53 protein-coding genes (1 of these 53 only partly in view) are annotated in these 56,298 nt (G+C 65.7%); 28 read left to right on the top strand and 25 right to left on the bottom strand.

Going from position 1 to position 56,298, the window contains the following annotated elements:
• On the bottom strand, positions 1-1,228 hold a 1,228-nt coding region (locus F9K20_RS11420), incomplete at its 3' end, for a DEAD/DEAH box helicase (RefSeq protein ID WP_291001459.1).
• Between the two features lie 259 nt (positions 1,229-1,487).
• Complete coding sequence (locus F9K20_RS11425) at positions 1,488-2,162, bottom strand: aquaporin (RefSeq protein WP_291001462.1); 675 nt, start codon at positions 2,160-2,162, stop codon at positions 1,488-1,490.
• Positions 2,163-2,434: 272 nt separating this feature from the next.
• Here F9K20_RS11425 and F9K20_RS11430 point away from each other — a divergent pair, with 272 nt between their 5' ends.
• Positions 2,435-3,829, top strand: coding sequence for a fatty acid desaturase (locus F9K20_RS11430; RefSeq protein WP_291001465.1), 1,395 nt, complete (start codon positions 2,435-2,437; stop codon positions 3,827-3,829).
• Positions 3,830-3,878: 49 nt separating this feature from the next.
• Here the strand turns inward: F9K20_RS11430 and F9K20_RS11435 are convergent, their stop codons facing one another.
• A complete protein-coding gene (locus F9K20_RS11435) occupies positions 3,879-4,046 on the bottom strand; it encodes a hypothetical protein (protein ID WP_291001468.1) in 168 nt (55 codons plus the stop codon).
• A gap of 216 nt (positions 4,047-4,262) precedes the next feature.
• Positions 4,263-5,939, bottom strand: a complete 1,677-nt coding sequence (locus F9K20_RS11440) for a L,D-transpeptidase family protein (protein ID WP_291001471.1) — start codon at positions 5,937-5,939, stop codon at positions 4,263-4,265.
• Positions 5,940-6,202: 263 nt separating this feature from the next.
• On the opposite strand from F9K20_RS11440, the gene F9K20_RS11445 reads away from it, so the two are divergent.
• The 4 genes from F9K20_RS11445 to F9K20_RS11460 all read left to right on the top strand — a co-directional run bounded on the left by F9K20_RS11445 (position 6,203) and on the right by F9K20_RS11460 (position 9,181).
• Entirely contained in the window at positions 6,203-6,904 is a 702-nt protein-coding gene (locus F9K20_RS11445) for a DJ-1/PfpI family protein (protein ID WP_291001474.1), read from the top strand.
• A gap of 292 nt (positions 6,905-7,196) precedes the next feature.
• Positions 7,197-7,634: an SRPBCC domain-containing protein gene (locus F9K20_RS11450; RefSeq protein WP_291001477.1), complete on the top strand. Its 438-nt coding sequence runs from the start codon at positions 7,197-7,199 to the stop codon at positions 7,632-7,634.
• A 719-nt stretch (positions 7,635-8,353) separates the two neighbouring features.
• Positions 8,354-8,800 (top strand): helix-turn-helix transcriptional regulator, encoded by a 447-nt coding sequence (locus F9K20_RS11455; protein ID WP_291001480.1) that lies wholly within the window; start codon positions 8,354-8,356, stop codon positions 8,798-8,800.
• 3 nt (positions 8,801-8,803) lie between these two features.
• A complete protein-coding gene (locus tag F9K20_RS11460; RefSeq protein WP_291001483.1) occupies positions 8,804-9,181 on the top strand; it encodes a hypothetical protein in 378 nt (125 codons plus the stop codon).
• A gap of 62 nt (positions 9,182-9,243) precedes the next feature.
• On the opposite strand, the gene parE is transcribed toward F9K20_RS11460, so the two are convergent.
• Positions 9,244-11,211 carry a DNA topoisomerase IV subunit B gene (parE, locus tag F9K20_RS11465; protein WP_291001722.1) on the bottom strand — a complete coding sequence of 656 codons (1,968 nt, stop codon included), beginning with the start codon at positions 11,209-11,211 and terminating at the stop codon, positions 9,244-9,246.
• 189 nt (positions 11,212-11,400) lie between these two features.
• On the bottom strand, positions 11,401-12,339 hold the full coding sequence (panC, locus tag F9K20_RS11470; protein ID WP_291001725.1) for a pantoate--beta-alanine ligase: 939 nt from the start codon (positions 12,337-12,339) through the stop codon (positions 11,401-11,403).
• Positions 12,340-12,503: 164 nt separating this feature from the next.
• Between panC and putA the strand changes: the two genes are divergently transcribed.
• From putA to F9K20_RS11485, 3 genes are all read left to right on the top strand, one after another.
• Positions 12,504-15,716 carry a bifunctional proline dehydrogenase/L-glutamate gamma-semialdehyde dehydrogenase PutA gene (gene putA, locus F9K20_RS11475; RefSeq protein ID WP_291001485.1) on the top strand — a complete coding sequence of 1,071 codons (3,213 nt, stop codon included), beginning with the start codon at positions 12,504-12,506 and terminating at the stop codon, positions 15,714-15,716.
• Positions 15,717-15,955: 239 nt separating this feature from the next.
• Positions 15,956-16,756, top strand: a complete 801-nt coding sequence (locus tag F9K20_RS11480; RefSeq protein ID WP_291001488.1) for a VWA domain-containing protein — start codon at positions 15,956-15,958, stop codon at positions 16,754-16,756.
• On the top strand, positions 16,756-17,469 hold the full coding sequence (locus F9K20_RS11485; protein WP_291001491.1) for a DnaJ domain-containing protein: 714 nt from the start codon (positions 16,756-16,758) through the stop codon (positions 17,467-17,469). The genes F9K20_RS11480 and F9K20_RS11485 overlap by 1 nt, the downstream gene beginning before the upstream one ends.
• 164 nt (positions 17,470-17,633) lie before the next feature.
• On the opposite strand, the gene F9K20_RS11490 is transcribed toward F9K20_RS11485, so the two are convergent.
• Positions 17,634-19,139: a D-alanyl-D-alanine carboxypeptidase gene (locus F9K20_RS11490; protein ID WP_291001493.1), complete on the bottom strand. Its 1,506-nt coding sequence runs from the start codon at positions 19,137-19,139 to the stop codon at positions 17,634-17,636.
• A 383-nt stretch (positions 19,140-19,522) separates the two neighbouring features.
• On the opposite strand from F9K20_RS11490, the gene F9K20_RS11495 reads away from it, so the two are divergent.
• From F9K20_RS11495 to F9K20_RS11525, 7 genes are all read left to right on the top strand, one after another.
• Positions 19,523-19,852, top strand: a complete 330-nt coding sequence (locus tag F9K20_RS11495; protein WP_291001496.1) for a phasin family protein — start codon at positions 19,523-19,525, stop codon at positions 19,850-19,852.
• A 285-nt stretch (positions 19,853-20,137) separates the two neighbouring features.
• The gene (gene clpS / locus F9K20_RS11500; RefSeq protein ID WP_291001728.1) at positions 20,138-20,536 is read left to right on the top strand and encodes an ATP-dependent Clp protease adapter ClpS; all 399 of its coding nucleotides are present in this window, start codon (positions 20,138-20,140) and stop codon (positions 20,534-20,536) included.
• Between the two features lie 7 nt (positions 20,537-20,543).
• A complete protein-coding gene (gene clpA, locus F9K20_RS11505; protein ID WP_291001500.1) occupies positions 20,544-22,994 on the top strand; it encodes an ATP-dependent Clp protease ATP-binding subunit ClpA in 2,451 nt (816 codons plus the stop codon).
• 195 nt (positions 22,995-23,189) lie between these two features.
• Positions 23,190-24,038, top strand: coding sequence for a macro domain-containing protein (locus F9K20_RS11510; protein ID WP_291001503.1), 849 nt, complete (start codon positions 23,190-23,192; stop codon positions 24,036-24,038).
• 3 nt (positions 24,039-24,041) lie between these two features.
• Positions 24,042-24,605, top strand: a complete 564-nt coding sequence (locus tag F9K20_RS11515) for a TIR domain-containing protein (RefSeq protein ID WP_291001505.1) — start codon at positions 24,042-24,044, stop codon at positions 24,603-24,605.
• Positions 24,606-24,764: 159 nt separating this feature from the next.
• Positions 24,765-26,027, top strand: a complete 1,263-nt coding sequence (locus F9K20_RS11520; protein WP_291001508.1) for an APC family permease — start codon at positions 24,765-24,767, stop codon at positions 26,025-26,027.
• Positions 26,028-26,251: 224 nt separating this feature from the next.
• Positions 26,252-26,548, top strand: coding sequence for a hypothetical protein (locus F9K20_RS11525; protein WP_291001511.1), 297 nt, complete (start codon positions 26,252-26,254; stop codon positions 26,546-26,548).
• A gap of 51 nt (positions 26,549-26,599) precedes the next feature.
• Here the strand turns inward: F9K20_RS11525 and F9K20_RS11530 are convergent, their stop codons facing one another.
• The 3 genes from F9K20_RS11530 to F9K20_RS11540 form a co-directional block, all read right to left on the bottom strand.
• Entirely contained in the window at positions 26,600-27,223 is a 624-nt protein-coding gene (locus F9K20_RS11530; protein ID WP_291001514.1) for a trans-aconitate 2-methyltransferase, read from the bottom strand.
• Positions 27,220-28,038, bottom strand: coding sequence for a nucleoside phosphorylase (locus F9K20_RS11535; protein ID WP_291001517.1), 819 nt, complete (start codon positions 28,036-28,038; stop codon positions 27,220-27,222). Before F9K20_RS11535 ends, F9K20_RS11530 begins: the two co-directional genes overlap by 4 nt.
• A gap of 151 nt (positions 28,039-28,189) precedes the next feature.
• On the bottom strand, positions 28,190-28,420 hold the full coding sequence (locus tag F9K20_RS11540; RefSeq protein ID WP_291001519.1) for an SHOCT domain-containing protein: 231 nt from the start codon (positions 28,418-28,420) through the stop codon (positions 28,190-28,192).
• A 178-nt stretch (positions 28,421-28,598) separates the two neighbouring features.
• On the opposite strand from F9K20_RS11540, the gene F9K20_RS11545 reads away from it, so the two are divergent.
• Genes F9K20_RS11545 through F9K20_RS11555 form a run of 3 tightly spaced genes read left to right on the top strand, consistent with a single transcriptional unit; the run spans position 28,599 to position 30,302 of the window.
• Positions 28,599-29,276 carry a metalloregulator ArsR/SmtB family transcription factor gene (locus F9K20_RS11545; RefSeq protein ID WP_291001522.1) on the top strand — a complete coding sequence of 226 codons (678 nt, stop codon included), beginning with the start codon at positions 28,599-28,601 and terminating at the stop codon, positions 29,274-29,276.
• Between the two features lie 21 nt (positions 29,277-29,297).
• A complete protein-coding gene (locus F9K20_RS11550) occupies positions 29,298-30,107 on the top strand; it encodes a class I SAM-dependent methyltransferase (protein WP_291001525.1) in 810 nt (269 codons plus the stop codon).
• A gap of 30 nt (positions 30,108-30,137) precedes the next feature.
• Complete coding sequence (locus F9K20_RS11555) at positions 30,138-30,302, top strand: hypothetical protein (protein WP_291001528.1); 165 nt, start codon at positions 30,138-30,140, stop codon at positions 30,300-30,302.
• Between the two features lie 68 nt (positions 30,303-30,370).
• Here F9K20_RS11555 and F9K20_RS11560 read toward each other — a convergent pair whose 3' ends face one another.
• The 4 genes from F9K20_RS11560 to F9K20_RS11575 all read right to left on the bottom strand — a co-directional run bounded on the left by F9K20_RS11560 (position 30,371) and on the right by F9K20_RS11575 (position 33,318).
• Positions 30,371-30,793, bottom strand: a complete 423-nt coding sequence (locus F9K20_RS11560; protein ID WP_291001531.1) for an HIT family protein — start codon at positions 30,791-30,793, stop codon at positions 30,371-30,373.
• 66 nt (positions 30,794-30,859) lie between these two features.
• Positions 30,860-32,050 carry a GNAT family N-acetyltransferase gene (locus F9K20_RS11565; RefSeq protein ID WP_291001534.1) on the bottom strand — a complete coding sequence of 397 codons (1,191 nt, stop codon included), beginning with the start codon at positions 32,048-32,050 and terminating at the stop codon, positions 30,860-30,862.
• Positions 32,051-32,092: 42 nt separating this feature from the next.
• Positions 32,093-32,842: a glycerophosphodiester phosphodiesterase family protein gene (locus tag F9K20_RS11570; protein WP_291001537.1), complete on the bottom strand. Its 750-nt coding sequence runs from the start codon at positions 32,840-32,842 to the stop codon at positions 32,093-32,095.
• Between the two features lie 8 nt (positions 32,843-32,850).
• On the bottom strand, positions 32,851-33,318 hold the full coding sequence (locus F9K20_RS11575) for a RidA family protein (protein WP_291001540.1): 468 nt from the start codon (positions 33,316-33,318) through the stop codon (positions 32,851-32,853).
• A gap of 155 nt (positions 33,319-33,473) precedes the next feature.
• Between F9K20_RS11575 and F9K20_RS11580 the strand changes: the two genes are divergently transcribed.
• Positions 33,474-34,364, top strand: a complete 891-nt coding sequence (locus F9K20_RS11580; RefSeq protein ID WP_291001543.1) for a cell envelope integrity EipB family protein — start codon at positions 33,474-33,476, stop codon at positions 34,362-34,364.
• Here the strand turns inward: F9K20_RS11580 and F9K20_RS11585 are convergent.
• On the bottom strand, positions 34,354-34,647 hold the full coding sequence (locus F9K20_RS11585; protein ID WP_291001546.1) for a DUF3572 domain-containing protein: 294 nt from the start codon (positions 34,645-34,647) through the stop codon (positions 34,354-34,356). The two genes, F9K20_RS11580 and F9K20_RS11585, sit on opposite strands and share 11 nt — an antisense overlap.
• A 170-nt stretch (positions 34,648-34,817) precedes the next feature.
• Between F9K20_RS11585 and F9K20_RS11590 the strand changes: the two genes are divergently transcribed.
• Together F9K20_RS11590 and F9K20_RS11595 are read left to right on the top strand one after the other, a co-directional pair.
• Entirely contained in the window at positions 34,818-35,249 is a 432-nt protein-coding gene (locus F9K20_RS11590; protein ID WP_291001548.1) for a response regulator, read from the top strand.
• Positions 35,250-35,278: 29 nt separating this feature from the next.
• A complete protein-coding gene (locus tag F9K20_RS11595; protein ID WP_291001551.1) occupies positions 35,279-36,649 on the top strand; it encodes a PleD family two-component system response regulator in 1,371 nt (456 codons plus the stop codon).
• A gap of 589 nt (positions 36,650-37,238) precedes the next feature.
• Here the strand turns inward: F9K20_RS11595 and rpmG are convergent.
• The 4 genes from rpmG to topA form a co-directional block, all read right to left on the bottom strand.
• The gene (gene rpmG / locus F9K20_RS11600; RefSeq protein ID WP_291001554.1) at positions 37,239-37,406 is read right to left on the bottom strand and encodes a 50S ribosomal protein L33; all 168 of its coding nucleotides are present in this window, start codon (positions 37,404-37,406) and stop codon (positions 37,239-37,241) included.
• Between the two features lie 105 nt (positions 37,407-37,511).
• Positions 37,512-37,952, bottom strand: a complete 441-nt coding sequence (locus tag F9K20_RS11605; protein ID WP_291001557.1) for a DUF983 domain-containing protein — start codon at positions 37,950-37,952, stop codon at positions 37,512-37,514.
• Between the two features lie 97 nt (positions 37,953-38,049).
• Positions 38,050-40,275 carry a ribonuclease R gene (gene rnr / locus F9K20_RS11610; protein ID WP_367115881.1) on the bottom strand — a complete coding sequence of 742 codons (2,226 nt, stop codon included), beginning with the start codon at positions 40,273-40,275 and terminating at the stop codon, positions 38,050-38,052.
• Positions 40,276-40,361: 86 nt separating this feature from the next.
• Positions 40,362-43,067, bottom strand: a complete 2,706-nt coding sequence (topA, locus tag F9K20_RS11615) for a type I DNA topoisomerase (protein WP_291001564.1) — start codon at positions 43,065-43,067, stop codon at positions 40,362-40,364.
• Positions 43,068-43,310: 243 nt separating this feature from the next.
• Here topA and F9K20_RS11620 point away from each other — a divergent pair, with 243 nt between their 5' ends.
• The gene (locus F9K20_RS11620) at positions 43,311-43,511 is read left to right on the top strand and encodes a hypothetical protein (RefSeq protein ID WP_291001567.1); all 201 of its coding nucleotides are present in this window, start codon (positions 43,311-43,313) and stop codon (positions 43,509-43,511) included.
• Between the two features lie 47 nt (positions 43,512-43,558).
• On the opposite strand, the gene dprA is transcribed toward F9K20_RS11620, so the two are convergent.
• Genes dprA through F9K20_RS11640 form a run of 4 tightly spaced genes read right to left on the bottom strand, consistent with a single transcriptional unit; the run spans position 43,559 to position 47,639 of the window.
• The gene (gene dprA / locus F9K20_RS11625; protein WP_291001570.1) at positions 43,559-44,698 is read right to left on the bottom strand and encodes a DNA-processing protein DprA; all 1,140 of its coding nucleotides are present in this window, start codon (positions 44,696-44,698) and stop codon (positions 43,559-43,561) included.
• Complete coding sequence (plsY, locus tag F9K20_RS11630; protein ID WP_291001573.1) at positions 44,685-45,302, bottom strand: glycerol-3-phosphate 1-O-acyltransferase PlsY; 618 nt, start codon at positions 45,300-45,302, stop codon at positions 44,685-44,687. The genes dprA and plsY overlap by 14 nt, the downstream gene beginning before the upstream one ends.
• A gap of 28 nt (positions 45,303-45,330) precedes the next feature.
• On the bottom strand, positions 45,331-46,683 hold the full coding sequence (locus F9K20_RS11635; protein ID WP_291001575.1) for a dihydroorotase: 1,353 nt from the start codon (positions 46,681-46,683) through the stop codon (positions 45,331-45,333).
• Complete coding sequence (locus tag F9K20_RS11640) at positions 46,680-47,639, bottom strand: aspartate carbamoyltransferase catalytic subunit (RefSeq protein WP_291001578.1); 960 nt, start codon at positions 47,637-47,639, stop codon at positions 46,680-46,682. Before F9K20_RS11640 ends, F9K20_RS11635 begins: the two co-directional genes overlap by 4 nt.
• 129 nt (positions 47,640-47,768) lie before the next feature.
• Here F9K20_RS11640 and F9K20_RS11645 point away from each other — a divergent pair, with 129 nt between their 5' ends.
• Positions 47,769-49,442: an isovaleryl-CoA dehydrogenase gene (locus tag F9K20_RS11645; protein ID WP_291001581.1), complete on the top strand. Its 1,674-nt coding sequence runs from the start codon at positions 47,769-47,771 to the stop codon at positions 49,440-49,442.
• Between the two features lie 61 nt (positions 49,443-49,503).
• On the opposite strand, the gene F9K20_RS11650 is transcribed toward F9K20_RS11645, so the two are convergent.
• Entirely contained in the window at positions 49,504-50,715 is a 1,212-nt protein-coding gene (locus F9K20_RS11650) for a hypothetical protein (RefSeq protein WP_291001582.1), read from the bottom strand.
• Between the two features lie 141 nt (positions 50,716-50,856).
• Positions 50,857-51,360 carry a Holliday junction resolvase RuvX gene (gene ruvX / locus F9K20_RS11655; RefSeq protein WP_291001584.1) on the bottom strand — a complete coding sequence of 168 codons (504 nt, stop codon included), beginning with the start codon at positions 51,358-51,360 and terminating at the stop codon, positions 50,857-50,859.
• A gap of 135 nt (positions 51,361-51,495) precedes the next feature.
• Here ruvX and F9K20_RS11660 point away from each other — a divergent pair, with 135 nt between their 5' ends.
• From F9K20_RS11660 to F9K20_RS11680, 5 genes are all read left to right on the top strand, one after another.
• Complete coding sequence (locus F9K20_RS11660; RefSeq protein WP_291001586.1) at positions 51,496-53,814, top strand: fused MFS/spermidine synthase; 2,319 nt, start codon at positions 51,496-51,498, stop codon at positions 53,812-53,814.
• A 98-nt stretch (positions 53,815-53,912) separates the two neighbouring features.
• Positions 53,913-54,200: an Asp-tRNA(Asn)/Glu-tRNA(Gln) amidotransferase subunit GatC gene (gene gatC / locus F9K20_RS11665; protein ID WP_291001588.1), complete on the top strand. Its 288-nt coding sequence runs from the start codon at positions 53,913-53,915 to the stop codon at positions 54,198-54,200.
• A 7-nt stretch (positions 54,201-54,207) separates the two neighbouring features.
• Positions 54,208-55,782, top strand: coding sequence for an Asp-tRNA(Asn)/Glu-tRNA(Gln) amidotransferase subunit GatA (gatA, locus tag F9K20_RS11670; RefSeq protein ID WP_291001590.1), 1,575 nt, complete (start codon positions 54,208-54,210; stop codon positions 55,780-55,782).
• Complete coding sequence (locus F9K20_RS11675; RefSeq protein ID WP_291001593.1) at positions 55,779-56,105, top strand: chorismate mutase; 327 nt, start codon at positions 55,779-55,781, stop codon at positions 56,103-56,105. The genes gatA and F9K20_RS11675 overlap by 4 nt, the downstream gene beginning before the upstream one ends.
• 1 nt (position 56,106) lies before the next feature.
• Positions 56,107-56,298: the 5' portion of a phosphatidylglycerophosphatase gene (locus tag F9K20_RS11680; protein WP_291001595.1), read on the top strand. The gene runs 99 nt beyond the window's last position; only the first 192 of its 291 coding nucleotides appear in the window; the start codon lies at positions 56,107-56,109; its stop codon lies beyond the right edge, outside the window.

Genomic DNA, 56,298 nt, shown 5'->3' on the forward strand with positions numbered 1-56,298 from the left:
CCGGTGCGCCGCCGCGGCCGCCGCGCTGGCGCTGGGCACCGCGACCGCCGCGCCCGCGGCGCTTCTTGCCCGCCTCGGCGAAGTCCTCCGCCGACGGCGGCTCGCCAATCCACACCACCGGCTCGCCGAGCATCTTCTCGATGTCCTTGAGCGATTTCAACTCGTCGATCGTCACCAGCGACGTGGACACGCCCTCCTTGCCCGCGCGGCCGGTGCGGCCGATGCGATGCACGTAGTCGTCCGACTGCCACGGCAAGTCGAAGTTGAAGATGTGGCTGACGTCGGGGATGTCGAGGCCGCGCGCGGCGACATCGCTCGCCGCCAAGAGCTTCAACTCGCCGGAGCGGAACTTGTCGAGCGTCTCCATGCGGCTCTTCTGGTCCATGTCACCGTGCAGCGCGCCGGCCGAGAAGCCGTGCTTGACGAGCGACTTGTGCAGGATCGCCACCTCGACCTTGCGGTTGCAGAAGATGATCGCGTTCTTGACGTTCTGGCTCGAGATGAGCTCACGCAGCACCTCGCGCTTGGCCCAGTCCTCGCCGTTGTCGCAAAAACGGAACAGCTGGGTGATGGTCTTCGCCGTCGTGGCCGGCGGGGCCACCTCGATGCGCTCTGGATTGGTCAGGAACTGGCTGACGAGGCGGGTGATCTCGGGCGGCATCGTCGCCGAGAAGAACAGCGTCTGGCGGCGCGGCGGCAGCAGCTTGCAGATGCGCTCGATGTCAGGGATGAAACCCATGTCGAGCATGCGGTCGGCCTCGTCGATGACGAGGATTTCGACGCCCATCAGCATCACGCGCCCGCGCTGGAAGTGATCGAGCAGGCGCCCGGGGGTGGCGATCAGCACGTCGACACCGCGGTCGAGCTTCTTCACCTGATCGTCCATCGACACGCCGCCAATCAGCAGCGCCAGGCTCAGCTTGTTGTTGATCCCGTACTTCTCGAAACTCTGCGCCACCTGCGCGGCGAGCTCGCGCGTCGGCGCGAGAATCAACGAGCGCGGCATGCGTGCCCGCGCTCGCCCCGTCTCGAGGCGGGTGATCATCGGCAGCACGAACGATGCGGTCTTGCCGGTGCCCGTCTGGGCGATGCCGAGAACGTCGCGTCCCGTTACGGCGATCGGGATGGCGGCAGCCTGAATGGGCGTCGGCGACGTGTAGCCGGCAGCGGATATGGCTGCCTGCACCTTGGAGCTCAGACCGAGCTCCGCGAAGGTCTTAGTTTCCAAAAGTAAACTTCTCCGTCCTGCGTTCATGCATTGCCCGCGCCAACGCCTTCTTGGCGGCAGCGGGTGACGGAGCGCAGGGGTATTGGGATTGCCTAAAGCGGCTAAGACAAAAAGCGTAGATCTCGAAAAGGGACTAATCGAATAGCATCCCCTGCGCTCGAGCCGCTCGTGTGCTGACACATGTTCGGTAAAAGCGCAAGAAAAACCGCGGGATGTGGCGTCGAGCCGCGGCTTTTCCTGCTGTGGATAGTGTCACGAATTAGTCGTTATCGTCGATCAGCCAGCGCCCCAGGAGGCCGCCCAAGACGCCGCCGAGGATGGGCGCCACCCAGAACAGCCACAGCTGCGCTAAGGGCTCGCCGAGCGCGATGACGGCGGTCGCCAGGCTGCGGGCCGGGTTCACGGAAGCGTTGTCGACGGGGATGGCCATGAGGTGGATGGCCGACAGCGTGAGGCCGATGGCGATGGCCGCAAAGCCGGCCGGCGCCCGGTCGGAGGTGACGCCCATGATGACGAAGATGAAGAGGGCCGTCAGCACCACCTCGATGACGAAGGCCGAAAGCATCGAATATCCGTCGCCGCCGTACATGTTGGAGGCGAAGTTGCCGACTTCGAAGCCGCCGCTCTTGCCCGAGGCGATGAGGTAGAAAACGATGGCGGCGGCGATGCCGCCGAGGCATTGCGCCACGATGTAGGCGGGGGCCTCGCTCGCCGAGAAGCGGCGCCCGGCGACGAGCCCCAGAGTCACGGCGGGATTGAAATGTCCGCCGGAGATGTAGCCGACGGCGAAGATCATCGCCATGACCGAGAAGCCAATCGACAACGCGACGCCGACGATGCCGGCGATCGGAAACGAAAATAGTGCCGCACCGAGCACCGACGCCACGAGCATGAAGGTGCCGATAAATTCGGCGGCGAGTGCTCTGATCCGCATGTCTCCTCCCCATTGCTGTCTGTGCTTCGCCGACGAACGCACACCGCAATCGGGTGACACTTGCCGAAGCATGACAAGGCACCTCGCGACCCAATTACTAATGCTTCACGCGAACATTGGGCAACGGCACCCCGTGCATTGCATGCATCGGCGTAACCCCAATGCAACGTCGTCGCAGCAAATCGGTTGCCTTGGCTGGGCGAATTACGGTTTGCCAGAATAGGTTGAACGGATTCGGCGAACCGCAGCGCTCAGGACGGGAAACTGCACATATGACAGCTCATGAAGCGACCGCGGGTGTTTCTGCGCGCAGGCTGCAGGCCGAATCGCAACCCGACAAGCCGAATCGGCAGACCGGGGAGGAAGTGAAGGCGCTCAAGGCGCGCGACAACGTCACCAATTGGTGGCCGCTCGCCCGCATCTACCTCATCATCGTCGCATCGGTCGCCGGTGCCGTCTGGATGATCGAGGCGGCAAGAGCGGGCGACATCTCCTGGTGGTGGGCAGTGCCCGCAACGATCGTGGCGATCATCGTCATCGGCGCTTCGCAGCATCAGTTCGGCGGCGCCATCCACGAAGGCACGCACTACATTCTCTTCGCCAACCGCACGCTCAACGAGTTGGCCTCCGACTGGCTCGGGGCGTTCCCGATCTTCACCACCACCTACCACTATCGCCTGCATCACCTCGCCCATCACCAGTTCGTCAACGATCCTGAGCGCGATCCCGACATCAGCCAGCTGCAAGACAGCGACCACTGGCTGGACTTTCCCATAACGCACGTCGAGATGCTGTGGGCGCTGTTGAAGCAGCTGTGGCTGCCCAATCTCTTCCGCTACACGATCGTGCGCGCGCGCTACTCTTCGCTCGGCGGCGGTGCGCATAACCCCTATGCCGATCCCGAGCGGCCAGGCTCCATCCGCCCGTTGCGCGCCGGCATCCTGTTTGCCGTGGGCGCGCCGCTCATCGTCGTGCCGCTCACCATGATGGGGAACTGGCTGGCGGTCGCGATCATCCTGCCGCTGATGTGGGCCGTCGTTGCCGGCATTCTCTGGATGCTTCCCGACGAAGCCTACCCGCGCACGCGCCTCGCTCCCGTGATCCCGCTGCGCTACATCGGCATCGGCCGCGTGACCTACCTGGCGCTGCTCTACGGCGCGCTGTCGGCGGTGCAACTCGCCGGCTGGGGGCCCGCGTGGGCCTACTTCGGACTGCTGTGGCTGGTGCCGGTATTCACGACTTTCCCGCTGTTCATGATCCTGCGCCAGTGGGTGCAGCACGGCAACGCCGACCGCGGACGCTACACCAACACGCGCGTTTTCCTCGTCGGCCCGCTGGTGCGCTACGCCGTGTTCCCGTGGGGCATGGACTATCACCTGCCGCACCATCTCATGGCGTCGGTGCCGCACTACAACCTCAAGCGCCTGCATGAGGTCCTGCTGCGCGATCCCGAGTACCGGGCAAAAGGGGTCATCGTCGAGGGCTACTTCGGCGACGAGGACAACGCCAACGGCCGCCCGACGGCCATGGGCGTGCTCGGCGCGGCGCACGCGCCCAAGCGGCACGAGGCGGCCTACGTCGACAACGCAGCAATAGAGTATGCGGATATCGCCGACGCGGCCGGCATCGCGCGCGAGGTCGAGGCCTCGCTGCGCCGCGGCCAATGAGTAGCGTCACCGTCGAAGAGGCGACGGGATCAAGCTTGCCAGCGCGGCGCTACGAGGCGCGATCGGTGCGTTCATAGAGTTCGCGCGTCGCGGCTTCGCGCCGCTGCTTCGCGCGCCGGCTCTCCGGCTCCTCGGTCTTCTCCTGGCCGTAGAAGATGAAGGCGCCGAGGACCGCGGCGCCGACGAGCACCACCAAAAGCCACATCCAGGCCGTCATCTCGGTTTCCTCGCCATTGTGCGCAGATTACCGCTGCAAACATAACGGCCGGGGCCGGCAGACGTTCCATGCCGCCGCAGGTTTGAAATTCCGGCCGCTCGGCAATAATGAACGGGAAAGCCAACGCGCCATTGGAGCGGCGCAAACGCAAAGGTCGCGGGCGCCAGTGCCCGCGACCTTTGTTATTCCCACGCCATCGCCGTCAGGCGATGCGGCTCACCACCAGGGGAACTTGCCGCCGAACGGGCCGTACGGGCCGCCGCCATAGCCGCGGCGCCGGCGGCGGTCATAGCCGTCGTATCCGTATCCGTACCCGTAGCCCCAGTAGTCGTCGTAGAACTCGGGCCTCGGCTTCGGACGCAGGATGATGCCGCCCTGCGGCTCGCCGCTGAGCAGGACGATAAAGTCAGTGGCCTTGCCGGTTTCCTTGTGTGCCACCTCGTCGGAGACGATGAGCGAGGAGCCAGGCAGCACCAGCTCGGAAACGCGCTGCACGGTCTCCGCGGGTATCTCGATGCGGTCGAGGGCGGCGCTTGCCGCTGCCACGTCCGTGGGGATGCCGGGGACGGACGCGTTGCGCGGATGGCGGTTCATGCCGCTGCTCTGCTCGGGCTCGCCCGGCTGGCGTCCGGCGATGGACACGACGTTCCAGCGCATGTTGCGCCCGCCCGGCTGGTAGTCGACGGCGGTAAAGGTGTGCGTGCCGATCGGGGTCTCAGGATCGCGAATAGTCACGTCGCCTTCGTAGATCTGCTCCATAGCCTGGCGGATATAGAGCTTCTTGGCCTTCAGGCTGATGAACACCGAGACCGGCGACAGCTTGCGTTGGGCGTCGCGAGCGGCTTCCGCTGCGACCTTCTGCTCCGCGTCGGCTGCCTTGAATGCTTCCTCGGCGCGCTTCAGCTCCTCGATCGCGGGCTTGTTCTCAGCCGTAACGGTCTCGAGCTTGGCCTTGGTTTCGGCGACCTTAGCGGTGGCCTTCGCCTTCTGCTCCTCGGCGCGCTTGATGGCGCTCTCCTTCTTGGCGCGAGCGAGGCTCTTCTCGGTGTCGGCCAGCCATTCGACCGCGTTCTTGTATGCCCTCTCGGCGCTGCGCAGGGCCTTGGTGGCGCGGGCGCTCTCACGCGTCCTCTGCTTCAAGATCAGGCGTTCGGCGTCGACCTTCCTCTCCAGCTCCTGGGCCTCCGCCGTCCTGGCGGCCATGATTGCCTGCAGCGCCGCGGTGCGCGTGGCGAGTTCGGGCGGATCGTTCGGCCCGCCGCCGACGTAGCGCGTGCCGTTGTCGTCATCGCTCGCCGTCGGCACCGAGATCGCCGCCGGGCTGAGCACCGCGACGTTGTCGCGGAACGGCGTCGGCTTGAACAGCAGCGGATGGGAGATGGGCGAGGGAGCCATGTTGTTGCGCGAGATGATGACGCGCATGCCGAGCTTGGTCTTGTCGAACAGCTGGTTGGCAAAGTCCTCGCGCAGGCGCACGCAGCCGTGCGAAGCCGGATAGCCGGGCAGGACACCGCCGTGCAGGGCAATGCCCGTCCAGGTGATGCGCTGCATGAAGGGCATGGCCGCATCGTCGTAGCGATTGGAGTAGTGCTCGCGGTTCTTCTGCAGAATCGCGTAGATGCCGGGTGGGGTATCGTTGGGGGTGGCGCCGCTGGACACCGGTCCCTGCATGATGGGTCCATCGGCATCGTAGATCGTAACGCGCTGGTCGCCCAAAGAGACGACGGCCAGCATCGGCTTTCCGGCTGGACGCGCCTGCTGCGGCTCCTGGTCCTGGTCGGCGGCCCGGCTGCTGCGCGAAGCGGCGGGCCCGGCGACGCCAACGGCCGCCGCCGTCAGCACGGCGAGGGAGAGGAGCGACGGGCGGCGACGCATCGTCGATAAAGACACCATGTTGAATAACCCTTAGAAAGCCCTAACCGCTGATCTAACTAGAGAAATCCTAAACTCCGATTAGCGCAGATGGATCCAGGCCGGGTGCGGCCCAAGCGGCTGCCTATACAATTTACATCGACGGTCAAGCTGTTCAATTCACCAGCTTCCTAGTGGTATCCGGCGATGCGGCTTTTTGCGGGACAGGATGCGGCGATTTCAGGGGCAAGCGGCTGTACTGCTCGTTCGGCGGGCACCCCGGGGCCGCTGCCACGGGTGTCATGATGGCTGATGCGGACCACCTTGAAATCGGCGCGCTGCTGTTCGAGGGCCTCGACCAAATCGACCTCAGCGGGCCATTCGAGGTCCTCTCGCGGCTGTCGAACTCGACTTATCGCATCTTCGCCAAGAGCCTCGAGCCGGTGCGCGACGTGCGCGGCCTGCGGCTTACCCCCGATGCGACGCTGGCGGACGCCCCGCGGCTCGACGTGCTGCACGTGCCGGGTGGCTTCGGGCAGCAGGCGCTGATGGACGACGAGGAAACGCTCCGCTGGGTGGCGCGCCAGGCGGCCGGAGCGCGATACGTGCTCTCGGTCTGCACCGGCGCCCTCATCTGCGGCGCCGCGGGGCTGCTCAAGGGAAGGCGGGCGACGACCCATTGGTCGGCGCACCATCTGCTGCCGCTGTTCGGCGCCATCCCCGTCGATGAGCGCGTGGTGATCGACGGCAGCCTCGTCTGCGCCGCCGGCGTGACGGCAGGCATCGACGGCGCCCTGCGCCTCGCCGGCCTGCTGCGCGGCGAGGACGCGGCCCGCACCATCCAGCTCTACATGCAGTACGCGCCCGAGCCGCCGTTCGACAGCGGCACGCCGCAGCGGGCGCCGGCGGCGATACTGGAGGCGGCGCGGCATTCGTTCGCCGCCATCACGCGCGAGCGCGAGGCGACGGCGCGCCGCGTCGCAAAGCGCCTTGGCATCGCCATGTGAGGCCGTCACCAGACGACATTGACGCCGGCGTTGCCGCGCTCGATCTCGAGTTCGCCGCCATCGACATCGGTCGTCTAGCCGGCGGTGCCCCATATCCCGACACCATCAGTAAGTTGCGCAACGATGCCGCCGCCGGCCTCGAGCGCCGTCGCCGCGTGCGAAGGAGCGGGGGCTCTGCAACACGCAGCTTTTGGCCGCACCGGCGAGCATGCCCGCATTCGTACATCGGTCATGAACAGGGCCTTCATAGCGAAGCAACTTCCGATCTTGATTCGAGGAGAGTGTGGGACCGATGCCGGCAATCGAAACGCAGATCGACATCGAGGCTCCAGCCAACAAAGTCTGGGGCTTCCTCACCGACTTTGCGGCGATGCCGACCTGGAATCCGTTTATCCGCCAGATCTCCGGCTCCCCTACGCCTGGCGCGCGCCTCAATGTGCAAATCGGGGCTCCCGGCCAGGCGGCGATGACGTTCAAGCCGACCGTGCTTGCCGCTTCGCCCGACAGCGAGCTGCGCTGGCTCGGAACCTTGATGGGGCGGTGGATGTTCGCCGGCGAGCACTATTTCCTGCTCGAGCCCATTAGCCCGCGTACAACCCGTTTCACGCACGGCGAGCGCTTCTCCGGCCTCTTGGCACCCCTGCTGATGCGCGGGCGGACGCTGGAGGCAACGCAGCAAGGCTTCATCGCCATGAACGAGGCCCTGAAGCAACGCGCGGAAGGTGGCTGACAATCGCGGCGCGGCGCCAGGCGATCAAATGTCCAGGTCGTGGGCGAACGCGGCGCGGTCCTGGATGAAGCGGAAGCGCGCCTCGGGCTTCGACCCCATCAGCGCGTTGACCGCCTCCGGTACGGCCTCAGCACCCTTGTTTACCCTAGGTTGACAGGTAAGATTAACGCCCGTTTTAGCTGTTGCGCCTCAGAGGGCTTTGACTTATATGTCAATTCGAGAGTGCTTGCGTGACCGAGTTGCTGAGAAAAGGATGTTTGAGGTTGTTCCACTCTTAGCGTCGTCAAAACCTCGGCCGAGGAGCGTTTGGGCCGAGGCTTTCGTATTTGAACAACTCAGCCCGGGCACTGCCACTGAGGAGTTTGCATTGGAGTCTGGCCGGCTGCGTCGAAAGCTCGAGAGTATCGTCACAGGCAAGCGAATCGTAGTCGGCGATCGCGGTGACAGGCACTGTGACGTGAAGCGCCTCGAGCCGTCAAAAACAGAGGTTTGGGAGATCCGCGAGCGCGACAATCCAAGTATCCGCATTTTTTTCCGTTTCATTGAGCGAGACTGCCTCGCGGCCACCAACATTCGCTTGGTCAGAGACCTATTCGCGATCAGGTGGTTGCGAAATGGCATGGAGATTTGGCCAATCTGGCGGATGGAAATCCGCCGCTGCAAAGCTATCTGGCGCAATCTGTTTCTGACGTACCCGCCTCACACTGGAGTGTGCATCGATGACTACATCTCAGACGCAATTGGATCAGGCACTTTCTGAGCCTCAGATCAATAAGTTTTGGCTAGGCTATTTCCAGGAGGGTTTCCGAGAGGAAGTCCACCAGCAGTTGCTTGAGATATTCGAGACCCTAAAGAAGAGTAGCGGATGGACGCGCTCCGATCTGGCCAGAAAGATCGGGCGGCGCCCTGAGCAGGTCACGCGCTGGTTGTCTGCTCCAACAAATCTTGAGATCGACACGATCAGCGACATGGCGCTAGGCATGCGAGTAGTGCCCAGACTACGGTTTGAGCCTGTGAAAGACAGCATCAGTGATGGAAAGCCAAATTTGACTAACCCTGTCGCTGATTTTGTGGCGGCAAGTACGGCCTCTCAAACAGTGCTGATGAAACCGACTCCGACTGCCGCCACATCCTATGAAATTCTGTCGCGGTCTGAGGCTGCTTAGGCCATGCTTGGCACCTTCCGAAACGTGAGCATATGCGAAGACGTGCGCGAGGAGGTTGGCAACAAGAAATCGCTTATGGGAGTATTTTCGGGGGACCTCGTAGTTCCGGTCTTCCCGGCTCGTATAAAGGTGGCCTTTTACGCAGAGTATATTCCTACTCCGGGAGTTGAATCGCACGAACTTACGTTTTCAATAGGAGTAGGCTCTGAAGAGGTTGCGGCGGCTGGAATTCGCGTCGCCACACCACAAGGCGAAGTGGCAACATTGATATTGCCACAGGGAATTGCGCAGTTTGAAGCGCCAGGAGATATTGTGCTGAAAGTCAGTTGTGAAGGGGAAACGAGAGAGCTGCTTCGCAAGTCAGTGCGGCTGCCGGATTAGAAGTCTTTTTTCGAGCGCGCCGCCACGGTTGTGCGGGCCGATCACACGGTTGTGCGGGCCGATCAAATATCCAAATCGTGGGCGAAGGCGGCGTGCTCCTGAATGAAGCGGAAGCGCGCCTCGGGCTTCGACCCCATCAGCGCGTTGACGGCTTCGCCGATGGCCGAGCGGTCGCCATCGCCGATCTCGATCCGCAAGAGTGTGCGCTTCTTGGGATCCATGGTCGTCTCTTTGAGCTGGGAAGCGTTCATCTCGCCGAGGCCCTTGAAGCGGCTGACCTCGACCTTCGCTCCCGGCTTGAACTCGCGCGCCAACAGCTCGGCGCGGTGCTTGTCGTCGCGCGCGTACACGGACTTCGCCCCGTGCGTGAGCTTGTAAAGCGGCGGCACGGCCAGGAACAGGTGGCCGTTGTCGATCAGGCCCGGCATTTCCTGATAGAAGAAGGTGATCAGCAGCGAGGCGATGTGCGCCCCGTCGACGTCGGCGTCGGTCATGACGATGACGCGCTCATAGCGCAGGTCGTCGTCGTTGTACTTGGTGCCGGTGCCGACGCCGAGCGCCAGGATGAGATCGGCCAGGAGCTGGTTCTGCGACAGCTTGGCGGATGAGGCATTGGCGACGTTGAGGATCTTGCCGCGCAAGGGGAGCACCGCCTGCGTCTCGCGCACGCGGGCGCTCTTTGCCGAGCCGCCGGCCGAGTCGCCCTCGACGATGAAGATCTCGGTGCCGGCCGCCGCTTGAATAGTGCAGTCGGCGAGCTTGCCGGGCAGGCGCAGCTTGCGCGTCGCCGACTGGCGGCCGATCTCCTTCTCGCGCCGGCGCTTCAAGCGCTCCTCGGCCTGGTCGATCGACCATTCGAGGAGCTTCGTCGCCTGCTGCGGGCTGTCGGCGAGCCAGTGATCGAAGGCGTCACGCACGGTCGATTCGACGATGCGCGCTGCCTCCTGGGTGGCGAGGCGGTCCTTGGTCTGGCCCTGGAACTCGGGCTCGCGAATGAACACCGACAGCATCGCCGCCGAGGTGCCCATCACGTCGTCGGCGGTGATCTGGCCGGCGCGGCGGTTGTTGACCAGTTCGCCATAGGCGCGCAGGCCCTTCGACAGCGCCGTGCGCAGGCCCGTTTCGTGCGTGCCGCCGTCGGGCGTCGGAATGGTGTTGCAGTAGGAGCGCGCGAAGCCGTCGTCGTCGGCGATCCAGGCGACGGCCCATTCCACCGAGCCGTGGCCGTTCTCGGCTTTGGTGCGGCCAGCGAAGATGTCCTTCGTCACCATCGTGCGCCCGGCGATCTCGCTGTTGAGGTAGTCGGCGAGGCCGCCCGGGAAGCGGAAGGTGGCGCTGGGGGGCGTCTCGTCCGTGATGAGCGCGGGATCGCAGCTCCAGCGGATCTCGACGCCGCCGAACAGGTAGGCCTTGGAGCGCGCCATTTTGAAAATGCGCGCCGGCTTGAAGGCGCAGCCCTTGCCGAAGATCTTCTCGTCCGGCTTGAAGCGCACCTTCGTGCCGCGGCGGTTCATCACCGAGCCGAGCTTCTGCAGCTTTGAGGTCGCCTCGCCGCGCGCGAACTCCATGCGATAGAGCTGCTGGGCGCGGGCGACCTCGACCTCGAGCTTTTCCGACAACGCGTTGACCACCGAGATACCGACGCCGTGCAGGCCGCCCGAGGTATTGTAGACCTTGCTCTCGAACTTGCCGCCCGAGTGCAGGGTGGTCATGATCACTTCCAGCGCCGGCTTCTTGAACTTGGGGTGCGGGTCGATGGGGATGCCGCGGCCGTTGTCGGCCACCGACAGATATCCGTCCTCGTCGAGCTCGACTTCGATCCACGTGGCGTGCCCGGCCACCGCCTCGTCCATCGAATTGTCGATCACCTCGGCGAAGAGGTGGTGCATCGCCTTCTCGTCGGTGCCGCCGATGTACATGCCGGGACGGCGGCGCACCGGCTCGAGGCCTTCAAGGACCTCGATGTCGGCGGCGGTGTAGCCGTCGGAGGCGTCGGGGTTGCGGCGGGCACGGGCCGTCTTGTCGGTCATGAAGCCTTCGATCGCAGAGAAGAGGTCGCGGACGGCTCCGGCCATGCGTCTTTCCCGTCGATGCTGCATGCCGTCCGGCACGGAACGCGGGGACGAATGGCCGAGAGCGGCGAATCCCTAGTTTGTGGTTGGAGATGACCTCGCATGCGCCGGCCCGGCTTGGCAAGCGCCGGCAATTCCTGAAGCCGATCAGGCGCCTACGTTGTCGATGAGGCGCGTTCCGCCGAGCCATGCGGCGCCCAGGACACGCAACGGCCGGGCGCCGGTCTCGCTTACCACGTGCAGCGTGTCGGCCTCGCGCACGGCGACGTAGTCGACCTTGGTGAATCCCGCGGCCGTGAGCTCAGCCGTCGCCGCCGCGCAGATCGCCTCGAGGGCGGGGAGCTGGTGCGCCTGCGGCGGCAGCGCCGGATCGCGCACCAATGGGGCCGGCCGCGGCGCCTTGCTCTTCGGCGCGCCGCCCCCGCTCACCACCTCGCGTGCCTTGGCGGCGACCTCGCGCAGCACGCGGTTGAGCGCCGGGGCGATCTTCCGCTCCTCGGCCGACAGGTAGACGTTGCGTGAGGAGAGGGCGAGGCCGTCCGCTTCGCGCGTTGTCGGCACGCCGATGATCTGCAACGGCATGTTCAAATCGCGTACCATCTGCCTGACGACGCACAGCTGCTGGTAGTCCTTCTCGCCGAACACGGCGGCGTCGGGCGTCGTGGCGCCGAACAGCTTGGCGCACACCGTGGCGACGCCGCCGAAGAAGTGCGGACGGAAGTCGCTTTCGAGGCCTTGGGCGGCGCCGGATGGAACGATGCGCGTGGCAAAGCCGTCCGGATACATTTCCGCCGCTGTCGGCGCCCAAACCGCATGGCAGCTCTCCGCCGCCAGCTTGGCGAGGTCGCCGGCCTCATCGCGCGGATAACGGGCCAAGTCCTCGTGCGGGGCGAATTGGCTCGGGTTGACGAAAATCGAGACGAGGGTGCGGCCGGCAAGCTCGGCGGCGCGCCGCACCAGGGCGAGGTGCCCGGTGTGCAGGGCCCCCATGGTGGGAACGAGCGCTATCTTGTGGCCGTCGTGGCGCCATTGCGCAATCACGCCGCGCACGTCGGCGGTGCTGCGCACGACCCTTGGCTGAGTGATCACCCTGTCAAGCCTCGCAACCTTCTGCGGCGGCAAGCTCTGGCGAGGCGCGGGCGCCGCGTCAAGTGCATGGGCCGCCGATGCGGGTTTGAGGCGCGCCGCGCCCCGATTTGCTAGAGTGGCGCGGATCGAATCGTGCAAAGCCGCGCATGCATGGGGACGCAATGGTTGCAGTGAAGATGGCCGAACTGGGTGACGAGGTCGAAGCGCGGGCCCGGCTCGTGCCGCCGCGCGATGAAATCGCCGCTAACCATCTCGCCGACGAGCAACGGCTGCTCGACCGGCTCCTCGAGCGCGCCGTGTTCAGCGACGACGAGCGCCGCCGCTCGAGCGATCTCGCCCGCCGGCTCGTCTATGCGGCGCGCGCCGATCGCGGCAAGCACGCCGGGGTCGATGCCTTCATGCGCGAGTACGGCCTTTCCAGCGAGGAAGGTATCATCCTGATGTGCATCGCCGAGGCGCTGTTGCGCATCCCCGACACCGAGACGGCGGATGACCTGATCGCCGAGAAGATCGCCGGCGGCCACTGGGAGAAGCACCGCGGCCATTCCGACAACCTGTTCGTCAACGCTTCGACGTGGGCGTTGATGCTGACTGGGCGCGTCGTCAAGCTGCGCGAGGCGCGCGGCGCCAACCCGTTCGACGCCCTAAAGCGCCTCGTCGCTCGCTCCGGTGAGCCGGTCATCCGCCAGGCGGTACGCCAGGCGGTGAAGGTGCTCGGCGATCAATTCGTGCTCGGCCGCACCATTCGCGAGGCGCTGGTGCGCGCGCAAGATTACGAGCAGAAGGGATACCTCTTCTCCTATGACATGCTGGGCGAGGCGGCGCGCACGCAGAAGGATGCCGACGTCTATTTCGAGCGCTATCTCGCCGCCATCGACGCCATCGGGCAGGCAGCCGGTCCGTTCGGCACCATGTACGCCAACGCGCTGTACGGCCGGCCCGGGCTGTCGGTGAAGCTGTCGGCGCTGCATCCGCGCTTCGAGCCGGGCAAGGAGGAGCGGCTTGCCGCCGAGCTCGTGCCGCGCATGCTCACGCTCGCCCGCGCGGCGCGCGCGCGCGGGCTGACAATCACCATCGACGCCGAAGAGCAGGACCGCCTCAACCCCACGCTCGAGATGTTCGCTACTATCCTTACCAACCCGGCGCTGGACAACTGGCACGGCCTCGGCCTCGCCGTGCAAGCTTACGGCAAGCGTGCCATCCCGACGCTGCGCTGGCTACGGCGGCTCGCCGAGCGTAGCGGCAAGCGCATCCCCGTGCGCCTCGTCAAAGGCGCCTACTGGGACAGCGAGATCAAGTGGGCGCAGGAGCGTGCGCTCAGCGATTACCCGGTGTTCACGCGCAAGCTGCATACGGATGTCTCGTATCTTGCCTGCATGCGGCTGCTGCTCAGCGACGTCAAATCGTTTCATCCGCAGTTCGCCACGCATAACGCCTATGCGATCGCCGCCGCGCACGTCGCGGCCGGTTCGGCGGCGTTCGAGTTCCAGCGCCTGCACGGCATGGGCGAGGCCCTCTACGACGAGGTCGTTGGCGACGGCGGCCTGATCAAGCGGCCGTGCCGCATCTATGCCCCGGTCGGCGGTCACGAGGACCTGCTGGCCTACCTGGTGCGGCGGCTGCTGGAGAACGGCGCCAATACCTCGTTCGTCAACCGGCTTGCCGACGACGAGGCACCGGTGTCGGAGATCATCCGCGATCCGGTCGAGGCGGCCCAGGCCGAGCGAGGCGGTGCCGGCGAGGCGCAACGCTTGATCGTGCGTCCGCGCGAGATCTACCTCCCCGAGCGGATGGCGGCCGGCGGCGTCCCCCTCACCGAATCCTCGGCGCGGCTGGCGCTGTTCACCGAGATGGGCGATGCGCTCGACGACGTCTACGAGGCGGGCCCCATCATCGGCGGCAAGGCGACGACGGGCGCGGACGGTGCGAGCCTCGTCACCTGCCCGCACGACCGCCGCGAGCGTATCGGCACGGTCCACATCACGACCCTGGCGCAGGCCAACGCCGCTATCGAGCGCGCCACCATCGCCGAACACGCCTGGAACAAAGAAGGTGGGGCCAAGCGGGCGCAGATTCTCGCCGCCGCCGCCGACCTTTTCGAGCGCGACAAGGCGCGTCTCATGGCGGTCGTCGTGCGCGAGGCGGGGAAGACGCTGGAGGACGCACAGGCCGACGTGCGCGAGGCGGTCGACTACCTGCGGTATTACGCGGCGCAGGCGCGCCGCTTGTTCGTTGGCCCCGTAGTGCTGCCCGGTCCGACGGGCGAGCGCAACACGCTGACGCTCAACGGCCGCGGCGTGTTCGCGTGCATCTCGCCGTGGAACTTCCCCTTGGCCATCTTTACCGGCCAGGTGGCAGCAGCGCTGGCGGCCGGCAATGCCGTACTGGCCAAGCCCGCCGAGCAGACGCCGATCACCGCCTTCCTGGCGACGCGTTTGCTGCATGAAGCAGGCGTGCCGGGCGACGTGCTGCATCTGTTGCCGGGCAGCGGACGCCTCGGCGAGGCGCTGGTCAAGGATCCGCGCGTCAAGGGCATCTCGTTCACCGGCTCGAACGAAACGGCGTGGGCGATCCAGATGGCGCTCGCCAACCGACGCAATGCCATCGTGCCGTTCATCGCCGAGACGGGCGGCCTCAACGCCATGATCGCGGACTCGAGCGCGCTGCCCGAGCAGGTGGTGCGCGACGCGGTGCGCTCCGCTTTCAACAGCGCCGGGCAGCGCTGCTCGGCAGCGCGCGTGCTGTTCGTGCAGGAGGAGATCGCCGATCGCACCATCGACATGCTGACCGGTGCCATTCAGGCGCTCGACATCGGCGACCCGTTCGACTATGCGACCGATATCGGCCCGGTCATCGACGAGGAAGCGCAGGACCGGCTCGACGGTCACAAGGTCCGCATGCAGCGCGAAGGCCGTCAGCTCGTCGACCTGATGCTACCTGAGGCCTGCCGCGCCGGCAGCTACGTGACTCCAGCGGCCTTCGAGATCGACAACCTCGGCGTGCTCGAACAGGAGGTGTTCGGCCCCATCCTGCACGTCGTACGCTACGAGCGTGGTGCGCTCGACAAGGTCGTCGCCGCCATCAATGCCAGCGGCTACGGACTGACGCTCGGCCTGCACAGCCGCATCGAGGCGGTCGCCGACTACGTGGCCGAGCATGCGCGCGTCGGCAACATTTACGTCAATCGCAACCAGATCGGCGCCATTGTCGGCGTGCAGCCGTTCGGCGGCGAGGGGCTGTCCGGCACCGGACCGAAGGCAGGCGGTCCCAATACGCTGTTCGCCTACGCCAGCGAGCGCGTGCGTTCCACCGACGTCACGGCGACCGGCGGCAACCTCGAACTGCTCACGTCGGCAACGATTACCGGTCGTTGACCGCCGGCTGGGATATTGCGGGGCTAGTGTCCCGATTCCGAAGTTCGCCAAAGCTCGCGGCTGGGTCGGCAGCGAACTTCGGAATCATAAGGGACACTAGGAGCATAGACTTGCTAGTGTGATTCAGATCGAGAAATTCGCTCGACTCCTCGCCGCTGATGATAGCGAATTTCTCGATCATCACACTAGACCGCGGATCGCCATGCTGTAGGCGAATGGCTCGTCACTGGGCTCGACCGATGATTACCCGTAAGCCAGTCGGAAAGACGCCGACGCCCGCCGGCGACCGCACGCGCCAAGCGCCGTCATCGCCGCCGGCCGCCGCCGGCGTGCCGACGACAGAGGCGTCCGCCGACGCCGACGTCGCCGCCTTCATCGCGCAGATGAAGTCGGTCGTTCCGGCCGCGACGGCAGAGCGTGGGCGCCTGGTGTTTGCCATGGACGCCACCATGAGCCGCGCGCCGACCTGGGATATGGCGCTGGAGCTGCAGGGCGAGATGTTCGCTGCCGTCAAGGCGGTCGGCGGGCTCGATGTGCAGCTCGTCTATTTCCGCGGCATGGGCGAATGCCGCGCCTCGAAATGGGTTTCCGATCCTGCCGCGCTCGCCCGCCTGATGCGCGGTGTGGCCTGCGAGGGCGGCCTCACCCAGATCGGCAAGGTGCTCAACCACGCGCTCGATGAGAGCAGGCGCCGCAAGGTCAACGCGCTCGTCTACGTCGGTGACAGCATGGAGGAGGACGTCGATCGCCTGTGCGCGCGTGCCGGCGAACTGGCGCTGCTCGGCGTGCCGGTGTTCCTGTTCCAGGAAGGCGGCGACGAGGTGGCGGCGCGGGCATTTCGCGAGATCGCGCGCCTGACCAAGGGCGCCTTCTGCCGTTTCGATCGCGGCTCGGCGCGCCAGCTGCGGGATCTTCTGACCGCGGTTGCGGTGTACGCCGCCGGCGGCCGCAAGGCGCTCCTCGCGCTCGGCCAGCAGCGCGATGGCGCCGGTGCGCGCCTTCTGCTCGAGCAGATGAAGCCCGGAGCGGCGGGCGCCTGATGCTCTACCTCGTCCTCGGCATGATCGCGCTCGCTCTGGGGCTGCTCGCTTTGCGCGGCTTCGCGCAGGCCAACCCGGCCAACGTGGCGCGCCGACTGCGCATCGGCGGCGGCTCGGTGGCGCTGCTCGTCGCCGCCGTGCTGTTCGTGCGCGGCATGGCACCGCTGGCCATACCGCTGGCGATGTTCGGCTCGTGGCTCATCTGGGGCCGCACCCTGCCGCCCTGGCTGGGGGGCGCCGGCAACACGCGACGCTCGCCGGGCCAGACCTCGCGCATTACGACCGAGCACCTGCAGATGGAACTCGATCACGATAGCGGCGAGATGCATGGGCGCATCCTCAAGGGAATGTTCGCCGGGCGGGCAATCGCCTCGCTCAGTCCTGCCGATCTTGGGCTGTTGTGGCAGGACTGCCGCCACACCGACCAGCGCTCGGCGCAGCTCATTGAGGCCTATCTCGACCGCATCCATCCGACGTGGCGCGAGGACATGGCGCGCGGCGAATCGGACATGAGCCGCGGCCCCGACGGGCGCATGACGGAGGAGGAGGCGCTGGAGATCTTGGGGCTGGAGCCGGGCGCCGACGAAGAGGACATTCGTCGCGCGCATCGCGAGCTGATGCTCAGGCTGCATCCTGATCGCGGCGGTTCCACCTATCTTGCCGCCAAGATCAACGAGGCGAAGGACGTTGCGCTCGAAGCGCTGAAGCCCTGACTTTTTTCTTCTGTCATCCCGATGCCGTGAGCGCAGCGAGCGGCAATCCGGGATCCAGCGCGAGAACTTGGCGTAGCCTCTATAGTTCTTTGGCGATTCTTCCGCTGGGTCCCGGGTCTCGCTCGCGATGCTCGCTTCGCCCGGGATGACAGAGGGATGGAGAGCTATTCGGCGCGGATGACGAAGCAGTCGATCTGCAGGCTCTTGAGGTGCGAGCACGTGGCGTTGGCGGCGGTCGCGTCGAAGCCGCGGAAGCGCGCGCGATACAGCTTGCTTGCACCGCTCTCGACCGGCACGGCGACGCCGCGATAGGCGTCGAGCATGCCACCGGCGCGCTGGCGCGCTGTCGACATGCGGCGCTCGGCCTCGGCCGAGTCGCCGTAGGCGCCGATCTGAATTTCGAATGGTCCGCGTGGGGCCCGAGGAGCAGGTGCGGCGAGCGCTGCGATCGGCTGTGGTGCCGGCGAGGGCTGCGCGCGCTCCAGGTGTGCCGCCTGTGCCTGCAGCGTCGATGGTTGCAGTGCGCCTGTCTGCGGCACGAAGCGGGGGAACGCGGCGGTGCTGCCAGCGTCCGGCATCGAGCCCCCTGCGCCGCCGACGGCGAACACGGGTTGCGCCGGCGCGCGCTCAGTGTGCGCGTTGCTGCCGATGCGCACGGCGCGCACCTTGGCGACGGCGATCGAAGTTTCGCGCTCGCGCGCCGAAGGTGGCGCCGCGGGCGCCGGCGGCGGTGCCTCGGGCGGCGTCGTCTGTGCAACCATGCGCGGCGGCGAGGCGCGAACCGGTTGCGGGGCGCGTGCGACGAGCGCCGGCCTGCGCGTGACCTGGCGCGAGGCCTTGGCGAGTGCGCGGGAGAGCAGCGACTGCATCTTGCCGTTGCGTTCGCGCGCCGTGTCGCCGCCGAACACCGCGGCGACAACATGCTTACCGTCGCGGCGCACGGAGGAGACGAGGTTGAAGCCGGAGGCGCGCGTGTAGCCCGTCTTGATGCCGTCGGTGCCCTTGTAGCGGGCGAGCAGCGCGTTGTGGTTGCGGTAGGTCTTGCCGCGATAGCTGAAGGTGCGGGTCGAGAACAGGCGGTAGTGGCGCGGAAAGTCGTCCTGCAGCCGCAACCCGAGCGTGACCATGTCGCGCGCCGTCGTCGTCTGCTCGGGGTCGGGGAGCCCCGAAGCGTTGCGGAAGGTCGTGTTGGGCATGCCGAGCTCGCGCGCCTTGCGCGTCATCAGGCGCGCGAAGTTGGCCTCGGTGCCGCCGATGTGCTGGGCGAGGGCAATGGCGACGTCGTTTGCCGACTTGGTTATCAGCGCCTTTATGGCTTGCAGAACGGTCAGCTCCTCGCCCGGCTCGAGGTCGAGCTTGGAGGGTGCCGCCGCGGCCCCCTCCGCGGTCATCTTGATCCTCGAATCGTAATTGAGCCGGCCGAGCTCGATCAGCTCGAACGTCATATAGAGGGTCATCATCTTGGTGAGCGAGGCCGGATAGACGGTCTCGTCGCCGGCTTTGTTGTGCAGCACGGCGCCGGTGTTGGCGTCGACCACCATCGATGCGGCACGCGGCTCGGCGGCCTGCGCGGGTCGCATGACCGCAAGAGTTATGCTGAGGGCGAGGGCCGCGGCAACGAAGCCCGCGAGCCGTCGCAGAGGGCTATGTGAGTTCAGCGCGCCGTACATCAACCGACAATCTCACCGTCTGTGCGAAGCGCACGCCCGCGCTTGAAAACGACATTGCTCGAAGGGGTTAGCCCAATTCCCCCGCGGACCTCCGTGGTGCCGGACGAGGCTTCAGGGGAGCATCGCTTTAGGGCCGCTTTACGACGCCCACGGGCCCTCGGCCGACGATGCTTCGATGGTCCTGTCCTGGCGTCAGATTACCTGCGGCGGTGCTTCATCGGGGTTAACCGGCGAGGGGGCGCCCGCCATATTGCATTGCAAAAAGAACTTGAAAAATTGTGCATTGCCTATAAGAAAGACGGATGGGTGAGGTCCTGATCAGGGCCAGGGGGCACTGCGCTGCGTCTTTCCTTTCGACAGTCTCTTAGGACACGGATGGCACCATGATTAGGAATTTCGAGGACATGCAGAAGCTAGGTCAGACCAACGTCGACAGCGCCATGAAGATGCTGGGCGAGTGGAACAAGAACTGGCAGGCGATTGCCGCCGAGATGAGCGACTACACCAAGCGCTCTTTCGAGGAGAGCACCGCCACGCTCGAGAAGCTCATGTCGTCGAAGTCGGTTGAGCAGGCCGTCGAGATCCAGACGAGCTATGCTAAGCGCGCCTACGACGACTATATGCAGCAGATGTCGAAGATCGGTGGCATGTACGCCAGCATGGCGAAAGAAGCCTACAAGCCGGTCGAGAAGATGCTCCAGAACGGCGGCTGAGCCGCCACCCCGCGCCAGCAGCTGCGGCATTGAAAAGCAGGGCCCGGCGCGCGCCGGGCCTTTTTTGTGTCCGGTTGCGTCCCCATCATATGCGTCCGGGCTCGTTTTCAGCGGCACCTGCCGTCCAGCGTCGGGGTGTCGCAAGGTGGGTCGCAAGCACTACTCGCGGGCAATTTGCAGCTACGGGCGGCGTTGCGTATCGTGAGGGGGTCGCAAAGCGCGCGAGCGCGGTTGTAGCAGCGGGGCCGGCGCATGAGCGCGGTCCAGGGACGGACGTTGGCATTGATGGCGAAGACGCTGACGCTGGGGCGCCCACGCTTTGAATTGACGGGCGCGAAGAACGATCCACCGGGCCGCGAGCCACCCGGAAGGGATCGCGGCAACGAGGATGGGCGCACCGGGATCGCTACCAAGACTCGGCCGAAGACCAAGAAGCCGAGCCTCTACAAGGTGCTTCTGTTGAACGACGACTACACGCCGATGGAATTCGTCGTTCTCGTGCTCGAAAAGTACTTCGCCAAGGGACGTGATGAAGCGACGCGTATTATGCTCCACGTGCACCACAAGGGGGTCGGCGTCTGTGGGGTGTACCCCTACGAGGTTGCCGAGACGAAGGTAACGCAGGTCATGGATTTTTCACGTCAGAACGGTCATCCTCTACAGTGCACTATGGAGAAAGAGTAGGTCAGCCTTGCCATCGTTCTCGAAGAGCCTGGAAAGCGCCCTGCATCGCGCCCTGGAAGCCGCCAACGAGCGCAGCCATGAATACGCGACGCTCGAACACCTGTTGCTCGCTCTTCTCGACGATCGCGACGCCGCCGCCGTCATGCGCGCCTGCACGGTAGATCTCGATACCCTGCGCGCGCGCGTCACCAACTATCTCGACAACGACCTGGGCGCGCTCGTCTCCAAGGAGAGCACCGAGGCGCAGCCGACCACCGGCTTCCAGCGCGTCATCCATCGCGCCGTCGTGCACGTACAATCGTCCGGGCGTGAGGAAGTCACCGGCGCCAACGTGCTCGTCGCCATCTTCGCCGAGCGCGAGAGCCACGCCGCATACTTCCTGCAGGAGCAGGAGATGACCCGCTTCGATGCGGTTCAGTACATCAGCCACGGCATCGCCAAGCGCCCGGGCATGTCGGAGCCGCGCTCCGTGCGCGGCGTCGACGAGGACCAGACGGTGGAGGGCGAGGAGCGCAAGCCCGGCCAGGACGCGCTCAACACCTATTGCGTCAACCTCAACCGCAAGGCGCGCGATGGCAAGATCGATCCGCTGATCGGCCGCGAGGCCGAGGTGCTGCGCACCATCCAGGTGCTGTGCCGGCGGCAGAAGAACAACCCGCTGTTCGTCGGCGACCCCGGCGTCGGCAAGACGGCCATCGCCGAGGGTCTCGCCCGCAAGATCATCAAGGGCGACGTACCGGAAGTGCTGCAGGACGCGACCATCTTCGCGCTCGACATGGGCGCGCTGCTCGCCGGCACGCGCTATCGCGGCGACTTCGAGGAGCGGCTGAAAGCGGTGATGAAGGAGATCGAGAACTATCCCGGCTCGATCCTGTTCATCGACGAGATCCACACCGTCATCGGTGCCGGCGCCACCTCGGGCGGCGCCATGGACGCCTCCAACCTTTTGAAGCCGGCGCTGCAGTCGGGCAGCGTGCGCTGCATCGGCTCGACCACCTACAAGGAATACCGGCAGCACTTCGAGAAGGACCGGGCGCTCGTCCGGCGCTTCCAGAAGATCGACGTGAAGGAGCCCTCGGTCGAGGATTCCGTCGCCATCCTCAAGGGCCTCAAGCCGTACTTCGAGAGCTTCCACAAGCTGAAATACACCAACGAAGCCATCCGCACCGCGGTGGAGCTGTCGGCCAAGTACATCCACGACCGCAAGCTGCCCGACAAGGCGATCGACGTGATCGACGAGACGGGCGCCTCGCAGATGCTCGTCCCCGAAGGCAAGCGCAAGAAGAAGATCACGGTGAAGGAGATCGAGGCGACCGTCGCCACCATGGCGCGCATCCCGCCGAAGACAGTCACGAAGTCGGACGCCGAGGTCCTCGTCAATCTGCAGAAGGATTTAAAGCGCGTCGTGTTCGGGCAGGACCAGGCGATCGAAGCGCTGGCTTCGGCGATCAAGCTGTCGCGTGCCGGCCTGCGCGAGCCGGAAAAGCCGATCGGCTGCTACCTGTTCTCCGGCCCCACCGGCGTCGGCAAGACCGAGGTCGCCCGCCAGCTCGCCGATCTCATGGGCATCGAGCTGCTACGCTTCGACATGTCGGAGTACATGGAGAAGCACACGGTGAGCCGCCTGATCGGCGCGCCGCCCGGCTACGTCGGCTTCGACCAGGGCGGTCTTCTGACCGACGGCATCGACCAGCATCCGCACAGCGTGCTGCTGCTCGATGAGATCGAGAAGGCGCACCCCGACCTGTTCAACATCCTTCTGCAGGTCATGGATCACGGCAAGCTCACCGACCACAACGGCAAGCAGGTCGACTTCCGCAACGTCGTACTCATCATGACGACGAATGCGGGCGCTTCCGACCTCGCCAAGCCGCCCATGGGCTTCTCCAGCGTCAAGCGCACGGGCGACGATACGGAAGCGATCAACCGGATGTTCACGCCGGAGTTCCGCAACCGCCTCGACGCCATCGTGCCGTTCGCCGGCCTGCCACCCGAGGTGATCACCAAGGTGGTGGAGAAGTTCATCTTCCAGCTCGAGGCGCAGCTCGCCGACCGCGGCGTGCTGATCGAGCTTTCGGAGGACGCAACGCGCTGGCTGGCTGAGAAGGGCTACGACGAGAAGTTCGGTGCCCGCCCGCTCGCCCGCGTCATCCAGGAGCACATCAAGAAGCCGCTCGCCGACGAGCTCCTGTTCGGCAAGCTCGAGCACGGCGGCACGGTGAAGGTGGTGGTCGTCGGCAAGGGCGAGGAGCGCAAGCTGAGCTTCGAGTTCCTGGCGCCGGACCCCAACAAGCGGCCGAAGGCCAAGAGCGAGGACGACGAGGACGAGGACGAGCCGCAGGCGGTGCTCGTCGACGCGGCCCCGCGCAAGGCGCTGCCCTCGCCGAAGGAGCGCAAGGAGCGACCCTCCAAGCCGTCGGGCACGGTCCCCAGCGTGCCGCGCCGCAAGGACGACTAGGCCGGTTCATCCGGCACTGAAACGCCAAACGCCGGAGGCCATCTCCGGCGTTTTGCATTTGTTGCGCCGCACGGCTGCGCTGTGTAACCGAGTGGTCCGCGAGGGCTCCACCACCTGTGGGTAATTACTCTTAGTTCTTTTCATCGCACGCCGAATCGCGGGGAACTCACCCACATTGATGCTTTGGAGGCGGTTGTGTCGCCGTTACGTGCGGCCTGGGTTGGCATTCGCCGACACGGGCTTAGTTTGTTTGCCTGGTTCCTCGAATTTTTCGGGGCGATTTGGCTCGTCATCGAGGCGACATCGTTCTTCTCGGCTTGGGTGCGGCAGTACACAGAGAGCAATACTCGGCTGCTGCTAGCGGCCTTGGTTGTTGCTGCGTGCGCGGCACTGTGGCGCGCCCGCGCGCCGGTCGCGGTAGTCCTGCCGCTCCGGCACAGCAACACGCAAGTTGAAGTCCGGTTCGGCGACCTGTTTGCCATCCGGGGTGATCATCTCGCCATTCCAGTCAATGATGGTTTCGACGGCGCCCTGGGCGACACGGTTGACCGCAAGTCAGTGCACGGCCAGTTCGTTCAGAAATTCTATCGAGGCTCGCAACGCGAGTTTGAAGCCGCGTGCGATGCACGGCTTTCGAAGGCAGAAGGTGTGCCGAGCGGCCGTAAGGGCCGGAGGCTGGCCTACGTGATCGGCACGACCGCGGCTCTTCCGCTTGAAGGGCGCAAAGCGTTCCTGTTCGCGCTCTCCAAAACAGATGCCCAAACACTGAAGGCATCCGCCGACGTACCGATTATGTGGCGTGCGCTCGACGGCCTGTGGAAATGCGTGCGTATCCATTCAAACGGCCACGCCGTCAGCCTGCCCTTGGTTGGCGCTGGTCAGTCGGGTGTCGGCATCGAGCCGAAGCACCTGCTGCGCCTGATCCTGCTGTCGATCCTGGTAGCGACGCGCGAGGGTGAGGTGTGCAAGCGGATTAGCGTCGTGCTGCATCCCGACATGTTCGAGAAGATCGACCTAAGGGCGGTCGAAAACGATTGGAGCTAAGCGATGGCCTACAGAAGCGGAACCTATGTCGCCTTCCATGCTGAGGGCAATTCTCACCCAACCGAGACGGACATGAAATACTACCGTCTCCTTCAAGCGTGGCACGATCATGAGGACATTGAGTTCGCGCTGGTCAACAGCCATGACAAGGCATCGGCGGTGCGCGATTCTAGTAAGCGCGAGACGCTGCGCCGAAGCCTGATGGAGCGGCTGCGCAACTCGAGGAACATGGTGCTCATTATCGGCGACAGCACGTGGCGCGACACCGATTGGGTGCCGTTCGAGATCGGCCAGGCGATTGACACGTATAAGATCCCAATCATCGCGACCTATCCTGATTATCTCAACATAACCAATCCCGGTGCCCTGCGTCCGTTCTGGCCGGCGGCGCTCGCGCAGCGCATCGACGACGGTACGGCTCACGTGATCCACATCCCATTCCGACAGGGGCCGATCAAGCACGCCATCAAGACCTTCGACTACGATAACTACCCATTGGGCGGCGGGCTCGGCATCTATTCGTTGGAAAGCTACGCCGCCTGGGGACTCGTCCAGACCTCTGCATAGTATGGGCCCGAAGCAGGAAGCTCTTGCTGGGTTGTAGGCCGGCTGCTCTTGCGCGTACCGTTGCGCCGCTTCTTTGATCCAGCATGGTCGCAGGCAGCCATGGCGCCAAGCTCCGCGAAAACCTCATCCACCACTCAGTCGGGCCGTGGCCAAATCGGCATGGCGGCTGCGGTGTCGGTTGGCATCGGCGGCATGGTGGGCGCCGGAATTTTCTCGATTCTCGGCGTCGTCGCCCAGGCGGCCGGCAATGCCATGTGGCTTGCCTTTGCGATTGGCGGCGTGGTGGCGCTCCTGTCCACCTATTCCTACGCCAAGCTCGGCGCCACCTTCCCCTCTGCCGGCGGCGCGGTGAACTTTCTAGTGCAAGGCTTTGGCGACGGCGTCTTCGCCGGCGGTCTAAACCTGTTCATGTGGGCGGGCTACATCATCTCGCTCGCCCTTTATGCGACCGCTTTCGGTAGCTACGCCGCGACCTTCATCTCCGACACGCCATCGGCATTGCTGGTCAAATCGCTGGCCATCGGCTCCGTTCTGCTGGTGACGGTGGTGAATGCGTTCGGGGCCAAGATCATGGGGCAGGGGGAGACGATCATCGTCGCCATCAAGGTGGCTATCCTTGTCCTCTTCGCCGCCACGGGATTGTACTTCGTCAAGCCGGAGAACCTCTCGCCGGCGTTATGGCCGGGCGCCGAGTCGATCCTCTTCGGCGCCGGCGTGCTGTTCATCGGCTACGAGGGCTTCGGGCTGATCACCAATACGGCCGGCGACATGCGCAACCCTGAAAGGATGCTGCCCCGCGCTCTCTACACGGCGGTGATTCTCGTGATCGCGCTCTATCTCGCGGTTTCGCTGACGGTGACGGGCAATCTGTCGGACGCAGAGATCGCGCGCGCCCGGGATTACGCTCTCGCCGAGGCCGCTAAACCATTTCTCGGCGAGCTGGGGTTTCGATTGATCGCTATTGCTGCGCTATTCTCAACCGCATCCGCAATCAACGCGACGCTCTTTGGCTCGGCCAACATCTGCTACATGATCGCCCGCGATGGCGAGCTGCCCGCCAGACTGTCACGGATCGAATGGAAGCAGGCGTCGGGCGGTCTCTTGCTCACCGCGGCCCTCGTCGTGGCGGTGATGCTGTGCTTCGACCTTGCCGGCATCGCCATGATGGGCAGCGCTGCCTTCCTTCTCGTCTATGCCGCCGTGAACGCAGGCCACCTCCTGGTTCTCAAGCAGACTGGGGCGAACGCCACGATCGTTTGGCTGTCGTTGCTCACCTGCCTCGCCATGTTCGCCGTGCTCGGCGTCTACACCTATCAACAACAGCCTGCGGCCATCGCGGCCCTGGTTCTCATCGCGGCGGCCTCGTTTGTAGCCGAGTGGGTCTATCGGCGATGGACAGCACGTAAGATCAGGATTGCCTGACCCTTAACGGCTCATCAGCGTCGCTTCCGAGCGCGCCAGCGCGATTGGCCACTGGTTGAAAGGGTCTGCCGCGAGCGTTCGGCATACATCATTGGCCCCAGGACCTCGGCACTGGCAGGTTCTTTACCTGGTTGCGCGATCATTGGAGGCTGCAGCATCACCGCCGGGCCCGGTCGGCCATTTTGCATCGCGGATCTAGGCGCCGAGCAGATCAGGAGGCCTCAATGAAGCGTTCAGCAATGTTAGGCGCCGCCATGATCGCGGCAGCTCTGCTCCCAGTAACCGTTTCCCCGGCGATGGCCGGTGGCTGGTGGCATCGGGACGGCTATGCGGCCCCTCGCCATTACAAGAAATACTACCGCAGCGCCCCCCGCTACTACGACGGCAGCGTCCGCTACTACAACAGTCCCCGCGCCTATAGATCTGCGTGCGGCTATGGCGATTGCGCATGCCTGCGGGCCATCGCGATCAGGACCGGCAACCCGGTCTGGTGGGACAAGTACCAGGCCTGCACCGGCTGAGGGCGAAACAACAAGCTCCGCGGCAGCGGTCGATACGTCGAAAGAGTCCCGCTACTTCAAACGTCGAAAGTGGCTGAATTGGAAGCGCTGGATGGATCCAGTGGGCGTCGTATGGACATGGTTGCGGCTCTCGACCAGCTCGAACGACGGCCCCAGAATTTGCCCGAGCGAAGCGGCATCGTGACGAACGATGGGCAGTCCACTGCAGCGTTCGGGACCGTCCAAGGCAAACGTCCCGATGATGACATGACCGCCGGGACGCACCGCTTTTGAGACCCGCGCCGCATAGGCAGCGCGATCGCTCGCGTCGGTCAGGAAATGAAAGGTCGCTCGGTCGTGCCACACGTCGTAGGTTTGCGACGGCTCCCAGGTGGTTATGTCTGCTACGACCCATTGCACCTTTGCGCTGCGCGCACCCAGCCGACGCTTTGATGTTGCGAGCGCCTCATTCGACAGGTCAAGGACGGTGACGGCCTCGAAACCTTCGTCCAGGAGAGCATCCACCAGCCGTGAAGTGCCACCGCCAATGTCGATAATCGATGCGTCTGCCTTCGCGTCGGCCGCATGGATGAGGTCGATCGAGATGGCTGGGCTCTCCTCGAACCAGCTAACGTCGCGCTCGCCCTTGGTTCGGTAGATGTTCTCCCAATGGGGCTGCAGATCGGACTTGCTCATGGTTCTTTTCCTTCTGGGACTCGTGCAATCCATGCGCGCGCTGCAGCGACAACGACAGCCAGCGCATCGACCGTTCCGTCTGCCTCGCCCTTCTCGAAGTCGCCTTCCACCAGTGCCATTTGATTAGTGACGTGGGCGAAGCACAAAACCGGCTTGTGGCGCGCGGTGGCGAACGCGTAGAGCGCCGCCGCTTCCATTTCGACGGCAAGCAGTCCCTTTGCCTTATTGTCGGCAATGGCTTGCGCCGTCTCACGAAAGGGTGCGTCGGTCGTCCAGGTCGCGCCGCGCTCTACCGGTACGCGCAGGCCATCGAACGCACCTGTCACTGTCGCCAGCAGCGCCGGATCAGCGTGGCCAAACTCGCTTGGTGGAAGATAATGATAGCTGGCGCCTTCATCGCGCAGCGCCTTTTCAATCAGGACGAAGTAGGGCGGGTCGCGCAACTCCACGAGCCGACCCGCGGAGGTCATGCTCATCAACAGTCGGCAGCCGCTGGCAAACAACTGCTCGGCGACGAGTACGGCAAACGGTGCCCCGACCGCGCAACCAACGATTCCCAGCTCAACACCTGCCTCAGTCACGCGGTAGAGGTCGGTGTGATAGCAGGGCCATGCCGGATCCCTTTGCGCGCCACCCACGCTTCTTAGCTGCCGCACCATGTCGCCGTCGGGATCGAGGACGCAGATCTGCGGCACCGGCGATTGCTCCAAGCCCTTTTGCCGCCGCGCCTCGCGCAGCAGGTTCTCGGGCGTAAAGGCGGATGGGGTGGAATGGGCTTTTTCTGCGAGGATTGGCGGTGATTCCGGGAGATGCATGCGATGCCCTCAGCTTTGGTGGTTGATTGGCGCGGCCGGTTGCGTCTCAGAAGACCAGTACCTTGTCGGCAGCGAGGGTCTCGGCCGCGAGTTCGTCATGGTGCCGCGGCGCGCGCCTTCCACCGGCTCGACATCCGTCAAGCCGCGCGGATCAAACGCCCAAGGTCTTGCGGCGCTTTTCGTATTCTTCGTGGTCGATCTCGCCCTTTGCGAACCGCTCGTCCAGAATCTCGCGGGGAGTCCGGTTCGGGGCCCCCATCGGACCTCCGGCGAGCCAGCGAACGACCAGAACGATCACGGCGACCAGGATTGCCAGCCACACGAGCATGAACAGCGGTCCCAGGAACATGCCACCCGACCCCCATCCCCAATCGTGCATCATCGGCCATGCCCCATCAGCAGGTCCGCTCCCCGGACCCTCTTGGGCACGAGCCACAAACGGCAGTGACCAGGATCCAATGGCCGCGACGATGTTTGCAGCTATTCGCCTCACGACACACCTCCCTTGACTTTCTCATAATTCAATGTATTGCTTGAATGATCTAATGACCAGCTCGCCCATGTCAAGCGAAAGCCCGAAGCACGCAATTTTCACCCAGTTTGCCTCGGTGGCGAAAGCGATCGGCCACGCGCATCGGCTCGAGCTCATCGAGCAATTGGCACAGGGTGAACGCAGCGTCGAAGTGCTCGCCGACCGCACCGGCCTTTCCATTGCGAACGCCTCGCAACACCTGCAGCAGATGCGGCGCAGCGGGCTCGTCATCGCGCGTCGCTCCGGAAAATTCGTGCTCTATCGCCTTGTCGACGATTCCGTTCTCGCCCTTATCGGGGCGCTCAAAGAGATAGCCGAACGCCACCTCGCGGAGGTCGATCGCATTGTGCGCACTTACTTCGCCGATCGCGACAGCCTGGAGCCGGTGTCGCGCAAGGAGCTGGCGAGGCGCATCAAGGACGGGCTGGTGACGGTGCTCGACGTGCGCCCGGCCGACGAATTTGCGCTCGGGCACCTTCCTGGAGCCATCAACATTCCGCTCAGCGCGCTCGCGCGCCATCTCAAGAAGTTCGACCGCAATGCCGAGATCGTCGCCTACTGCCGCGGTCCCTATTGCATTCTCTCGTTTGAAGCCGTTGCGCGCCTACGCAAGCTCGGTTTCAACGTGCGGCGGTTGGAGGATGGGTTCCCTGAATGGAAGGCAGGCGGTTTCCCCGTGGAAACGGCGAATGCCGAGCAGTCTTAGCAAATTGCAGGAGGAGCCATTATGCCATCGACTATCCAGCTGCACAACGAGCGCGTCGCAAACGTCTGGAACTCCGGGGGCAGCGACTATGACAATATCAGTCGCGGCATTGCCGACTCGATCGCCCACTGCGTCCTGCGTCTTGATCCCAAGCCCGGCGAAAATATTCTCGACCTCGCAACTGGAACCGGATGGACATCACGCGCCGTCGCCCGGGCAGGGGCCACGGTAACGGGTGCGGACATCAGTTCCGAGTTGCTCGCTGCGGCGGCGAAGCGGGCCCAAGCCGAGCATCTCGACATTCGCTATGAGCAGGCCGACGCGGAGAGTTTGCCCTATTGCGACGGTGCCTTCGACGCCGTGATTTCCACTTGCGGCGTCATGTTCGCCAGCCGCCCGGAGGCCGCTGCAAAGGAACTCGGCCGTGTCTGCCGTCGTGGTGGCCGCATCGCGCTGACCACGTGGTTGCCGGACAGCAATCTGTTCAAGATGTTCCTGGTGATGAAGCCGTATATGCCGCCGCCTCCATCGCCGCCGCCTGCATCACCTTTCGAGTGGGGCAATCCAGAACGGGTGCGTGAGCTTCTCGGCGGCGACTTCGACCTCAAGTTCGAGAAAGGCACGTCTTATTACCGCGAGCCGAGCGGAGAGGCGGCCTGGAATACTTTCTCGAGCTCATACGGTCCCACCAAGTCCCTCGCCGCAAGCCTCGACGAGACGAAGCGCGCGGATCTCGAACGGGATTTCATCGCTTTCCACGAAGGCTTCAGAAACGACCTCGGCATCTGTGTCCCCCGTGAGTATCTTGTCACCGTCGGCGTGCGAGGGTGATCAATAGTCACCGTCATCGGCGCAGTCCCAATGAGGGCTCCTGCGCTAGTCGCCACCTATCTCGTTCGGTGCACCGTCGTCGTCCTCTTGGCCGGCGCGCTTCAGCTGTTGAATAGATCGCGCAAGGGCATTGTCGGCGGCACGGGTCTCGCGGTTGCGGTGATCAGCTTGGCGGCGGAGCTGATGAAATCGTGAGCGGTGCCTGGTTAGACGCGCAACTCATGCTCGGCCTTGGCCCGAGGACGAGCGGGGCCGGCGAGGCGCTACGGCTTCAGCGCCTTGCGGATCTTCTCGGCGTGCGCGGCGAGCACCTCGGGCTTCTCCATGTTGCGCCCGTGCGGCATCAGCGGCACCCCATCGTGGCGCGGGATGACGTGGAAGTGCAGATGGAACACCGTCTGCCCGCTGGCCGGCTCGTTGAACTGCACCACCGTGACGCCGTCGGCATCGAAGGCCTCCTTCACCGCGCGGGCCGTGCGCTGCACGATGGGTATGGTGCGCGCTAGCACGGCGGGATCGGCGTCGAGCAGATTGCGCGAGGCTGCCTTCGGCACCACCAGGGTATGGCCCGGCGCTTGCGGCATGACGTCCACGAACACGAGCGCATCGTCGTCCTCGTAAATTTTGTGCGAGGGAATTTCGCCGCGCAGGATCTTGGCGAATACGTTGCTGTCATCGTAGGGCATACCGGCCTCCCGTCTAGCGAGCCTGTTAAAGGCATCGCCGCGCGCCGCGTCAAGCCGCCGCGCGCTCTATGATTGATCACCTTTGCGGTAGGGCGCGTAGGCCGTGAGCTCGGCGGCGTTCTCGGCGACGGCCAAGCGCTCGCTCTCCAGATAGCGCGCGACGGCGCGGCGAAATCCCGGATCGGTGATGAAGTGCGCCGAATAGGTCATCGTCGGCAGGTAGCCGCGCGCCAGCTTGTGCTCGCCCTGCGCGCCCGCCTCGACGCGCGCAATGCGGTGCGCGATGGCGTAGTCGATGGCCTGGTAATAGCAGACCTCGAAGTGCAGGCACGGGTGGTGCTCGACGGCGCCCCAGTAGCGGCCGTAGAGGCAATCGCCGCCGATGAGATTGAGGGCGCCGGCAACATAGCGCGGGCCGCGCCTGGCCATGATCAGCAGGCAACGCTCGGGCATCGCGGCGCCGAGCAGCGAGAAGAACCTCCGGTTGAGGTACGGGTGACCCCACTTGCGGCTGCCGGTCTCCATGTAGAAGTCGAAGAACGCGTCCCAGTGCTTCTCCTTAATGTCTTCACCGGTGAGTTGCTCGATGACGAGGCCGTCGGCAAGCGCCTCGCGCCGCTCCTTGCGCACTGCCTTGCGTTTGCGCGAGGCGAGGCCGGCAAGGAAATCCTCGAAGGTCGCGTAGCCCTCGTTGCGCCAATGGAACTGCTGGTCGGTGCGCTTCAAAAAGCCCTGCGCGCCGAGGCTTTCCCACTCGTGCCGGCTGAGGAAGGTGGCGTGCACCGAGGAGGCGCCGAGGCGCCGGGTGAGCTCGACAGCGGCCGCGGCGAGCACGCGCTCGTTGTGCTCCGCCTGCGGTCCGGGCCGCACCAGCAGCCGTCGTCCCGGCACCGGCGTGAACGGTACGGCGATCTGCAGCTTCGGATAATAGCGACCACCCGCCTGCTCGTAGGCTGACGCCCAGGCGTGATCGAACACATACTCGCCGGCGCTGTTGAGCTTCGCGTAGCAGGGCGCACAGGCGGCGATTCCCCCGCACGGGTCATCGACCGTAATATGCTGCGGGATCCAGGCGGTGTGGCGCTCGCCGACGCAGCCCGATTCCTCGAGCGCAGTGAGGAAGGCGTGCGCGATGAAGGGATTGAAGGTAGAGGGATCGGGATTGGCGCAAGCATCCCAGGCTTGGGGCTCGATGTCCGCGATGCGTGCAACGATGTTGGCGACCGTCGTCCGCTTCTCGCCTCCTTTGACGCTCATTGCAGCTGCTTGCTCTCTTCCCGCACTCTCACGCCCCGCGGGTCAGGGCTCGTAACCCTCGAAGATCGGCGCGTCGGCCCAGCGGGCAGCGGTTGCGCGCTGCTCCTCGGTCCGCACCGTCCACGTCAAAAGCGGCAGCCCCAGGACCTCGCGCACGAAGCGGGTGACGGGGGTGGGCAGCGCGTTGACGTCGTAAGCATAGAAGTCGGGAGCCACTGGGCCCGATTCAAGCAAGTGCGTCAGGCTGTAGGCGCGCTCGGGGCCTAGCTTGTCGCGCCACCAGCAGTCGGCGGCAAACTGCCCCGACACGATGCCGCGGGGAACCTCGGGCGCGAGCCCGCGGATGGCCGCCATCACGGCGGGATCAAACGACATCAGCGCGATAGGTCGGTCGTAGCGGCGCGCCGCGGTGGCGATGGCCTGCAGGTAGCGCGTGTCCGGGGCATCCCATTCGCTCTTGATCTCGATGAGTACGGGCACGCGCCCTGAGACGAGCTCGAGCAACTCGGGGAGGTCGATCATGTTGCCGCCGACGTTGCGGTAGCGCAGCTTCTTCAGCGCGCCCGCCGCATGTCCGGCGATGGGCCCCTCCGCTTCGATGAGCCGCTCCAGCGTCAGATCATGGAACACCATTGGCGTCCCACAGCCGGCCGGGCGCACATCGCACTCGATGCCATAGCCCTTGGCGATGGCGGCTTCGAATGCCGCCGCGGTGTTCTCGATGATGCCCTTGGCGGCATCGTGCAGCCCGCGGTGCGCAATCGGCTTCAGAAACGCCGCGCGATCGCGCATGGCCTGCCTCAATGCTCGATCACAAGCACGGCGTCGACCTCGACGGCGCAGCCAAGCGGCAGGCTCGACACGCCGACGGCAACGCGCGTGTGGCGCCCCTTGTCGCCCAGCACCTCGACCATGAGGTCGGAGGCGCCGTTCAAGACCTGCGGATGCTCGGTGAAATCGGGTGCGGCGTTGACATAGCCCGTCAGCCGCACGATCTGCGCGATACGGTCGAGGCTGCCGATCGTCGCCCGCGCCTGGGCGAGGATATTGAGGGCGCACAACCGCGCCGCCGCCCGGCCTTCGGCGACCGTCATTCCGCTGCCAAGGCGTCCCGCGGCGATGCTGCCGTCCGCCGCCTTGGAAATCTGGCCGGAAATGAAGAGAAGGTCGCCCCAGAGGCAGGAGGGTACGTAGTTGGCGACCGGGTTGGGGGCATCGGGGAGGGCGATACCAAGCGTCGCAAGTCGCGCCTCGACCTTGTCGTCCATGCTATTATCCTTCCGCTTCGGCAGCCGGCCACCGGCCTTGTCGCTCGCCTTTTTGACTGGGGCGCCCGGTCTTGGCAATGGCGAGCGCAAGCCCAGGTATTCAGGCGTTTAACTTGTCCGGGATAGGCTGCGACGCAGGACGAGCGAGAGGAAGAATGCACCACCTAGCCAAGGTTTTGGTTGCCGGCGCAATCAGCGCGGCGATGCTCGTCACGCCGATCGATACTTCACGCGCGCAGGTTGCCGGCGGAGCCGTGCAGTTCCGCCCGCATCGCGCCGTCTACGACATAACCTTCGACCATGCGACGCCAGGCTCTGGGGTCGCCGACATGAGCGGTCGCATGGTCTACGAGATGACCGGAAGCAGCTGCGGCGAGTACGCGCAGAACATGCGCTTCGTCACCCGCATGACCAACCAGGAGGGCGTGGCTCAGGTCAACGACCTGCGCACCTCGAGCTTCGAGGACCTCACTACCCACCGCCTGCGCTTCTCGTCCAGCCAGTATGAGAACCAGAAGCTATCGGAGGCTTCACAGGGCAGCGCCGGCCCGGGCAACGGGGCTTCCTTCACCGAGGTGAAGCTGGTCAAGCCGGCGAAGAAGACAGTCAAGCTGCCGTCCGACATCTACTTCCCGATTCAGCATTCGCTGGCGCTCGTCGAAGCGGCGCGCGCCGGCCACAGCCAGTTCACGGCCAATCTTTACGACGGCTCCGACAAGGGCGAGAAGTTCTACGAAACGAGCGCCGTCATCGGTCCGCGCGCCGCGCCTGGCAGCGTGAAGGTGGCGGCGAAAGTCGCCAACGGCGACAAGCTCGACGGTCTTTCCTCATGGCCGATCGCCATCGGCTATTTCGAGCCCGGACCAAGCCGGCTCGATGCGCTGCCGACCTACGAGCTGTCGTTCCGCTTCTACGAGAACGGCGTCTCGTCGCGGCTCTATATCGACTACGGCGATTTCGCCATCCGCGGCGAGCTGAAGGAGCTCACCTTCCTCGAGGAAGGCAAATGCGCCGCGTCCCCGTCGCCGGCGCCCGTCAAGCGCTGATTTCCGGATCGCCGATCTCGCCGGCCATCTCCGCGAGCAGGCGTTGTGCCGGAGCGATGTCCTCGGGCGGCAGGCCGTCGGAGGCACAAAAGACGAGCAGCAGGCTCTCATCATGCAGCAGGTGCTCGAGCACTGCCGCCAGCATGTGCGGCGAGCGGGCCTCGGCGCGCAGCTCCTGCGGACCGACGCCCGTCAACGTCAGGAAGCGTCCCAGCCGCTGCGGATCTCCCGCCAGGAACAGCAGCGCCGAGATGCCGATCGATTCCGCCCGGTCGCTCTGCATGCGCCTCAACCTCGAATTCACCTAAACGTCGAAAGTTATACGTGTTTCGCTCCAAGGGGGCGCCCTGCTTCTATTCATTAACTGTTGGTTACGCCTTCGCCAGCAAACTCCCGCCCGGCCCAACCTGAGAATCGGTGCAAAAGGGGGCGGGGAGTGCGAGCTGCAACATCATGAACATCCAGGAGACCAGCGCCGCCGGCCCACGCACGCCCTCGCGGCGAGCGGCCGGCAAGACGGTCCTGATCGTGGAGGACAACGAGCTCAACATGAAGCTCTTCCACGACATCCTTGCTGCGCATGGCTACGCCACCATCCAAACCCGTAACGGCCTGGAGGCGCTCGAGCTGGCGCGCCGTCACCGCCCGGCACTGATCCTCATGGATATCCAGCTTCCCGAGATCTCGGGCCTGGAGGTCACCAAGTGGATCAAGGAGGACGATGACCTGCGGGATATTCCGGTCGTCGCCATCACCGCGTTTGCGATGAAGGGCGATGAGGAACGCATTCGCTCCGGCGGTTGTGAGGCCTACATCTCCAAGCCAATTTCGGTCGGCCATTTCCTCGAGACCGTGCAGCGCTACGTCGGTGAGCCGCGCGCTTGAACAGTAACCTGCGCTGAGTAGTGGCGAATATGACCGCACGAGTACTCGTAGTCGATGATATCCCCGCAGATGTGAAGCTGCTCGAGGCACGGCTTTCGGCCGAGTACTTCGACGTGCTCCCCGCGGGAACCGGGCAAGAGGCCATCGATATCTGCGAGCGCGAGCGCGTCGACGTCGTGCTGCTCGACGTGATGATGCCGGGGATGGACGGCTTCGAGACGTGCCGGCGCCTGAAGTCCAATCCCACGACGCATCACATACCGGTGGTGCTGGTCACCGCGCTCGACCAGGTGTCGGACAAGGTGCGCGGTCTGCAGGGCGGCGCCGACGACTTCCTGACCAAGCCGGTCGACGAGATCGCGCTCGTTACCCGGGTCAAAAATCTCGCGCGCCTCAAGACGTTGACCGACGAGATGCTGATGCGTGCCTTGACCGGTCGGCAGATGGGGCTCAGCGAGGATGCCGCGCTTCTGAAGGCCCTGTCGGAGGAAAGAGGACGCGTGCTCATCGTCGACGACGACCTCCGCTCCGCGGGGCGTCTGGGCGAGTGGCTGTCGACGGTGCACAGGCCGACGCTCGCCACCGACCCGCAATCGGCGCTGCATGAGCTGGCCAACGAGGAGTTCGATCTGCTCATCGTCTCGCTTTCGCTCGCCGGCGCCGATGGGCTGCGCTTGTGCTCGCAGACGCGGTCTACCGACCGCACGCGGCACCTGCCGATCATCGTGCTCGTCGAGCCCGGCAACGAGGCGCGGCTGTTGCGCGGCCTCGACATGGGCATCAACGACTACATCATGCGCCCCGTCGACCAGAACGAGCTTCTGGCGCGCGTCAGAACGCAGGTGAAGCGCAAGCGCTACTCGGATCATCTGCGCAATCGGCTCGAGGAGAGCATCGAGGCCTCGGTCATCGACTCGCTCACCGGCCTGCACAATCGGCGCTACATGGAGACCCATCTGTCGACGCTCGTCGACGAGGCGCGCCACAGCGGGCGCTCACTCTCCGTGCTGCTCGCCGACATCGACCACTTCAAGCAGGTCAACGACACCTATGGCCACGACGTGGGCGATGCGGTGCTGAAGGAGTTCTCCGCCCGCTTCCGTCGCAACACGCGCGGTATCGACCTTGCTTGCCGGTTCGGCGGCGAGGAGTTTCTCATCATCATGCCGGATACGACCATGGCGCGCGCCTACCAGGTGGGCGAGCGACTGCGTGTATCGATTGCCGCCGACGCGTTCCCGATCAAGCCGGGGCTCGGCATTCACCTGACGGCCAGCGTCGGCCTTGCAACACTCGAGCGCGCTGATGACACACCGGAAACGGTTTTTCGTCGCGCCGATAGCGCGCTGTTCACCGCCAAGCGGCGCGGCCGCAATCGTGTGGCAGCCAACGCGGCGTAGCCCGGCGTCGTCCAAAAACTTTGCAATATCAGTATGGAAGCCGGCGCGGGCAGGCGAGGCGGGCGGGCGCCATGGCCGACGCCATGTGCATGCAATCTAGGCGTTCATGTGACGTAAACGAATCATCGTGGTGATTTGACAACAGTCAAAGCGTAACTTGCGTTAACCAGAGTCCTCTGTCAGATTACCATTTCTCGAGGGGGTCTATAGATTTCGAGGCGTGGGGCGAACACGGACGGGCGGCCGCGTTCCACGCGATATACGGGTTTCCGCACTATCAGGTCCGCCGCATTTCCTGATAGGGCGGGAAAATCGTGGCTTGGTCTCAGCGGCTAGAGTGGCCTCCTCGTTGAAGCTGCATCGGACCAGCCACGGCACCAGGCGGGGAGTCAACGCCCTCTTTGACAAACCATCTGGTTACTAGACCAGGGTCCGTGGCTTTCTCGGACTAACTACCCCGCTGCCGGGTTGAGTTGCGGGCCCTGGTCAAGTCAACCTGACCATTCCCTCACATCGAGCGTAAGCGGTTCCTGGTGTGGTGCCGTGGTTGCGTGCGGCTTCACGGGGCGCAGGCGATGGCCTCGCGCGCCTACTTGATCTTCGTTTCCTTGAACTCGACGTGCTTCTTGGCAACCGGGTCGTATTTCTTGAATACGAGCTTCTCGGTGCTCGTGCGCGGGTTCTTCTTCGTCACGTAAAAGAAACCCGTGCCGGCGGTCGAAAGCAGCTTGATCTTCTGCGTTACGGGCTTGGCCATGATCGGGGAAACCTTCGGGGGGAACCTGAAAACTGTCTGCTGGTTGCAGGAAGCGGGCACCATAGCCAGCGCGGCTTGGCTGTCAAGCAAACCTCGCTCGGGGCGCTAATTCGCCGTCGGTTCGGGCGCCGGCCGTGCCGGATCGAGCGCATCGCGCCCACCGAAGCCGTGCATGCGCAGCGCCCACTGCAGGCCGACGAGCGCGCCTTTGATGCGCGGCAAGATCCACAGGCACAGACCGATGGTCAGCGGGAACCACATGGCGATGTGCACCCAATAGTCCGGATGGAAGTAGTCCTCGACCATCATCACGCCGGCGACGATGAAGTGACCGGCGATCAGGATGGTGAAGTAGGGCGGCGCATCGTCGGCGCGGTGATGATGCAGTTCCTCGCCGCACGCGGCGCAGGCATCGACGACCTTGAGATAGCGACCATAGAGCCTGCCGCTGCCGCACGCGGGGCACTTGCCGAAAGCGCCGCGCCGGATCGCCTGTGCGACGTCGCGCGGGGCAGGCTCCGAAAATGCCGTAATCTCTTCCGCCATTGCCAAGTCCTCGTACTCGCCCCGTCGGGTGCGGCGAGGGACCCTCGCCCGCCGGCTGATCCAGGTCAACAGACGAATGGCCGCGGCAGGCAGCCCTTTAGCGGCCTCGGCGTCTTCTGAACTTGTTCCGATCGCCCGCGTGCGGCGCGGCAACGCGCCCCTTCTTGCCCTCGGTTAACAACTCGAAGCGTAACGCGCCGGCGGACGGGATCGCCTCCACCAGGCGCACCTCGACCGTATCGCCGAGGCGGAAGGTCTCGCCCGTGCGTTTGCCGACGAGGGCATGCTGCGCCTCGATGTGATAGTAGAAGTCATTGTGCAGCGACGACACCGGCACGAAGCCGTCGGCGCCCGTATCTTTGAGGCGCACGAACAATCCTGAGCGGGTGACGCCGGCGATGCGCCCGGTGAACGTCGCGCCGATGCGATCGGCGAGATGCGCCGCGATCAGCCGGTCGACCGTCTCGCGCTCGGCCGCCATGGCGCGTCGCTCGGCATCGGAAATCTGCTGCGACACCTCGGCGAGTCGGCCGATCTCGGCATCTTCGAGTGCCCCTTCGCCGAGACGCAGCGCCTTTACGAGCGCCCGGTGCACGAGCAGATCGGCGTAGCGGCGGATGGGCGAGGTGAAGTGCGCGTAGCGGCGCAGGTTCAAACCGAAGTGACCAATATTGTCGATGTTGTATTCCGCCTGGCTCTGGCTGCGCAGCACTACCTCGTTGACGAGGTCGGCGACAGGCAAGGTCTTGGCACGCGCCAGGATGCCGTTGAAGTGTCCCGGCTTGAGGGTGGACTGCTGCGGCAGCTTCATGCCGAGCGTGTCGAGGAACTCGCGCAGGCTCGACAGCTTCTCCTTCGAGGGCTGGTCGTGGATGCGATAGACGACCGGCGTCTTCCTCTGCTCGAGCATCTCGGCAGCGGCGATGTTGGCCTGGATCATGAACTCCTCGATCAGCCGGTGCGCGGTAAGGCGCTCGGGCGTCACGACGTAGGCGACGCGGCCCATCTCATCGAGCAGGATCTTGCGCTCGGGCAGATCGAGATCGAGCGGGGCGCGGCGGTCGCGTGCCGCTGCCATGGCGGCGTAGGCAGCCCACAGGGGTCGCAGGACGCGCTCGAGGAGGGGCCCCGCCTTGTCGGATGGGCGCCCGTCGATCGCCGCCTGCGCCTCCTGGTAGCTGAGCTTGGCGGCCGAGCGCATCATGGCGCGCATGAAGGTGTGGCCGCGCTTGTTGCCGTCCTTGTCGAAAATCATGCGCACGCAAAGGCAGGCGCGACTCTCGCCCTCGCGCAGCGAGCACAGGTTGTTGGAGATGCGCTCGGGCAGCATGGGCACGACGCGATCGGGGAAATAGACGGAGTTGCCGCGCAACTGCGCCTCGCGGTCGAGCCTCGAGCCGGGTCGCACGAAATGCGCAACGTCGGCGATGGCAACGAGCACCACCCAACCGCCGGCATTGCGCGGATCGGGGTCGGGCTCAGCATAGACGGCGTCGTCGTGATCGCGCGCGTCCGGCGGGTCGATGGTGACGAGGGGAACGCTGCGCAGGTCGGTGCGCCCGGAAAGGGCAGGCTCCTTGAGCGCGTCGCTCTCCGTGATCACGCTTTCCGGAAAGTCGTCAGGGATGCCGTGGCTGTGCACGGCGATGAGGCTGATCTGCCGCTGGTCGTCGGGGTTGCCGAGCGATTCCAGGACGCGCGCCTGCGGGACGTGGAAGCGGCCCTTGCGCGCCAGGTCGAAGCGCACGAGATCGCCGTCCTTGGCCGGGCCCTCGTCGCCCTTGTGGATCGACCAGGATCGCAGCTGCTTGCGGTCGACGGGCTCGATGATGCCGCCGCCGTTCTTGTGGGCGCGGAAGATGCCGATGAGGCGCCGCTTCTCGCGCGGTAGCCGCTTGATGGGCGAAGCCTCGAAGCGGTAGCCCTCGACGTCGGCCTCGGCGAGCTCGGTGATGCGGGCGAGGATGCGGTCGCCGATGCCGATGTCGGCTTCGATGTCGACCTCGGGCCCGCGCGCCGAGCGCGTTGGCAGCAGCACGGACGGGCGCTCGCCGGCCTCCTCCCATACCGCGGGCTTGGCGATGAGATCGCCGTCCTCGTCGCGGCCCGTTACCTCGAGCACGGCGACAGGCGGCAGCCCGCCTTTCTTGTGCAGGCTCTTGCGATCGCCGGAGAGCGCACCCTCTTCCGACAAGCGCGCCAGCAGACGATTGAAGTCGATGCGCTGCGGGCCGCTGATGCCGAAGGCGCGCGCGATCTCGCGCTTGCCGACCTTTCCCGGCGACGTCCTGATGAACTCTAGGATTTCGTCTTGGCCGGGCAATCCGTCGCGCCTGGGTGGGCCACTCTTTGTGCCCTTCGGTCTGCGCGGCATGTCAGTGCGCCCGGTGAAGCATCATCACTGGAGCCTCAGGTCTCCGCGTCGGCCGGCTCGGGCTTGGCTTTGGCGGCGCGTCCCTTGGCGGTCTTGGCGACCTTGCCACCTTTCGCCGCCGGCTTGTCGTCGGAAGCGGCTTTGCGCACAGGCTTCTTCTTCTTCGAAGGGCCTTTGGCGGCGCGCGCGGCGATGAGCTCAACGGCTTCGGCAACGCTGAGGCTCGCCGGATCCTTGCCGTTGGGGATCGTGGCGTTGACGGAGCCGTGCTTGACGTAGGGCCCGTAACGGCCCGACAGCACTTCGATCTTACCACCGCCGTCGGGGTGCTCGCCCAGATCTTTCAGCACCGTCGGCTTGGCGCGCTGGAAGCGGCTCTTTCCGCCGGCAGCCTTCTCGGCGAGCAGCGCCACGGCGCGGTTGAGGCCGACGTTGAACACTTCCTCGATGCTTTCGAGATTGGCGTACATGCCGTCATGCAGGATGAAGGGTCCGTAGCGTCCGAGGCCAGAGGTGATGGGCTTACCCGTCTCGGGGTGCAGTCCGACCTCGCGCGGCAGCGACAACAGCTTCAGCGCGTAGTCGAGATCGACGGATGCTGCATCAACGCCCTTCGGAATGCTGGAGCGCTTCGGCTTCTCGTCCTCGGAGCCTTCGCCGAGCTGAATGTAGGGACCGAAGCGGCCGGTGCGCAGCGTCACGGCGAGGCCGGTGTCGGGATCGTAGCCCAACAGCTTGCCGTCGGGCGCCGCCGCCTCGGCGTCGCCGTTGGCAACGTCGCTGAGCTGACGCGTATAGCGGCAGTCGGGATAGTTGCCGCAACCGATGAAGGCGCCGTACTTACCGGAAATCTTCAAGCTGAGGCGGCCGCTCTTGCACGCCGGGCAGGAGCGCGGGTCCGAGCCGTCTTCGCGCGGAGGGAAGATGTGCGGACCCAAGATCTCGTTCAGCGCCTCCAGCACCTCGCCGACGCGCAGGTCCTTGATCTCGTCGACGGAGCCAGTGAACTCGCGCCAGAAGTCGCGCAGCACGTCCTTCCAGGCCAGCTTGCCATCGGAGATGAGGTCGAGCTTGTCCTCGAGGTCGGCGGTGAAGTCGTATTCGACGTAGCGCTTGAAGAAGCCCTCGAGGAAGGCGATGACCAGCCGCCCCTTGTCCTCGGGAATGAGGCGCTTCTTGTCGACGCGGACGTAGTCGCGCTCCTGCAAGACGGCGAGCGTCGAGGCGTAGGTCGATGGGCGGCCGATGCCGAGCTCCTCCATCTTCTTGACCAGCGTCGCCTCCGAGTAGCGCGGCGGTGGCTGCGTGAAGTGCTGCTCGGCCTCGATGGAGCGGTCGGTGACGCGATCACCCTGTGCGAGCGGCGGCAGGCGGCGGCTGGTGTCGTCGTCGTCCGCCGGGACGTCATCTTTGCCCTTGGCAGCGTGCAGGCGATCGTCACGGCCTTCCTCGTATACCTTGAGGAAGCCATCGAACTGGATGACCGATCCGGTGGCACGCAGCGTGTAGGTCTTGCCGTCGCGGCCCTTCACCTCGATGTCGGCAGTCGTCTGCTCGACCTCCGCCGAGGCCATCTGGCTGGCGACGGCGCGCTTCCAGATCAGCTCATAGAGCCGTGCCTGGTCCTTCTCGAGGTACTTGGCGACGTCCGACGGCTTGCGCGTGACATCGGTAGGGCGGATGGCCTCGTGCGCTTCCTGCGCGTTCTTGGCCTTGGTCTTGTACTCGCGGATGAACGGGGCGACGAATTTCTGCGAGTACTCGCGCGCGATGAGGCCGCGGATGGCACTGATGGCCTCCGGCACGATGGTCACGCCGTCGGTTCGCATGTAGGTGATGAGGCCGACGGTCTCGCCGCCGATGTCGACGCCTTCATAGAGGCGCTGGGCGACCTGCATGGTCTGCTTGGCCGAGAAGCCGAGCTTGCGCGAGGCATCCATCTGCAGCGTCGAGGTGGCGAACGGCGCGTAAGGGTTGCGCTTCACCGCTTTCTTGTCGACTGAGGCGACGCGGAACTCGCCCTTCTCGATGGCCGCCTTGATGGCGTTGGCGTCTTCACCCGTCTTGATGTCGAGCTTCTTGAGGGTGCTGCCATTGATGGCATTGAGGCGGGCGGGGAACTCCTCACCCTTGGCGGTCGCCAAGATGGCATCGATGGTCCAGTACTCGTCGGTCTTGAAGACCTCGATTTCGCGCTCGCGGTCGCAGACGAGGCGCAGGGCCACCGATTGCACGCGCCCCGCCGAGCGGGCGCCCGGCAGCTTGCGCCACAGCACCGGCGACAGGGTGAAGCCGACGAGGTAGTCGAGCGCCCGGCGGGCAAGATAGGCGGAAACGAGCGGGGCATCGATTTTGCGCGGCTCGCTCAGGGCGGCAAGGATGGCCTGCTTGGTGACGGCATTGAAGGCGACGCGCTCGACCTGCACGTCCTTCTTCAGCGCCTTCTTCTGCTCGAGGATCTGCAGGATATGCCAGGAGATCGCCTCGCCCTCGCGATCGGGGTCGGTGGCCAAGATGAGCTTGTCGGCCTTTTTGACGGCTTCTGCGATTTCCTTGATGATCTTCTGAGACTTAGCATCGACGTCCCAGTGCATTTCAAAGTCTTTGTCGGGCTCCACCGAGCCATTCTTGGCCGGCAGATCGCGCACGTGGCCGAACGAGGGAATGACCTTGTAGCCGCTGCCCAGGTACTTGTTGATGGTCTTGGCCTTGGCAGCCGATTCGACGATTACGACGTTCATCTAGAGACTTTCAGGCTGGCGTGGCGCCGCGCGACAAGGGCCCAAGACAGGCGTTGGGCCGCGGGGCCCACGGTATCCGGCGCAAATTCCCGGCGTCCGTTCGGCGGGGGAACATGGGAGAGGAATGTGGCGGTGTCAAACGCCGATCCCGTGACGCGTGTAAATGGCGTCGCTTGCTATCATAAGTTGTGAATGCTATTTACCACGATCTGGAGTTGATCAGCGGTCGGGACGCGCGCAGGAATGGCAGGGCCGGAAGACGCCAACGGCGAGGCCGGGGGACAGCGGTCAGTGCGTAGCGCGGACACGCTCGACTACCTGTGCGACATTATCCAGGAGCTGAAGCACTTGGCCGACCGGTCCGGGCAGCGGACCTTGTCGGCGATCCTGGCGGCGGCTCTGACGGAGGCGCGCATCCAGAATGACGAGGTGCGGCGGCCGTAGCCGCCGACTGACCACCTTGGCGACAGTCCCTCCCGCCCATGCGCGGCTCACGGGTCGAGCGCACCCAGCGAAACGAGCCCGCCGCCGTGACGCTCTATGCGGCCGGCCAGCGCCAGCTCCATAAGGGCGATTTGCACGCTGCGGGTCGTGAGCCCCGTACTGCGCACGAGGCTGTCGATGTCGATCGGCGCCGGGCCAAGCGCGGCGACCACGAGGTCGCGCTCCTCGGTCGAAAGTGACGGCGGTGGCATTTGCGGCTGCGGCGCCGGGTCCTCGCGCAATTGGCGGGGTGGGGGGCGCGTCAGCGGGACCAGGGCGGAGAGCACGTCCTCCGGTTCGGTCACCAGCGTGGCGCCAGACTTGAGGAGCTTGTTGGTGCCCTCGGCACGCGGGTCGAGCGGATGCCCGGGGACGGCGAACACCTCGCGGCCCTGCTCGGCGGCGAGCCGCGCCGTGACCAGGCTGCCTGAGCGGCGCGCGGCCTCGACGATGATGACGCCGAGCGATAGCCCCGAGACGATGCGGTTGCGGCGCGGGAAGTCCTGCCCGCGCGGGGTGAATCCAAATGGCATCTCGGTGACGAGGCAGCCGCGCTCGGCGATGGTTCGCTGCAGCTCCTCGTGCTCGGGCGGATAGACAATGTCGAGCCCGCCGGCCAGTACCGCCACGGTGCCGGTGTCGATGGCGGCCGCGTGCGCTGCGCAGTCGATCCCGCGCGCCAGGCCCGAGGCGATGACGAAGCCGCCGCGGCCGATCTCGCTGGCGAATTGGCGGGCAAGCTTGGCGCCGGCGGCGGAGCATTGCCGCGCTCCGACGATGGCGATGGTGGGCCGCTGCAATAGGCCGACATCGCCTTTTATGTAGAGCAGCGGCGGCGGCACATCGAGCGCCGCGAGAGCGGGGGGATACTGCGCCTCCCCGACGATCAGCACCAGCGCGCCGCAGCGGCGCGCGCGTTCCAACTCCGCCTCCGCTTCATCGCGCGGACAAACGCGGATTGGCTTGCGGTGGCCGCCGCGGCGCGACAGCTCCGGCAAATCGGCGAGCGCCGCATCGGCACTGCCGTAGTGCTTCAGCAGCTCGCGAAAGGTGACCGGGCCGACGTTCTCGGAGCGGATGAGCCGCAGCGCCGCAATGCGCTCGGCATCGGAGGTTGCTGCGGCAGCTCTCGCCTCACGCCTTGGCACCGATCCTCGGCTCCTCTCCGGCCGCCAAGCGGCGAATGTTGGCGCGGTGCTTGTAGAAGAGCAGCGCCGACATGATGGCGGCGAGCAATCCCGTCGCGCGGTCGCCGGTTGCGAACAGTCCGATCGGTGTGACGAGCGCGGCGATGAGCGCCGAGAGCGATGAATATCGGGTCAGCAGGGCGACCAGCAGCCAGATGGCGCAGAACGCCGCGGCGGCGCGCCAGTCGACTCCCAACAGCACGCCGATGTAGGTGGCGACCCCCTTGCCGCCACGGAACCCGAGCCAAACCGGAAATACGTGCCCGAGGAAGGCGGCGAGCCCGGCCAGCAGCGAGGCGAGGATGGCGACGCCGCCCTCGGCGCCGATCCAATGTCCTATGAGCACCGCCGCCGTGCCCTTCAGCGCGTCGAGCAGCAGCGTGAGCGCCGCCAGCCCCTTGTGACCGGTGCGCAGCACGTTGGTGGCGCCGATGTTGCCGGAGCCGAGGTTGCGCACGTCGCCCAGGCCGGCGGCGCGCGTCAGCAGGTAACCGAAGGGGACCGAGCCGAGAAGATAGCCGAGCGCCGTGGCGGCGAGCGTGTAGGGGCTGAGAAGGAGATCCATGGCCACGCGCGATCTTGACGGGCGGAGCTCAGGTCCGCTCGCCGCCAGCGTACTGGTAGACCGTTTCGCCCGCAACCAGCGTGCGCAGCACGCGCCCCTGCATCTTGCTCTCATCGAACGGCGTGTTCTTGGAGCGCGAGCGCAAGAGGTCCTTGTTCACCACCCACGGCTCGCCGGGGTCGAACAGGATGATGTCGGCAATGGCGCCTTTGGCGAGGCGCCCCGAATGCAGCCCGAGCAGCTTGGCGGGGTTGATGGTGAGGGCGCGCAGGATGCTCATCAGCGGCAGTTCGCCGGAATGGAAGAGGCGCAGCGCGGCCGGCAGCAGCGTCTCGAGGCCGACGGCTCCGTCGGTCGCCTCCGCGAACGGGCGCCGCTTGTCGTCGGCGTCCTGCGGATCATGGCTCGAGACGATGACGTCGATGTCGCCCGATGCGAGTCCGCGGATCATGGCCGCGCGATCATCGTCCGAGCGCAGCGGCGGGCGCATTTTGAAGAAGGTGCGGTAGGGCCCGATGTCGTTCTCGTTCAGCGTCAGGTGATTGATCGAAACCCCGCACGTCACCGGCAGCTTGCGCGCCTTGGCTGCGCGGATCACCTCGAGGCTTTCGGCGCAGCTGATGGTCGCCGCGTGGTAGCGCCCGCGCGTCATCTCGACGAGGCGCACGTCACGCTCGAGCATGATCGTCTCGGAGGCCTTGGGCACGCCCGGCAGGCCGAGCCTTGCTGCCACCTCTCCCGAGTTCATCGCCCCGCTGGAGGCAAGGTACGGGTCCTCCGTGTGGTGCACGATAAGGGCGCCGAAATCCTTGGCGTAGAGCAGCACGTTGCGCATGATGCGCGTATTGGCCACCGAGGTCTTGCCGTTGGAGAAGGCGACGGCGCCGGCCCGCTTCAAGAGGCCGATCTCGGTCATCTCCTCGCCTTTGAGGCCCTTGGTCATCGCCGCCATGGTGTGCACGTGCACGATGGCGTTGTCGCGCGCACGGCGCTGAATGAAGTCGACGAGCGCCACCTGGTCGATGACCGGGTTGGTCTCCGGCATCACCACCATGGTGGTGACGCCGCCCGCCGCCGCCGCGTGGCTGGCAGTCTTCAACGTCTCGCGGTGCTCAAAGCCCGGCTCGCCGGTAAATACCTGCGCGTCGATCAGGCCGGGTGCCAGCACGTGACCCTTGCAGTCGACCACGTTGGCGCCGTCCGGCGCGTTGCGCCGCAGGTGTGGGCCGATGTCGGCGATGACGCCCTCGCGCACCACGAGGCCACCCGGCTCGTCGCGGTTCGCTGCCGGGTCGACGATGCGGGCATTGATGAATGCCGTTGCCGCGGCGGACTTGGCGTCGCGGTAGGGACGTTTGGCGGCGGTCGTTGCTGCGTTCATCGTTTTGGCAGGTTGCGGGCCAGCGCCTCGAGCACCGCCATGCGCACGGCGACGCCCATTTCCACCTGCTCGCGGATGACGCTCGACGAATGGTCGGCGACGGTCGAGGCGATCTCGACGCCGCGGTTCATGGGGCCGGGGTGCATGACGATGGCGTCCGGCTTGGCGCGCGCCAGCTTTTCGTGATCGAGGCCGAAGAAGTGGAAGTATTCGCGCGTCGACGGCACGTACGAGCCCTCCATGCGCTCGCGCTGCAGGCGCAGCATCATGACGACATCGGCTCCCTCCACCGCCTTCCACATGTCGGTGAAGACCTCGGCGCCGAGGCGCTCCGGTGCGGGTGGCAGCAGCGTCGAGGGGGCGGCGATGCGCACGCGGGCACCGAGCGCGTTCAAGACGATGATGTTGGAGCGGGCAACGCGGCTGTGCAGGATATCGCCGCAGATGGCGACGACGAGCCCGGCGATGCGTCCCTTGGCGCGGCGGATAGTGAGTGCGTCGAGCAGGGCCTGCGTCGGGTGCTGGTGCGAGCCGTCACCGGCGTTGATCACCGAGCAGTCGATCTTCTGCGCCAGGAGCTCGACGGCGCCGGCGGCGTGATGGCGCACGACGATGATGTCGGGGCGCATGGCGTTGAGCGTCATCGCCGTGTCGATCAGGGTCTCGCCCTTCTGCACCGACGAGGTCGAGACGTTCATGTTCATCACATCGGCGCCGAGGCGCTTGGCGGCCATCTCGAAGGAGGACTGCGTGCGCGTCGAAGCTTCGAAGAAGAGGTTGATCAGCGTGCGCCCGCGCAGCAGGTCGCGTCTTTTGCCGGTTTGGCGATTGTCGTCGGCGGCCTTGTCGGCGAGGTCGAGAAGAAAATTGATCTCGGACGCGCCGAGCCCCTCGACGGTGAGGAGATGGCGATGCGGAAAGTGGAGCGCCTCGACTTTGGCTACTGCATTGGTCATTAAAGGCGTTTGTATAGGCAGAGTCCGCGCCGCGGGCAACCGCGTTGCGCACCCTTCCCGCGCTTGAGCTGGGGAATTCGTTAAGGTCCGGTAGCGCACCGCAGCCGCGAAAGGCGATAAACTGGCCCGATGACCACCCGATCTACAACGCATGAGGTGTTCAATCAGCCGCCTCCGTTCGAGGACGTGAACCTTTATGCCTCGGATGCCGCGCTCATCGACGCCGTGGAGCGCGAGGGCGGCGGCCATGCCGCGGCCGCGCTCGACGTCTTCGGCCAGGTGACGGGAAGCGCCGAGGCCTTCGAGCGCGGGCGTCTCGCCAACGAGTACACGCCCAAGCTGTCGACGCACGACCGGCAGGGGCGCCGGCGCGACACAGTGACCTTCCATCCCGCCTACCACACGCTGATGCGCACCAGCTGCACCGAGGGCCTGCATAGCTCGGTCTGGGCACATCTCGCCAAGAAGGGTGGCGCGCGCCGCCAGGGTGCGCACGTCGCCCGTGCCGGGGCCTTCTACATGGCGGCGCAAATGGAGGCCGGGCACTGCTGCCCGATCACCATGACCAACGCCGCTGTGCCGGTGTTGCTGCAGGAGCCGGGTCTGGCTGCAGAGTGGCTGCCACGCATCCTTCCGCGCGACTATGACCCGAGCTTCGCGCCCGCCAGCACTAAGACCGCCGTTACGCTAGGCATGGGGATGACCGAGAAGCAAGGTGGCACCGACGTGCGCGCCTCAACGACGGTGGCCGAGCCGGTCGCCGGCGGCGCCCCCGGGGGCGAGTACCGCATCACCGGGCACAAGTGGTTCTTGTCGGCGCCGATGTCCGATGCCTTCCTGGTGCTGGCGCAGGCCCCGGAAGGTCTCACGTGTTTTCTGATGCCGCGCTTCCTTCCCGACGGAAGCGTCAATGCGCTGCACCTGCAGCGCCTGAAGGACAAGCTCGGCAACCGCTCGAACGCCTCCTCCGAGGTCGAGTTTCACGGCGCCTATGCGCGCGCCATCGGCGAGGAGGGGCGCGGCATCGCCACCATCATCGAGATGGTGACGCACACGCGGCTCGACTGTGCCGTTGCCTCCGCCGGGCTGATGCGCCTGGCACTCGCCAACGCCATCCACCACGCCGAACACCGCACCGTGTTCCAGAAGAAGCTCGTCGATCAGCCCGTGATGCAGCAGGTGCTGGCCGACATGGCGCTCGACGTCGAGGCGGCGACGGCGCTCGCCTTCCGCCTTGCCCGCGCCTTCGACCGCGCCGAGGACGCGCGCGCCTCCGCCTGGCGGCGCCTGATGACGCCGGTGACGAAATACTGGGCGTGCAAGATCGCGCCGCCGATGGTCGCCGAGGCGATGGAGTGCCTGGGCGGCAACGGCTACGTCGAGGAGGCGCCGCTCGCGCGCCTTTATCGCGAGGTGCCGGTCAACTCCATCTGGGAGGGTTCGGGCAACGTCATGGCGCTCGACGTGGCGCGCGTGCTGCAGCGCGAGCCGGCGGCCGTGCAAGTTGTCATGGACGAGCTGCTCGCCGCTGCCGGCGACGATCAGCACCTGCGCCGCGCGCATCAGCGCCTTGAAGCCATGCTGCAGGAGCCGAAGCTGCTCGATGCCCGCGGCCGTACGCTGGTCGAGGCGCTGGCCGTGCTGGCCGCTGCCACAATCCTGCGCGCGCACGCCCCGCCGGCAGTGGCGGACGCGTTCATCGCCACGCGCATCTCCGGCGACCCGCGGCAGACCTATGGACAGGGGCTCGAGCACGCCGACGTGCGCGCCGTCATCGACCGCGCCTCACCAAATAAGGTATGAGCGATAGTGAGTAGCGAATAGAACGGCACCCTATTCGCTACTTGCTATTCGCTATTCGCTGTCAGGTGAACAGCCAGGAGGAGACGCCGCCGCGGCGCGCCAGGTCCGCCATCTCCGCGTTCAAGCTATCGAACACCGCCTGGGTGGCGAGCTCCGGCAGCCATGGGGCGCCGTCGGTGCGCTTGCGATAAGGACCCATGAGCTGCCGCCACATGTCCTCGTCGAGCCGCCGCTCGGGAGGAATGCGCGGCGGTAGGCGCCGCAGCCCGCTCTGCGCGGCGAGCCAGGCATAGGCCGCCTGCCACACATCCAGCGGCGCCGCCATGTTGTGCCGGCCCTTGAGCTGGGTGATGGCGAGCATGCCGGCCTCGCGCGAGTGCGGGCCGATCTCTAAGGTCGCCACGTGCTCGCGCTCCCGGCGGATGGAGAACAGCCGGCAGCGGTCATCGGCAAGGCGTTCGGCATACTGGTCGGCGCAGTTCTGCATGGCGCGCGCCTCAGCTAGGATCTCCGCGCGGTCGAGCAGCGGCACGAACGTATAGCTGCGCACTTGTCCGCCCGATAGCCACGGGTCGGTGAGCACACCGGGGCCGAGCTGCAGCGTCAGGCGCATGCGGTTGAGCCAGCTCTTTGCCGCGCACAGCGCCGTATCGAAGGCGATCTCCGGGCGCCATGGCACGACGATGAGGCCGTGCGCGCGCGTCTGCGTGGCGCGCGAGTGCCAGGCGTAGGCGGCGAGCACGCCGAACATCTGCTCCGGTCTGCCCGGCTCGCCGAAGATCGTCTGATCGGCGAGCCACAATGCGAAGTCCTCGTGGCAGGCCTTGGCGCCGAAGGCGACCGAGTCGAGCCATAGCGCGCTGTGACTGGGCGCCGCCGGCAGGCGCGTGGCGACGCGGCGCGTGAAGCTTTCGCTCGACGGCACGGGAGCGATGACCTTCTGGAACGCTTCGGGCGGCAGCCGCCGCAGCCACAATGGCAGGTCCAAAGTGCGCGCCACCGTTTTCAGCGCCGCGCCCTCCTCGATGAGTGCGATGGCGGCGTCACGCTGCTCTTGCGAGCCGCGCCGCGTCGCCAGTGCGTACAGCGCGCCGGGAAAGACCACCGCCAGATCGGCGAGGCGGGCCGAGGAGCGCATCAGCCGGCGCACCTCGCGGCGCGCGGGATAAGCGAAGCGACCGGCATAGCTCTCGCGTTCGTCAGAGAGCTGCGGCAACAGCACGGTGCGGCGCTGGTCGATGCGCTGCCGAAGGAGTTTCGTCACCTGCGACATGTACTGATCCACTTCGCCATCGGGCCGACGAGCCCAAGCGATGGCGTTACCTAGAAGAGTCGCAGGCTATTGCGGCATGCTTGGGACGGTCGAGGTGCAATCTCTGACTAGCGTGGGTGAGAGTTAATGCCACGGGCCCGATCAGCTCTTCATCCTGCGCATGCGATCGAGCGCACCCTGCAGGATAATTGCGGCGGCGAGCTTATCGATGACCTGCGCGCGGCGGCGCCGGCTCGCGTCAGCTTCGAGCAGCGTGCGCTCGGCGGCGGCCGTCGATAGGCGCTCGTCCCACAACAGGATTGGTAACTCGCTCAGCGCGTTGAGGTTGCGCGCGAAGGCGCGCGTCGCCTGCACGCGGGGGCCGGCCGTCCCGTCCAGATTGGTCGGCAGGCCCAGCACGAAGCCGTCGATGCGATGCTCCGCGGCTATGCGCAAAAGCTCGGCGGCGTCGTCCTTGAACTTCGTCCGGCGGATGACGGTGAGCGGCGAGGCGATGGTGCGCGTGATGTCAGACAGGGCGAGGCCGAGCGTCTTGGTACCCGCATCGATGCCGATGAGGGGAGCCCGCGCGCCCAGTTTCGCCGCGAATGCCTCGATATCCTCCAGCGTTTCTCCGGACATCCGCTCGCCCGTCGAGTTTGCCATAAGGGGAGCCTGCCCGTTGTTGCCGATCCGGGCTTCCTTATACTCCGCGCCGGTTGCGGAAGGCCAATTTGCCTTAGGGTGGGAGAACCGGCGGCGCGCGCGGGACGCGCCGCCGGTATCAAAAGGTAGGCGTGCGTGCAGAAGAAGCAGATGCCGGCAGGCGGCGCGATGGACGAAGCCGTGGCGCCGCGCGCAGCCATGCAGACGCGGCAGGGCAACGCCGGCGTCCTGGCCCTATTCGCCGCGACGGCGTTTCTTTCCGCCTTCCTGCTGTTCGCCATTCAACCGATGTTCGCCAAGATGGTGCTGCCTGTGCTCGGCGGCTCCTCCTCAGTGTGGGCGGTGGCGCTGCTGTTCTTCCAGGCTGCACTGCTCATCGGCTACGGGTATGCACATTTGTTGATGCGGCACGTGCCGGCAACCTCGACCGGCTTCGTGCACCTCGCTATTGCCCTCGTCGCGCTCATCACACTTCCGGTGGGCCTGCCTGAAGGCTGGCGCGAGCCGCCGGGCGACCCCTACTTGTGGCAGCTGGGGCTGTTCGGCGTCGCGGTCGGCCTGCCGTTCGTCGCCGTCGCCGCCAACGCACCGCTGCTGCAGGCTTGGTTCGCGCGCTCGGGCCACCCGCACGCCAAGGATCCCTACTTTCTTTATGGCGCCTCGAACCTCGGCAGCCTCATCGCGCTCTTGGGCTATCCGTTCGTGCTCGAGCCCGCCTTCGGGCTGACGGCGCTGAGCCGCTACTGGGCGCTGCTCTACATCGTGCTCGTGGTGGCGATCGGCGCCTGCTTCGCGCTCGTGCGTCGCCGCGCCTCCGCGGCGCCGGTGTCAGAGCAAGCCGCCGAGGCGGTGCCCGATGCAACCCCGACGTGGCGCGACCGCTTGGCTTGGTGTGGCCTCGCGCTGTTGCCGGCGGCCCTGCTCACGGCCTTCACCACCCATATCGCCACCGACATCGCGTCGGCGCCGCTGCTCTGGGTGCTGCCGTTGGCGCTCTACCTTCTGACGTTCGTGCTCGCCTTCCAGACGCGGCTGCCGCTGCCGATGTGGCTCCTGCTCCCGCTGCAACTCGCCGCCGTCATCTTCGCATTGCTCGAGCTGGCGCAGGTGAAGCACGACAAATGGGTGCTGACCAGCGGCGCCGGTGTTGCTGCCTTCTTCCTCGCCGCGCTTGTTGCTCACCGCACGCTCTACCTCGCCCGCCCGCGCGCCCGCTATCTCACCGAGTTTTATTTTTGGATGTCGTTCGGCGGCGTGCTCGGCGGGCTGTTCGCGGCCCTCATCGCCCCGCGCCTGTTCTCCGAGGTGTTCGAGTACCCGCTGCTCATCGCGCTGTCGCTAGCCTGTAGGCCCGGCGTATTCGGCCAGCCTGCCGCGTCGACCAAGAACGAGCTCATTTGGATCTTCGGCATCTTTGCCGCCGGCCTTCTCGCCATCTGGCAGGGTCCGCTGCTCGCCGCGCGCTACGGCTACTCGTTCGGCGAGTGGGGGACGACGCCGGTGATTGCGCTGGTCTTTGCCGTCGCCGCCGTCGCCTTGTGGGGGCACGGCGCCCGACAGCTGACGGCCGCCCTGATGATGTTCGCCGCCGTCGTCATGCTGCCCTCGGCGGTCAAGCGCGGCCAGGCGCAGCGCAGCTACTACGGCGTCTATCGCGTCAGCCTGTCTGAAGGCGACGACTTCAACGTGTTGACGCACGGCACGACGCTGCATGGCGCGCAACGCCTGCGCGGCCTCGACGGCAAGCTGATCTCCGATGTCACCCCCGGCACCTACTACTATCCGGGGAGCCCGATGGCGGAAGCGGTGAAAATCACCCAGGCGCGTCTCGATGCCGAAGGCGAGCTCGGCCGCTTCGGCGTCATCGGCCTCGGCGCCGGATCGCTCTCCTGCTATTCGCGCAAGCACGAGGCGTGGCGCTTTTTCGAGATCGATCCCATCGTCGTCGACATCGCGGCGAAGTCGAACCACTTCACGTTCCTCGCCAACTGCCAGCCGAAGCTCGACGTGGTGATCGGGGATGCGCGCCTGACGCTGGCCAAGGAGGAGGACAGCAGCTTCGACCTCATCATCGTCGACGCCTTCACCTCCGACGCCGTTCCCGTGCATTTGATGACGGCGGAGGCGCTGCAACTCTACGCCAAGAAGCTCACCGACCACGGGGTCGTGGTGCTGCACATCTCCAACCGCTACCTCGATCTCGATTCCGTCCTCGGCGCCACCTTGCCGCTGGTTCCCGAGCTGAAGGGGCTGATCGTCTCCGATGACAAGGCGGACGGCTCCTACGCGCAGAACACCTCGACCATCGCCGTCTTCGCCAAGGACACCCTTGCGCTCGACGCCTACCGGGCACTCGAGGGGGCGCAGGACTTCCATGCCGGCGGGGTGTCGCCGTGGACGGACGATGCCTCCGACATCCTCGGCCCCTTCCTGTCGCAGTGGCGCCGCTCCTAGCCTCGCGCCGCCGGCGCAAGTTGCGCCAGACCCCCGCCTGGGGCTAAGAGTGCGGGCGCTTTTTTCGAAGCGACGCTCAACAGCAACGGCGAGGAGCCATGCGGGTCGACGAGACGACGGTCCGGCGCATCGCGCGCCTAGCGCGCATCAAGATATCCGACGAGGAGGCCAAGGGCCTCGAGGCGGAGCTGTCCGGCATCCTCAACTGGGTGGAGCAGCTCAACTCGGTCGACACCTCCGCCGTCGAGCCGATGACGCGCGTCGTCCCCATCGAGCTCAAGAAGCGCGCCGACGTGATCAACGACGGCGACATCGCCGACGACGTCGTGAAGAACGCGCCGATGGTCGAAGACCATTATTATGTGGTGCCCAAGGTGGTGGAGTAGCGCGCCCGTGACGGAACTGACCAAGCTCACCATCGCCGAGGCGCGCGACAAGCTGCGCAAGAAGGAAATCTCCGCCGCCGAGCTGACGCAGGCGTTCGTCGAGGCGATCGAGGCCGCCAACCCCTCGCTCAACGCTTACGTGCTGCCGACGCCGGAGCTGGCGCTGGCGCAGGCCAAGGAGAGCGACAAGCGCTTGAAGTCGGGCGACGCGCGCCCGCTCGAAGGTTTGCCGCTCGGCAACAAGGATCTCTTCTGCACCGCCGGTGTGCGCACCACCGCGTGCTCGAAGATCCTCGACGACTTCACGCCCACCTATGAATCGACCGTCGGTGCCAACCTGTGGAACGCCGGCGCCGTCATGCTCGGCAAGCTCAATTGCGACGAGTTCGCCATGGGCTCATCGAACGAGACGAGCGCCTTCGGCCCGGTCGTCTCTCCGTGGCGCCGCAAAAAGGATGGCAAGCTGGCGAGCGACAAGCTCGTGCCGGGCGGCTCCTCCGGCGGCTCTTCCGCCGCGGTCGCCGCCGACCTGTGCCTTGGCGCAACGGCGACCGACACCGGCGGCTCCATCCGCCAGCCGGCGGCGCTCACCGGCACCGTTGGCATCAAGCCCACCTACGGGCGCTGCTCGCGCTGGGGCATCGTCGCCTTCGCCTCGTCCCTCGATCAGGCCGGTCCGCTGGCCAAGACAGTGCGCGACGCCGCCATCATGCTGCGCACGATGGCGAGCCACGATGCCAAGGATTCCACCTCGGTCGAGACGCCGGTGCCGGACTACGAGGCGGCGTTATCCCAAGGCGTCAAGGGCCTGCGCGTCGGCGTGCCGAAGGAGTACCGCGTCGAGGGCATGTCGAAGGAGATCGACAAGCTGTGGCAGGAGGGCGTTGCCTGGCTGAAGGCGGCCGGCGCCACCATCCACGACATTTCCCTGCCGCACACCAAGTACGCGCTCCCCGCCTACTACATCGTCGCCCCCGCCGAGGCCTCCTCCAACCTCGCGCGCTATGACGGGGTGCGCTACGGCCTGCGCGTGCCCGGCAAGGACCTCATCGACACCTACGAGAACACGCGCGCGGCGGGCTTCGGCAAGGAGGTGCGCCGGCGCATCCTCATCGGCACCTACGTGCTCTCGGCCGGCTATTACGATGCCTATTACCTCAAGGCGCAGAAGGTCAGGACGCTCATCAAGCGCGACTTCGACGAGGCATGGAAGTCGGTCGACGTGGTGCTGACGCCGACGACGCCGTCGCCCGCTTTCGGCTTCGGCGAGAAGACCGGCGATCCCATCGCCATGTACCTGGAGGACATCTTCACCGTGACGGTGAACATGGCCGGCCTGCCCGGCATCTCGGTGCCGGCGGGGCTGTCGGGCGAGGGAACGCCGCTCGGCCTGCAGCTCATCGGCAAGCCGTTCGACGAGGCGACGCTGTTCCGCGCCGCGCAGGCGATCGAGGATGCGGCCGGCCGCTTCGTCGTTCCGGAACGCTGGTGGGAGGACGCTGGCGCCAAGCCGGCGCCGGCCAAGGCCGCGGCGGCGAAGCAGGCAGTCGGCAAGCGCAAAGCCGGGAGCAAAGCCAGATGAGCGGGCGTAAACCGCATGAGTGCAAGGACATGGCCGAGGTGCGGGCCGAGATCGACCGCATCGATGTCGCCCTCGTCGACCTCATCGCCGACCGCTTTGGCTACGTCGACCGCGCCTGGCAGTTCAAGACCAACCCCGGTGAGGCGCACGTTCCCTGGCGCATCCAGCAGGTGATCGACAAGGTGAAGGCGCGGGCCAAGGAGAGAGGGCTGCCGCCGGAGCTCACCGAGGCGCTGTGGCGGCAGATGATCGGCTGGTTCGTGCAGTACGAGGAAGAGAAGCTGCGGCGCCAGCTCGAGGGTAACGGTGGGCGGGGGGCATGAGTTGGAAATCGTTCCCTTCGATCCCACGACGCTGATCAAGATCGCGCTGTTCAACCCCGTCGTCATCGCCGTCGCCTTCCTCATGGGACGCCGCGCCGACCAGTGGCAGAAGCTCATTATCGCGGCCTTTGCCGCTTCGCTGTGCGGTTTCGTGCTCTACTGGCTGGTGGCCGCCATCGGCGTGATGCCGGTG

This window comes from Hyphomicrobium sp., assembly GCF_009026145.1.
Lineage (GTDB): Bacteria > Pseudomonadota > Alphaproteobacteria > Rhizobiales > Hyphomicrobiaceae > Hyphomicrobium_A.

Coding starts and splice junctions, on each gene's coding strand:
- F9K20_RS11425 (WP_291001462.1), bottom strand. CDS start 2,162: ATGCGGATCAGAGCACTCGCCGCCGAATTTATCGGCACCTTCATGCTC.
- F9K20_RS11430 (WP_291001465.1), top strand. CDS start 2,435: ATGACAGCTCATGAAGCGACCGCGGGTGTTTCTGCGCGCAGGCTGCAG.
- F9K20_RS11435 (WP_291001468.1), bottom strand. CDS start 4,046: ATGACGGCCTGGATGTGGCTTTTGGTGGTGCTCGTCGGCGCCGCGGTC.
- F9K20_RS11440 (WP_291001471.1), bottom strand. CDS start 5,939: ATGGTGTCTTTATCGACGATGCGTCGCCGCCCGTCGCTCCTCTCCCTC.
- F9K20_RS11445 (WP_291001474.1), top strand. CDS start 6,203: ATGGCTGATGCGGACCACCTTGAAATCGGCGCGCTGCTGTTCGAGGGC.
- F9K20_RS11450 (WP_291001477.1), top strand. CDS start 7,197: ATGCCGGCAATCGAAACGCAGATCGACATCGAGGCTCCAGCCAACAAA.
- F9K20_RS11455 (WP_291001480.1), top strand. CDS start 8,354: ATGACTACATCTCAGACGCAATTGGATCAGGCACTTTCTGAGCCTCAG.
- F9K20_RS11460 (WP_291001483.1), top strand. CDS start 8,804: ATGCTTGGCACCTTCCGAAACGTGAGCATATGCGAAGACGTGCGCGAG.
- parE (WP_291001722.1), bottom strand. CDS start 11,211: ATGACCGACAAGACGGCCCGTGCCCGCCGCAACCCCGACGCCTCCGAC.
- putA (WP_291001485.1), top strand. CDS start 12,504: ATGGTTGCAGTGAAGATGGCCGAACTGGGTGACGAGGTCGAAGCGCGG.
- F9K20_RS11480 (WP_291001488.1), top strand. CDS start 15,956: ATGATTACCCGTAAGCCAGTCGGAAAGACGCCGACGCCCGCCGGCGAC.
- F9K20_RS11485 (WP_291001491.1), top strand. CDS start 16,756: ATGCTCTACCTCGTCCTCGGCATGATCGCGCTCGCTCTGGGGCTGCTC.
- F9K20_RS11490 (WP_291001493.1), bottom strand. CDS start 19,139: ATGTACGGCGCGCTGAACTCACATAGCCCTCTGCGACGGCTCGCGGGC.
- F9K20_RS11495 (WP_291001496.1), top strand. CDS start 19,523: ATGATTAGGAATTTCGAGGACATGCAGAAGCTAGGTCAGACCAACGTC.
- clpS (WP_291001728.1), top strand. CDS start 20,138: ATGGCGAAGACGCTGACGCTGGGGCGCCCACGCTTTGAATTGACGGGC.
- F9K20_RS11515 (WP_291001505.1), top strand. CDS start 24,042: ATGGCCTACAGAAGCGGAACCTATGTCGCCTTCCATGCTGAGGGCAAT.
- F9K20_RS11520 (WP_291001508.1), top strand. CDS start 24,765: ATGGCGGCTGCGGTGTCGGTTGGCATCGGCGGCATGGTGGGCGCCGGA.
- F9K20_RS11525 (WP_291001511.1), top strand. CDS start 26,252: ATGAAGCGTTCAGCAATGTTAGGCGCCGCCATGATCGCGGCAGCTCTG.
- F9K20_RS11530 (WP_291001514.1), bottom strand. CDS start 27,223: ATGAGCAAGTCCGATCTGCAGCCCCATTGGGAGAACATCTACCGAACC.
- F9K20_RS11535 (WP_291001517.1), bottom strand. CDS start 28,038: ATGCATCTCCCGGAATCACCGCCAATCCTCGCAGAAAAAGCCCATTCC.
- F9K20_RS11540 (WP_291001519.1), bottom strand. CDS start 28,420: ATGATGCACGATTGGGGATGGGGGTCGGGTGGCATGTTCCTGGGACCG.
- F9K20_RS11545 (WP_291001522.1), top strand. CDS start 28,599: ATGTCAAGCGAAAGCCCGAAGCACGCAATTTTCACCCAGTTTGCCTCG.
- F9K20_RS11550 (WP_291001525.1), top strand. CDS start 29,298: ATGCCATCGACTATCCAGCTGCACAACGAGCGCGTCGCAAACGTCTGG.
- F9K20_RS11555 (WP_291001528.1), top strand. CDS start 30,138: ATGAGGGCTCCTGCGCTAGTCGCCACCTATCTCGTTCGGTGCACCGTC.
- F9K20_RS11560 (WP_291001531.1), bottom strand. CDS start 30,793: ATGCCCTACGATGACAGCAACGTATTCGCCAAGATCCTGCGCGGCGAA.
- F9K20_RS11565 (WP_291001534.1), bottom strand. CDS start 32,050: ATGAGCGTCAAAGGAGGCGAGAAGCGGACGACGGTCGCCAACATCGTT.
- F9K20_RS11570 (WP_291001537.1), bottom strand. CDS start 32,842: ATGCGCGATCGCGCGGCGTTTCTGAAGCCGATTGCGCACCGCGGGCTG.
- F9K20_RS11575 (WP_291001540.1), bottom strand. CDS start 33,318: ATGGACGACAAGGTCGAGGCGCGACTTGCGACGCTTGGTATCGCCCTC.
- F9K20_RS11580 (WP_291001543.1), top strand. CDS start 33,474: ATGCACCACCTAGCCAAGGTTTTGGTTGCCGGCGCAATCAGCGCGGCG.
- F9K20_RS11585 (WP_291001546.1), bottom strand. CDS start 34,647: ATGCAGAGCGACCGGGCGGAATCGATCGGCATCTCGGCGCTGCTGTTC.
- F9K20_RS11590 (WP_291001548.1), top strand. CDS start 34,818: ATGAACATCCAGGAGACCAGCGCCGCCGGCCCACGCACGCCCTCGCGG.
- F9K20_RS11595 (WP_291001551.1), top strand. CDS start 35,279: ATGACCGCACGAGTACTCGTAGTCGATGATATCCCCGCAGATGTGAAG.
- rpmG (WP_291001554.1), bottom strand. CDS start 37,406: ATGGCCAAGCCCGTAACGCAGAAGATCAAGCTGCTTTCGACCGCCGGC.
- F9K20_RS11605 (WP_291001557.1), bottom strand. CDS start 37,952: ATGGCGGAAGAGATTACGGCATTTTCGGAGCCTGCCCCGCGCGACGTC.
- topA (WP_291001564.1), bottom strand. CDS start 43,067: ATGAACGTCGTAATCGTCGAATCGGCTGCCAAGGCCAAGACCATCAAC.
- F9K20_RS11620 (WP_291001567.1), top strand. CDS start 43,311: ATGGCAGGGCCGGAAGACGCCAACGGCGAGGCCGGGGGACAGCGGTCA.
- plsY (WP_291001573.1), bottom strand. CDS start 45,302: ATGGATCTCCTTCTCAGCCCCTACACGCTCGCCGCCACGGCGCTCGGC.
- F9K20_RS11635 (WP_291001575.1), bottom strand. CDS start 46,683: ATGAACGCAGCAACGACCGCCGCCAAACGTCCCTACCGCGACGCCAAG.
- F9K20_RS11640 (WP_291001578.1), bottom strand. CDS start 47,639: ATGACCAATGCAGTAGCCAAAGTCGAGGCGCTCCACTTTCCGCATCGC.
- F9K20_RS11645 (WP_291001581.1), top strand. CDS start 47,769: ATGACCACCCGATCTACAACGCATGAGGTGTTCAATCAGCCGCCTCCG.
- F9K20_RS11650 (WP_291001582.1), bottom strand. CDS start 50,715: ATGTCGCAGGTGACGAAACTCCTTCGGCAGCGCATCGACCAGCGCCGC.
- ruvX (WP_291001584.1), bottom strand. CDS start 51,360: ATGGCAAACTCGACGGGCGAGCGGATGTCCGGAGAAACGCTGGAGGAT.
- gatC (WP_291001588.1), top strand. CDS start 53,913: ATGCGGGTCGACGAGACGACGGTCCGGCGCATCGCGCGCCTAGCGCGC.
- F9K20_RS11675 (WP_291001593.1), top strand. CDS start 55,779: ATGAGCGGGCGTAAACCGCATGAGTGCAAGGACATGGCCGAGGTGCGG.